Raw genomic sequence first — 57,671 nt, forward strand, 5'->3', positions numbered from 1 at the left:
CTCGGCGACTTTAAAGCTATCTTTGCTCTGCCAAATTTCATCAAGTGCGCTCGCAAAGACAAATTCGCTCTCAAGCCAGGGCTTGTCGGTGTTAAAGTAGATATCACCAAACTCTTCGTTAAATGGAATTTGCCCTTTAAAGCTTAAATTTGCATTTTTCATCTATTTTTTGCAAAATATCCATCTATGCCGTTTGCGATGCCGTTTGCAAGGGCTTTTTGATAGGCCTCGTCAAAGAGTTTTTCGCCCTCGACTGGATGCGTGATGTAGCCGATCTCGACTAGAACTGCTGGCATAAGAGCGCCCACAAGCACCCAAAATGGCGCCTCTCTCACGCTGCCGTCGCTGGCTGCATAGACCTTTCTAGCGCTTGCTAAAATGTCCTTTTGGATGTCGATACCAAGCTTGTTTGAAGCGATGATCTTCTCGCGGTTTAGCACGTTTAAAAACGTCTGTTGCGAAAAGTAGTTCATCTCTTCGATGTCTGATTTATTTTCAAGTGCGGCTGCGTTTTTACTGCGCTCGCTTCTTGCAGGCGATAAGAAAAATGTCTCGATGCCGTGCATACTCTTTGCTTTTGTAGCGTTTGGAGCGGCGTTTGCGTGGATGGAGACAAAGAGGTCAGCCATCTTGTCGTTTGCAAATTTTGTTCTTGATCTTAAATTTATAAAAACGTCAGTTGATCTGGTGAAATAGACCTTGTAACCACGAGATTTTAGTATCTCACCAAGCTTTTTGGCTACACCTAAAACGGCTGTTTTTTCTTGCAGTTTGCCATCTACCGCGCCTGGGTCTGTGCCGCCATGCCCTGGGTCGATGACGATCGTTTTGTTGCGTGAAAATTTACCCGCCGCAACTGGAGGCAAAGGCTCTTCTACTGGCTCGCTTTGTGCTGGCTCAGACTTTAAATTTGGCTCTACTGCGCTTTGTGCTGGCTTTTCATTTTTATTTTTAAGCTTATGAAGTGGCGCTCTTACGTTTTCGTTTGAGATGAAATTTTGAGCGCTTATTATTAGCAAGTCCCCAGTTGCATTTGCCTTTATCGTCTTTTGCACCTTGTCAGAAAAAATGATCCTAACGGTGTTTTTATCATACTGCGAGATGTGGATGTAGTCTGAGATGAAATTTTTATAAGTTAGTGGGTTGCCATTTAGCCTGCCATCAATATCCATGATGTTTTTGTAGGCGTTTTGCTGTTTGGCAAATGATGTTTTTAGCCTTGCGGTATCTAGCTTTGTGTTAAATTTAAGCACCAAGGTGTCATTTACCTTTGTCGCACTTAGTAGCGTTAAAGCTGGCGAAACCGCTGGCATGCTAGCACCTTTTACGCCATTTATCGAATTTAGATCTCTTATATATGCGCTTGAGTCAAAGCCAAGCGCCTTTGAGCTTGTTATTAGCCTTGATAGCGCTTGTTTTTTCGTGTTTTTATCGTTTTTAATGATCGCATCGACATAGATATTTTTTATATCGTTGTGAAGCTTGATCTTCGCGCTTCTGTTTAGAGCCATAAAATTTCTATCGAAATTGGCAAAAGTCTGCGAATTTGTCGTCGCAAAAAGAAAACTAAATGCTAAAAAAAGAGATATTAAAACCCGTTTCATTCACCATGTACCAGCTTATGCATTAGCTCTTTTACGCTTATTAGCTCTTTTAGTTTGTAGCCATTTGCCCCTGTGAAAAATAGCCCACTCTCTTTTTTGCCGCTATATGCGTCAAATAGCCTATCTGCGATGCAATATCCTACCTGCTTTGCCTCTTTGCCTCTTTGGCAAGGGCTCACGCAGTTGCTTATGCACTGGATCTTTGGACCCATTCTTTTATCGACTAAATTTATCAAATTTGTTCTTATTCCGCGAGCTGGATAGCCAACTGGGCTCTTTATAAGCTCGATGTCTTTCTCTTCAGCTGCAAGCAAGACCTCTTTAAAGCCGATGTCTGCGTCACACTCGTGAGTGCCGATGAAGCGTGTGCCCATCTGAACGCCGTCTGCACCTAGTGATATCGCCTTTTCGATATCGTTTTTATCCCAAATTCCACCAGCTGCGATGAGCGGAAAGTCGCCCCACTCTTTGATCTCAGCTTTTACTTGCGGGATGAGGTTAAATAGCGAAAACTCAGGGTCTAAGCACTGCTCGTATGTAAAGCCTTGATGTCCGCCACTTAGCGGTCCTTCAAGCACGACAGCATCAGGCAAGCGCTCATATCTTTGTAGCCAGCGCTTACAGATGATCTTTAGTGCTTTTGCGCTCGAGACGATCGGCACAAGTGCTATCTCTTTAAAATTTTGTGTAAATTCTGGTAAATTTGTAGGCAAACCTGCACCAGAGACTATGATGTTTATACCAGCCTCGCAGGCGTCTTTAACCACCCTTGCGTAGTCGTTTGCAGCATACATGATATTTACGCCAAGTGGCAAGTCACCACAAATTTTACGTGCATTTTCTATGACAGCTCGAAGGCCTCTTGTAGAGTAGAAATTTTCACTTCCAAAAGGCTTTGCATTCAGCTCTTTATCTATAAATTTGCGGTTTTCATAGTAGCCTGTGCCAACTGAGCTAATTATGCCAAGACCGCCTTCTAAGCTAACATTGCCAGCTAGTTTGTCCCAGCTGATGCCAAGCCCCATACCGCCTTGAAATATCGGGTATTTTATCTCGTATTTACCTATTTTTAATGGCTTTAACTCCATTTATTCAACCTTTATCTTTGCAAATTTACGCTTTCCAACCTGCAAGATATACTCGCCTGCTCCTAATTTTAACTGCTCATCACTAATTTTTTCTTGATTGATGCTAACTGCGTTTGCTTTTATATCTCGCCTTGCTTGAGAATTTGACTCACTTAACCCGCACTGAGATAAGGCTTCAACTATCCAAATCGGTGCCTTTAAGCTAAATTCTTTCATATCTGTTGGGAGCTGATTTTGAGAGTGCACGCTGTTAAATTCAGCCATAGCAGCCTTTGCCGCCTCCTCGCCGTGATACCTCGCTGTTATCTCATAAGCAAGATCCTCTTTTGCCTTTTTTGGATGATATTTGCCACTATTTACGTCATTCATCAGCTCTTCTATCTCGCCAAGATTTTTTGTACTTAGTAGCTCATACCAGCGCCACATAAGCTCGTCGCTTATACTAAGCGTTTTTGCAAACATATCATTTGCATTTTCAGTAACGCCTATGTAGTTGCCAAGGCTCTTGCTCATCTTATTTACGCCATCAAGCCCCTCAAGAAGTGGCATCATGATGACGGCTTGCTCTTTGCCGATATTATATGTTCGCTGCAAAGTTCTGCCCATTAGAAGGTTAAATTTCTGATCCGTACCGCCCATTTCGATGTCGCACTTCATAGCAACGCTATCATATCCTTGAAGAAGCGGATACATAAACTCAGAGATTGATATAGGATTGCCCGCTTTTATCCTCTTTTCAAAGTCATCTCGCTCTAGCATCCTAGCTACTGAAAATGTGCTAGTTAGCTCAATTATCCCAGCAGCTCCTAGCTCATTTGACCATTTTGAGTTAAACATTATCACAGTTTTTTTAGGATCTAAAATTTTAAAAACTTGCTCTTCATAGGTTTTGGCATTTTTTAAAACGGTCTCTTGATCTAGCTTTTTTCTAGTGGCTGACTTGCCTGTTGGATCGCCTATTTGAGCGGTAAAATCGCCTATCAAAAACTGCACGATCGCGCCATGTTTTTGAAGCAAAGCCATCTTGTTTAAAACGACTGTGTGACCTAGATGAAGGTCTGGAGCTGTTGGGTCAAAGCCTGCTTTTACGTAGAAATTTTCGCCTTTTTCATAATAATTTTTAACTAAATTTTCAACTCTCTCAGCATCGATCATCTCAGCAACGCCGCGGTTTATCTCTTGTAAAATATCATCTATATCTTGAACCATTTTTCTCTCCTAATTATGATATGGGTCGCTTTGCGAAACAAAATCAATAATCTTATATCTATCTTTGATCTTCTCTTTGATCTCGTTTGCATCGATGTTTTCTGCTATTTCGACGCTTATTTCAAACGTATCTCCGCTAAGATCATTTGCTTCGTTTAGCGAGATTGTAGCTAAATTTATATCAAGTCTAGCAAGATATGTTAAAAATTCAGCCAACGCACCTTTTCTGTTTTCTAAATTTAATAAAATTTTATACCTATGTGGGGCATTTCTCGTCCATTTGACAAAGATGATCTCATCGCCTTTATCCATGAGCTTGCCAGCGCGCTCGCAAAGCTTGTGATGCACTGTCACGGTGTGGCCATTTTTAAAGCCGACTATGCTATCGCCCCTTTTTGGATTGCAGCAATAATCAAACTCGACATTTGAAATTTTGTGGTTTGAGTAGATCACTATGTTTTCAAATTTTTGCTTTTTGATCTGGTACTTGTCGCCCAAAGAGATCATAAATGGGCGCTCTTTTCTGATGTATTTTTTAAGCATATTTGCCACTTCTTGCAGATACTCGCTATCAGTTGCCGCACGAAAGACCTTTTTGCCTAAATTTTCACTCTCTATCCACTCTAAAATTCTATCTTTTGAGACGTTAAATACTGATTTTAAGATATCTATCGCCATTTTGTAGTTTATATCTCTTATCTTTTGCTTACAAAATAACCTTATCGTCGCCTTTGCCTTGCCTGTTCGCACGCTATTTATCCACGAACAGCGAAATTTAGCCTCTTCGCCAGTTACTATCCTAACGATGTCGCCATTTTTTAGCTCCGTTAGAAGCGGCATCCTAACGCGGTTTATATAAGCTTCTTTTGCGTAAAGTCCGATCTCTGAGTGAATCTCATAAGCATAATCAAGCGCCGTAGCACCACGTGGCAATGTAAAGACCTCTCCCTTTGGAGAATAAACTGCGATATCTTCGATATAAAGGCTATCTTTTGCGTATTCATAGAGCTCTTCAACGTTGCCCTCGTTCTCGCTATTTTGCATGCTTATGTCATTTAGCCAGTCAAGCTTTGGATTTAAGAGGCTGCCCTCGCCGTTTTTATATTTCCAGTGGGCAGCGACGCCGTATTCAGCGGTTTTATGCATATCATAAGTGCGAACTTGCGCCTCAAATATGCTTTTGTTATCAAAAATGGTTGTGTGTATCGTTTGATAGCCATTTTGCTTTGGAAGCGCGATATAGTCTTTAAATCTTGAGATGAGAGGGTTAAAATTTATATGCAAATTTCCAAGTGCAAGGTAGCAATCAAGCGGCTTTTGCACGATGATCCTAATGGCAAGCAAGTCAAGCACCTCTTCGATAGAAATGCCCTTTCTTTGCATCTTTAGATAGATCGAGTAGTAGTGTTTTATGCGTTTTTGTATCTCAAAAGTGCCCTCGATAAAGCCATTTTCAAGCAAAATTTGACTTACCTTTTCGTGAAAAGCATTTAGCTTTAGGCTAAGCTGCTGCTTGTTTTTGTTTAGGTAGCTATCGATCTTTGCGTATTCTTCTGGCATCGCGTATTTAAAGCTTAGATCTTCAAGCATGTTTTTAATCGATGAAATTCCCAGCCTATGAGCGATCGGAGCATAGACCATAAGCGTCTCTTCAGCTATACGTTTTTGCTTTTCAGGCCTTAGCGCTTCAAGCGTTAGCATGTTGTGAAGTCTGTCGCAAAGCTTTACGACAAGAACTCTGACGTCTTCTATGGAGATTAAGAGCATCTTTCTAAAAGTTAGCGCCGAGCTTGCTAGTTTTTCGTTGCTATCTGAGCTTGCAAGCTTATTTTCTCTAATGGCAACTATCTTTGTAAGCCCTTCAACTAGCTTTGCCACCTCATCGCCAAATTCAGCCTGAAGCTCACCTAACGTTACGTCAGTATCTTCGACCACGTCATGAAGGAGTGCAGCTATGACCATGCTCTCATCGCCGCCCATATTTGCTACGATAGAGGCTACTAAGATGGGATGGATTGCGTATGGTTCGCCACTTTTGCGGTATTGTCCAGCGTGAGATGTGACGCAGCTGTCGATAGCTTTGTCTAAAATTTCACTTCTTTCACAAAGAGAAAAGAGCAGTTTTATCGCTTCTGAAACGTTTTTACAAGCTAAAATTTGCTCGATTAACTGCTCTAAAAAAAGACTATTTTCCTTCAACTATTGCCTCTAAGCCTATTTTGCCCTCAGCCACTTCAAGTAGTGCGATGTCAGCAAATTTCATCTTTGAAGTATCAGCATTAACTAAAGCTATCGCGCCATTTGCTAGCGCTTCTGCACGCTTTGCAACGATAAGTGAAAGCTTATATCTGTCATCTCCTACTTGTTTTAGCGCTCTTGCTGTGATTTGTTCTGTTCTCATTTTTATCCTTTTTGAAATTTATTTTACAACTGAGTATAGGGCTGCTTCTTCTTCATTTATTATTTTTAATAAATTTCCAGCCTTAAACATATTACAAACTAAGATCGGCAGTGCGTTGTCCTTTGCTAAAGCTATGGCAGTGTCGTCCATAACCTTGATGTCATCGCTCATCGCCTTTTCGTAGTTTAGTGATTTTAGAAGTTTTGCATCTTTGAATTTTTTAGGATCTTTGTCATAAACGCCATCAACTTTTGTCGCTTTTATGATCATATCTGAGCCGATCTCGATAGCTCTTAGCGTGGCTGCTGTATCTGTTGTGAAAAATGGATTGCCCGTGCCTGCAGCAAAGATAACAACTCTGCCCTTTTCCAAATGGCGCTGCGCACGTCCCACGATGAAAGTCTCGCAGATCGCCTCCATCTTGATCGCGCTTTGCACTCTTACTTCAAGTCCGCTTCTCTCCAAAGCTTCACGCATCGCGATCGAGTTGATAACAGTTGCTAGCATGCCCATGTGATCGCCACTTGTTCGCTTGATGATACCATCTTTTGCAGCGCTCACACCACGCACTATGTTACCACCACCTATGACGATGCCAACTTCGATCTCATTGTCGATGAGTTCTTTTATCTCGCTTGCTATAAATTTAAGCACAGCTGTGTCTATACCAAAACCATTTTCTCCAGCCAAGGCCTCGCCTGAAAATTTGACCAATACGCGTTTTCTCTTACTCATTGTCATGCTCCTTGAAATTCACGCATTTTAGCCAAAAAGGCTTTAAATTTAGCTAATAACGCTTACAAAGTGACTATTTTGAGATCATTTCAAGCGGGTCGATATGGTAGTTTCTTTGCGTTACTTCAAAGGTTAGATCGTTTCTAACTCGGCCTATGACGTAGCCTTTTTGCACGACTGAGCCGACCTTTACAGTTGGCGCGATCTGGCTTAGGTGAGCGTAGATCGTGTGGATGCCGTTTTCGTTTTCTATGATGACGACATTTTCAAGCATAGGTGTCGCTTTAGCAAAGACCACCTTGCCATTTAGCACGCTTTTTACCTTCGCATCTGGGGTGCTTGAGCGAAGCACGACTGACTCGTTAAAAATTTTGATGTTATATATCGGATCTACGTAATTGCCAAATTTTTGCTTTACAGAGTAGCTATCAAGTGGAGCGATCGTCCTTGCGCCTGAATATCTCTTAACTGAGCTTGTTTGATAGCCTCCACCCATTGGCTGGCTCTTTGACCCTTTTTTGTCACCTTTGCTAGCCGCTCTTTCTTGCTTTTCTCTGGCTGCACGTGCGGCTTCATCCTCTTGCTTTTGCATGATAGCAAGCTGTTCTAGTGTCTTTCTTAGCTCATCTTGTTGGGCTTGAAGCTTGGCTAACTTTTTGCTGTAAATTTCTTTATCACGCTTTAGTCCGCTTATTGTATTTTTCTGCGTGCTCTCTAGGCTTTGTAGATCACTTTGCTTACGTCTATAGTTTTTTATGCTTGAGTTTATCTCATTTATCTTGCTTGATTTGTTTTTTATCTTTTCTATCGTATCTTCGTAGTTCTGGCTAAGCCTTTTAAAGTCCTCTTTTGCTATGGCGTTTAGCTTGGTTAAAATTTGCGACGAGATGATGCTCTCTTCGCTTTGTTTGCCATCGCTTGCTGACATCATAAGATCAAATGATAAATCTTCTGCGATGATCCTTATCATATTTTGCTCTAGCTCTTTTTGGGTGCGCTCTAGCTCTTTGTTTTGCTTTGTTAGATCATCAAGCTCAAGAAGCGCTTTTGAAGCATTTGTCTCAAGAACTGAAATTTGACCCTTTAAATTTGTGATATCGCCACTTATGCCACGAAGTTTTTTCTCGCCAGTTACGATATCACCAGCCAAGTCATCAAGCTTTTTACTAAGCTGCTCACTCATCACCTGGCTCGATCTTAGCGAGTTTTTAGAGTCTTTTATCTTCTCTTTAGTATTTGATGCAAAAGCTAGACTAAAAGCTAGCAAAAATGTAAAAATTCCTTTTTTCATATCGTGCTTTTTCTAGCCTTACTCATCACTAAACTAACAGCAAAAATGCTTAAAACCACAGCCACGCCAAAAAGGATAAATATATCTCTTGAAAGATCAAGGCTAGGCAAGACTACATCGATGCTTGCGGCATTTTCTCTAAAAATTTCAAAATTTGGCAAGAAAAAGAAAAAAGCACCAACAACAATGGTCGCAACTATGCTATCAACCATGGCTGATTTATATAGCATGGCTGATTTTAACCAAAATGGTGCGCCAAAAAGCGTCATGATCTCGATGCGCTCTCTATGTTCAAATAGCCAAATTTTAGTCTGTTTAAGCATAAGCATAAGCCCTACAACACAAAGTATCGCCATAAATGCATACGATATACTTTTGGCTAAATTTAACATCTTAAAGACCTTATCATGGGTCTTTGAAAATGTCTCAACCTTGCTTATACCATCAAATTTCAAAAGCTTTTGCTTTATCTCCTCCATATACTCTGGCGATGGAAATTCACTTAGTCTTAGCGAGTAAAATTTAGGCAAGGCATTTTGCAGGATGGATAAATTTTTAGCCGAGATATCGTTTGATAGGCGATCTATTATCTTTTGCGGGCTTAGTGGCTCTACACTTGCTAGCGTGCTAATCACTGGCTTTAGCACTGGCTCGCTTAGCTCTTTGTTTGAGACCACCACGATGTTGTAGTCATTTCCCATAAGTCTCTCATACTCTCTTACGATCTTGTCCGCTGTAAGGCTAAACTGCACTGAAAATAAAAGCGCGATTAGCGGCAGGATAAATCCAAGGTGGTTTTTAAGCGATCTCATGCACGCCTCCATTTTCTATGACGAAGTGGCGGTATGGGATGCGAAGCGTTGATGGGATGTGATGCGTCACCACGACTACGCTTGTGCCTAGAAATTCTCTGGCTGATTTTAGAAGCGACCAGATGACGTCGCTTGAGTATTCGTCTAAATTTCCCGTTGGCTCGTCGCATAAGAGCAAATTTGGATTGTGCGCGAGCGCTCTTGCCATGGCGACTCTTTGCTGCTCGCCGCCGCTTAGCTCGCGAGGATATTTATCGGCCTTGTGAAGCATATTTACGTGCTTTAAAAGTTTAGCCACCTGCTTTTTGCTCACATTTTGATTGACGCCTTTGATGATGAGTGGTAGCATGACGTTTTTTTCGACATTCCACTCATTTATCAAGCGGTAGTTTTGAAATATAATGCCAACTCGCTGCCTAAGCTCGCAAAGTCTTTTGTCATCGATATCGTCCATTTGCGTCATGCAGACATTTAGCTCACCTGCAAGTGGTGAAATTTCTCCGTAAAATGACTTTAAAAGCGTGCTTTTTCCGCTTCCGCTCTTGCCTGTGATAAAGACAAAGTCATTTGCGTAGATGTCTAAATTTACGCTATTGATCACAACCTCGTTGCGCTCATAAGCTAGGCTTAAATTTCTTGCACTAATTATCTCTTGCATCAGCCAAATACTCCTTCAAAAGCTCGTGTGCTGCTAAATTTTCACGAATTAAGATCGGTTTTTTTATAAAATATTCGCTTTTCTCATCGCTTATTTTGATAAAACACTGCTCTGGTTTGTTAAACGCTCCAAAGGCGACTTTTAGCAAAATTTCACCCTCATTTATGGTGTAAATTTCCTCAAAATGTAAAAAATGATCCCCTTTTTTTATGATGAAATTTTTAAAATTTTTAATGATATTTTTTACACTTGTCTTTTCTTTAAAGCTAAAATCCCCAGCCAAAACGCTCTCGTTACTTTTAACCTCACAAGTATAAATGACGTCGTAGATATCCTTATCTTGGCGTCTCCAGCGGTCTTCATACTTGCTAGTTACCTCTAAATTTCTATTTTTAAAAGCTTCGATTTTTGAGTTTGTGGGCTCTAAAAATTTACTCAAACTAAAGTCGCAATACTCCTTGCTATCAGTCCGTAGCTCAAATTTACCACCCACTTTTAGTATCCTCTCACACTCAAGTGCAAACGCCGATGAGACCACGCGTCTATGCTCAGCCTTATCCCACGGCACTGGAAAGTGTAAAAACACTCTATCAACTAAATTTGATCCGACAAGCGAGAGTAATAGCCTTGCGTCGGTGTTTATCAGACGCACGTTTTCTATGGCACTTGCCCTAGCTAGCTTTGCTACTTGCTCGATGCTTGGTTTATAGACCTCTATGCCGATAACTAGGGCATTTGGGTTGTTTTTAGCCTGATAGAGCAAGTGCCTGCCAGAGCCAAAGCCTATCTCGATAAATATCTCTTCAAATTTATCCTTTAGCTCGCAAAATGCTGGCACAAACTCTTCAAGACTTAAAATTTCACTCACTTTTTTGGTTAAATTTGTATTTTTCACGGCAAATGCTTGGCTGATGATGCCGTTGCAATTTTGCTCTTTAAAAAGCTCCAGGGCTTCTTGCAAAAGGCCAACTTTAGCTGGCTTTGTAAGCTTTTCTCCCTTTACGACGACGCCATTTTTGCCAGGCTTTACAACTAGAAAAAAGCTCTCTTCTTCATTTTTTGTGTAGATGAGCCTCTCGTTTCGGCCATTTGCTTGCCAAAGAAATTTGATCTTATCGTTACCAAATGGAAACGAGAGCTCTTTTAAGGACGAAGCGATGAAATTTGGCATTATTTTATGCTAACTTCTGCTTTTGATGACTTATCAGAGGCGATGCCGTACTCATCAACTGCTACGACGCTGTAAGAGTAGCTAGCTCCTTTTTGGACGCTGTCATCTCTAAGCCCAGTATCACTTATACCGCTAAAGACTTTCTCGCTAGCACCACTTCGATAAACTGTGTATGAGCTAGCTCTATCAACTGCGTTCCAGCTTACATTTACGCCGCTGCCATCGTAGCTAGCGCTTATGCTTGGAGTTTTTGGTGCGCCAAGTGTGCTACCAACGATCGGCTCTTCTTGCTTCAAGCTCTCAAGACCGTCTTTATCGACCGCTGTCACTCTATAGTACCTTGTCGCTGCGTTTGTATTTATGAGGTCCTCATAGGTGTTGCTAGTCGTTTTTGCTAGATATGTGTAAGGCAAAAATTTACTAGTCGTTCTATAAACCTTAAAGTACGAAAAGTCCTCAGCTGGCGCATAATCCCACGTTAAAATGATCTTTTTTGGTGCATTTTTGGTCGCTTGGACGTTTGTTACTGATTTAGGGTAACTCCTTTGTTGTGGCGCTTATGTTTTGGCTTGGTTTTGAGATGACGCCAGAAGAAGTTTTAACTAATATCCTATACTCATAAGACCTGCCAGGTTTTACCTCAGTATCGATGTACTCGGCGTTTAGTCTGCCATTTACCTCTGCGATCTGGCTAAATTTATTAGCTCCTGCATCGCTTCTTTGGATGATATAGCTAGCTACTGTGCTATCAGGATGTGGTCTCCAGATCACTTTTACACGGCCTGGAAGCCCTGTGATAGCTTGCGCAAATGGCACAGAGTCAAGCAGTGGCTTAGTTGTCGCAGTTGCGATCGCACCTGGTTGAGAGATGGCGTTGCTTGAGTAGGTTCTCATTTGGTATGAGTAAGTTGTCTCTGGAGCTAGGTCGCGATCCACATAGTGCGTAGCAAAGCGGTCTTTTATGTTTGCAACTAGTTGCATTTTTGAGTTTGCATCGTTTGGATTTGAGCGGTAAAGGTAGTAGCCAACGACGCTCTCGTCGCTCACTGGGTTCCACTCAAAGCCAACTTCTGTCATATCTGAAATGGTTTTTAAGCTTGTAATAGTTGGTAGTGACGTGCTTTGCTGAGTCGGTACGCTAGAGCCGCATCCCGCTAAGAAAGCTACTAAAAATGGTGTCAATATGCGTAGGGCAAATTTTTTCATCAAAAATCTCCTTGGGAATTTTTTTGTAAATTATTTGGTTAAAGTCATCATACGTTTTTGCGGTAAATTCTACCCTTTTGCCAGTTCGCGGATGGATAAAATAGAGCATATAAGCGTGAAGCATAACCCTGCTTATTTTATCGCCTTGGCTCTTAAATCCGTATAAATCATCGCCTAAAATGTGGCGATTTATGCTAGCAAGATGCACTCTTATCTGGTGCGTCCTACCTGTAAAAAGCTTTGCCGCTATCAAATTTACTCCGCCTTCGCTTAGCAAATTTACAAAGGCACTTTTTGCAAATTTAGCGTCCGCGACGATCGCTTTTTTTAGGCGGTTGTTTGGATTTCTGCCGATTGGCTTGTCGATGATGATGTCCTCTTTTAGGGGCAAGTCGGTGAGCGCTAGATAGATCCTCCCCATGCTCTTATCGCTTAGCTGTTCGCTAAGTTTGGCGTGGGCGAAGTTATTTTTAGCAACAACGATAGCGCCGCTCGTGCCCTTATCTAGGCGGTGGACGATGCCAGCTCTTACGTCGCCGTTTAAATTTGAGAGCATAAAGCCCTTTTTGTTTAGCCACTCAACTAACGTCGCCTCTTTGACGCTTGGGGCTTGGTGGACGACGATTTGTGGGGGTTTATTAAGCACTATGAGATCGTCGTCTTCGTAGATGATAGGGATCTCAAAATTTACTTCGTACTCGTTTTGCACCTCTTTTTTTGGGGCAAAATTTACGCAAATTTCATCGTTTTCATTTAACAAAAAGCTTGGTTTCGAGACTGGTTTTAAATTTACGCTTACAAGAGAGTCTTTTATCAAATTTAAAGCTTGATTGCGTGAAATTTGAAGCTCTTTGGCCACTGCAACGTCGAGTCTAGAGCTATTTGAAACATTAAATTTAACCAAAATCAAAGCCTTGTTTGTGATATAATCTAGCCCAAAAATTAAGGTTTGCTTCTTGATAAAACTAGATCGGCGTATTTTAACACATTTTGATTTTATTCAGCCGTTTTTAATCATCCCAATCATAGCCATCTCATACATCCTAGTCTCCGAAGCAAACGACATTTTGGCAAACAAACAACTTGTATATTTTGGCATCGGATTTGTCTCATTTTGCATCGCATTTTTACTGCCTATTAGACGCATTGACTGGATCATTCCGATGTTTTACTGGGTTTGCATCGTGCTACTTCTAAGCGTTGATATCTTTGGTGTTAGCAAGCTTGGAGCAAGACGCTGGCTGGAAATTCCCTTCGTTCACTTCACACTTCAGCCCTCAGAGCTCATGAAGCCAGCCTTTTTGCTGATGCTAGCCTATCTAGTTAAGCAGCGCCCTCCAGAGGCCGATGGATACGGGCTAAAAGACTTTTTAAGGCTTAGTTTTTACATACTTTTGCCTTTTGCTCTTATAATGAAAGAGCCTGATCTTGGCACCGCGCTCATACTTTTGATAGTTGGCTACACCATCCTTTTTGTAATCGGCGTAAATAAGAAAATTTGGATATGTATCATCCTTGCCATAGGCTTTTTGGCGCCAGTTTTGTATGAAAATTTGCATGATTATCAAAAAAAGAGGATCCACGACTTCATCGCCGAAGAGCCAAGCTATCACGTAAAGCAAAGCATCATCGCCATAGGTAGCGGCGGGCTAAAAGGCAAGCCAAAGGACGAGGCTACGCAGACGCACTTTAAATTTTTGCCAATCGCCACAAGCGACTTCATCTTTGCTTATAATATCGAGCGTTTTGGATTTTATGGCGCGCTACTTTTGCTGGGGCTTTATGGAGCGCTTATAACGCATCTTCTTAGCCTAAACTACGGGCTTAAGAATGATTATTTCACGCAGGTGACCGCCACTGGCATAGCCGCACTCATCTTTGTTTATGTGGGGGTAAATGTCTCGATGACGATCGGTTTTGCGCCGGTTGTGGGCGTGCCGCTGCCGTTTTTTAGCTACGGCGGAAGCAGCTTTGTCACCTTCATGGTACTTTTTGGGATACTGCAAAATCTGCTAACGTTTAGGTTTGATCAGACCTACCGCTTGGTGAAATTTAAATTTTAAGCTCATGCGTTTTTAATTAACAACAATCGCAGCAAATTTTAAAATTTCATGAACGAGTAATTTTGGCTCTAAAATTTGAGCTAAGCTGTAAGCGAAGCCAAATTTTAGTAGTCAATTCCTAGGGGTGAATGAAATTTTAAAATGTGTGAAAATATAAAAAATTCATTTGTGATACTTTGTATTCAAAGGGAGACAAGGGGGCTTGAATTACGCTCTGCTTGCAATTGCTAGCCTGAGAAGCAAAGAAGCTCCTCCCCCCCCCCTTTTTTTTTTTAACAATTCCCTGTCTGCTTTGCAGTTACGAGACAAAGTCGAAGTAAAGCCCGACAACGTTAGAGGTGCATGCTTCAGTGCTAAAGCACTACATGCGTTTGCATATCGGTGAGCGTTAGACAAATTTTAAAATTTCATGAACGAGTAATTTCGGCTCTAAAATTTGAGCTAAACGGTAAGTGAAGCCAAATTTTAGTAGTCAATTCTTGCGAGTGAATGAGGTTTTAAATTTGTAAAGCAATCTAATTAAATTTAAATGTTTGCTTCTTTGTTAAGGGGGAAGAGGCTTAAATTACGACGTCGCTCCCTTCCCCCTTAACAATCCCCTAACCCCGACAACGTTAGAGGGGCATACAATCGTGCTGACGCACTGCATGCGTTTGTGTATCGGCAAGCGCCAGACAAATTTTAAAAATTTCATGAACGAGTAATTTCGGATCTAAAATTTGAGATAAGCTGTAAGCGAAGCCAAATTTTAATAGTCAACTCTTGTGAGTGAATGAGGTTTTAAATTTTGTCAAAACTACTAAAATTTATCTATTTCTCTCCCTTAAACAAAGAATCAAAATACTCATCAATATTAACGCCATCTTTTTTCATATCTTTTAGCCTTGCCCTTACGTCGGCGTCTTGCCAAAGAAGTGGTGGTAGCGCAAACATAACCTTATCAAGGCTAAATTTATTCACATCTTCGCGCCAGCCATCCCAGCGGTAAAGCTCGTAAAATTTGGATATATCCCCGCTTAGCGCCCAGTATAAAAACTGTGAGTAGCCAAGCTGCGTATCCTCCCATTTGCCGCTATCTGGTGCGTAGTAAAAGACGTTGCCAGCTTTACCTCCAAAGGCGCCGCCATTTACCGCGAAAAATCCGCCCAAAACATCGTCCGCTACAAGCAAATAGCTAGGCATCTGCCCTGCTTCGCTAAAGCTTTTGCCAAGGTTGAAGCTGTAAATTCCGCGCTTCATCTGCTCGCACCCTGAGCCAAGCACACGCAGCCAGCCGCCATCTATCGCTATGCCGCCGCACCCATAAACAAGCGCTCCCATCGGCGATCGAGTGGTGACCTGAAGCCCTAAAAGCTCGCTTTGCGCCCTACTCTCATCGCGAGGTAAAATTTCATAGTCGTTTTTAGCCTCTTTTAGCCACTCTTCGATCAGCGCCCAGCCTGGCTCATTTGTATCTATAAGCTCGTCTAAAGCTCTCATTTTCTGTCCTTTCGATAAATTTGGTGAAATTTAAAAGAAGAATTTGGCGAGTCGCCCCGCCAAAATTTATATCAGTAGATTATTTTGCGTCCCAAGCTAGGATCGTGTTGCCCTCGGCATCGGTAGCCACGTCGCCCATGCCCATGATGTTATAGCCACAATCTACGTAGTGAACCTCGCCTGTTACGCCGCTAGCTAGGTCGCTAAGCAGATACATAGCGCTGTTGCCGACGTCTTCAGTGGTGACGTTGCGTTTTAGCGGGCTATTTACTTCGTTGTAGCGTAAAATCATCCTAAAGTCGCCTATACCGCTTGCGGCAAGCGTTTTGATAGGGCCTGCACTGATCGCATTTACGCGGATGTTTCTCGCGCCAAGGTCGTGCGCCAGGTAGCGAACTGAGCTTTCAAGTGCCGCTTTGGCAACACCCATTACGTTGTAGTGTGGCACAAATTTTGGCCCGCCAAGATATGTAAGAGTAAGCACCGAGCCGCCCTCTTTTAGCACTGGAAGGACCGCGCGAGTAAGGCTTAGTAGCGAGTAAACGCTAGTGCCCATCGCTATATCAAATGCTTCTTTTGTGGTGTTTACAAACTCACCCTCAAGCGCTTCTTTTGGTGCGTAAGCCACAGCGTGCACGACAAAATCGATCTCGCCAATGTCTTTTTTGATCCTATCAGCAAGACCGTCTAGGTGAGCTTGGTTATTTACGTCAAGCTCGTAGACAAATTGGCTACCAAACTCCTCAGCGATCGGCTCTACGCGCTTTTGAAGAGCGTCATTTAGATATGTAAACGCCATCTGCGCACCTTGATCGTGACAAGCTTTTGCGATGCCGTAAGCTATTGATTTAGCATTAGCAACGCCTACGATCAGACCTTTTTTACCTTTTAGTATCATCATTTCTCCTTTTTATTTTGTTTGACTTTTAAGTGATTTTTAAATTTTAAACCAAATTTAATAGCGGCAGTATCGTGAGATGAATTTTAATGTTGTGTAGAAATTTTAGGTCAAGACTAGGCAAATAGCCTGTCGCAGACTTAAAATTTCGAACTCATTAAAAAGCACTCACGAGACAACGCGTATCAAATTTAAAAAATTATTCGCATCCCAGCTGGCTGTGCCTACTAAAACCCCATCACAGCTTTTTATACCTGCGATATCAGCGATATTTGCTGCATTGACGCTTCCGCCGTAAAGTAGTGGCACGTTTGCCTTTGTCTTTAAAAAACTTAGCACCTCATCTATCTGCTCTATGCTAGCGCTTTTGCCCGTTCCTATCGCCCAGATCGGCTCGTAGGCGATGACTAAATTTTTATAATCTAGATCGATATTTTCAAGCTGGCGGCTTAGAAATTCTTTGGTCGCTCCGCTTTCATTTGTGCTTAAATTTTCGCCGATGCAGTAGATGATATTCCAGCCATTTTTTGCGGCAAAGTCAAATTTCGCTCGCAAAAACTCCTCGCTTTCGTTTAAAATTTCACGCCTCTCAGAGTGGCCGATCAGCACATCTTTGATCTCAAATTCATCAAGCATCGCCTTGCCGATCTCGCCAGTAAATGCCCCACTCTCGCATGGGTAGAAATTCTGCGCTCCAAGCCTAAAAAGATGCCTTTTTTCATCAAAGGCACTAGCCGGAGCAAAGACGCTCACGTCGTCGTTTGCGCTTAAATTTTCGTCTAAAATTTTCGCGTACTCTCTAAAGCTCTCTCTTGTGTGGTTGCACTTTAAATTCGCTAGAAATTTCAAGACCTACTCCTCTTTTCTAAGCGGCTTTATGCCAGGCAACTCTTTGCCTTCTATTAGCTCCAAGCTCGCACCGCCACCAGTTGAGATAAATGTCATCTCGTCGGCATCCCCAGCGCGCTCGACCACGTCAGCCGTATCGCCACCGCCAACGACGGTTGTCGCGTGAGTGTCGATGATAGCGTGGCTCATTTTGATGCTACCTTTGCTAAATTTATCCATCTCAAAAACGCCCATAGGTCCGTTCCACCAGATAGTTTGAGCATCTGCGATGACCTCTTTAAATAGCCTAATCGACGCTGGTCCGATGTCAAGCCCCATCCAGCCATTTGGGATCTCTTGTGCGGGGACGTATTTTACAGCACTTTCAGCTGAAAATGTCTGAGCAGCGACGACATCCACTGGTAGGTAGATTTTCACTCCTAGCTCTTTGCCTTTTTGTAAAATTTGCCTTGCATCTTCGATGAGTTCTTCTTCAAGGAGCGAATTTCCGATGTTTTCGCCAAGTGATTTTAAAAATGTAAATGCCATACCGCCGCCAATTATGAGCTTATCGACGCGTGGCAGAAGGTTATGTAGGGCTTGAAGTTTGCCGCTTACCTTTGAGCCACCCACGACAGCGACAAATGGACGAGACGGATGTTTTATCAAATTTTGAGCGAAGTTTATCTCTTTTTGTAGTAAAAATCCCGCTGCCTTATGCTTTTCATCGTAAAATTTAGTGATCGCTTCGACCGAGCTATGCGCCCTGTGGCAAACGCCAAATGCGTCATTTATGTAAAATTCGCCAAAACCTGAAAGCTCTTTTGCCAAAGCTTCGTCATTTTTGGTCTCGCCCTTTTCAAAGCGTAAATTTTCTATCATCAAAATTTCGCCTGGCTTTAGAGCCGCAGCCTTTGTTTTAGCGTCATTTCCGATCACATCTTCAGCAAATATCACCTCTCTATCAAGCAGTCTTGATAGCCTCTTAGCCACACCTTGAAGTGAAAATTTCTCTTCATAGCCGTTTTTTGGACGCCCTAAGTGACTGGCCAAAACCACGCTGCAGCCATTATCTAAGCAGTAGCGGATAGTTGGTATCGCTGAGCGGATCCTGCGGTCATCAGTGATGTTTAAAAACTCGTCCATAGGCACGTTAAAATCGCACCTTATAAAGACTTTTGCACCATTAAGCTCAAGGTCGTTGATCGATAAAATATCACTCATTTTTCACCCTTTAAATTTACTTTGTAGCCACGATCTTAGCAAGATCAACAAGCCTTGTTGAGTAGCCCCACTCGTTGTCATACCACGCAAAGACCTTCACCATATCATCAGCGATAACCTGCGTAGTGTCGCTCGCTACGATGCTGCTAAAGGTGCTTGTGCAAAAGTCGCTACTAACTCTGTAGTCGTCATCGACGAATAAAATTCCTTTTAAATTTGACTCCGCAGCCGCTCTAAATGCCTCGTTTATCTCATCTTTACTAGCTGGTCTTTTTAAAACCGCCGTTAGATCGACCATAGAGACGTTAGCGACCGGCACGCGCACTGCTTGGCCGTGCAGCTTGCCGCTTAGCTCGGGGAGCACTTTAGCGATCGCTTTTGCAGCTCCGGTGGTTGTAGGTCCGATATTTAGCGCTGCTGCGCGTGAGCGGCGGAAATCTTTAGCCTTTACATCAACTAGGCTTTGGCCATTTGTATATGCGTGGATCGTGGTCATTAGCCCCTTGACGATGCCAAATTTATCGTTTAGCACCTTTGCCACTGGAGCTAGGCCGTTTGTGGTGCAGCTTGCGTTTGAGACGATCGCTTCGCCTGCGTATTTATCGTCATTTACGCCAACTACAAATGTGGCAGTGTCGTCTTTTGCTGGAGCGCTCATGACGACTTTTTTGACGCCGCGAGCAAGATATGGCTCACATTTTTCGGTGGTTAAAAACTTGCCAGTGCACTCTAAAACCACGTCTACGCCGTAGTCTGCGTAGCTAAGCTCGTTTAGATCTCTTGTAGAAAAAACTCTTATCTTTTTGCCATTTACCTCTATAAAATCGTCGCTTATCACCTTAACGTCTTGCTTAAATTCGCCATGCACGCTGTCGTATTTAAGCAAATACCTCGTCATATCCCTTGTTGCGGTGTCGTTAATAGCGACAAGCTCAACATCATCACGCTCTAAAATAATACGAGCAGCACACCTACCGATACGCCCAAAGCCGTTTATTGCTACTTTAACTGACATCTTAGCTCCTTTTGATATAATTACGCCTAATTCTACAAAAAAGAATTTTAAAACAAATATAAACAAGGCACTTTAATAGATGAAGTTAGCACTTTTTGGCGGGAGCTTTGATCCGGTTCATTTAGGACACGATAGCATTGTGAAAATGGCACTAAGCGGTCTTGACATCGACAAGCTCATCATCATGCCAACTTTTATAAGTCCCTTTAAGAGCGAATTTTCAGCTCCGCCAGAGCTTCGCCTAAAGTGGATAAGAGAAATTTGGGGCGGCCTAGAGAAGGTCGAGATCTCAGACTATGAGATAAATTTAGCTCGCCCAGTGCCTACCATAGAGACGGTTAAGTATTTGTATGAGAAATTCAAGATAGAGAAATTTTATCTCATAATAGGCGCTGACCACCTAGCTACGCTTGATAAGTGGCATGGATATGAGGAGCTAAAAAATTTAGTGCAGTTTGTGATCGCCAAGCGCAATCACATAGAAATTCCACAAAATTTACAAAAAATGGACGTGCACGTGGATGTTAGCTCGTCGCAAATCAGGCACCAAAAGGGGCTTGATGAGCTGCCTAGCGAGATAAAAGATGAGATTATAAATTTTTACCAAGGATTAAAGATGCAAGAGAGATCGATGCAAGAGCGCACCGAAAGTATAGTTAAGGTTTTAGACGCAAAAAAGGCTGAAGAGATACAAGTGTTTGATATGAGCGGGGATGATTATTTCGTAAAGGCCGTAGTTATCGCTACTACGCTTGGCGAGAGGCACACTTACTCGCTGGCTGAGGATCTAAAAGAGGAGCTTAAGCCTCTTGGGGAGAAATTTATAGGCACGGAGAGCTCGCCTGATTGGATCGTGATGGACCTTGGCGACATTTTGATACACCTTTTAAGCCCAGCTTACAGAGCAAAATACAATATCGAAGAGTTTTTGCAAAAACTAAAAACTAGCAAAGAGTCTTAACAAAGACGAGCGATGAGCAAATAAGCCATAAAAATATAAAAAATGCTAGCAAAAATGGCTTTTTGCCCGTCGCTTTAAAAATGCTTCTATCTATCCCAAATCCCAAAGCACACATCGCAACGCAAAGGCAAATGCTAGCGGCTAGCTTTAAAACTTGCACCAAATTTTCAGGGAAAAATGGCAAAGATCTAACGCAGATCGCCACTAGGAAAAATAGCGCAAACCAAGGTATGCTCTTTAGCTTTGAGCCACCGCTATTTTGGCTTAAATTTAAGAAATTTAACAAAAACAAAAATGGCACAAGCATGATGACGCGAAGCATTTTTATGATGACAGCGGTGCTGCTAGCTGCGCTATCAAATGCCGCTGAGGCTGCCACTACATGGGCTACTTCATGAAGTGAGCCGCCGATAAAAAAGCCAGTTTGGTGCGGTGTGAGAGCTAGAAATTTAGCGATAAATGGATAGATAAACATACCAATCGTCCCAAAGAGCACCACCGTGCAAATGGCGATAGCAAGCTTGTTTGCGTCTGCTTTTATCTCATTTTGTGTAGCCATAACAGCAGCTGCGCCGCATATACTAGCCCCTGAGCCAATGAGCACAGCACTATCCCTGCTAAGCCCCAAGGCTTTGGCTACAAAAAGCGCAAAGCAAAAGGTCGCAAATACCATAAATGCTGCGTATATCACGCCAATGGTGCCGACACTTGCGATCTCGCTAAGGCTTATGTTAAAGCCAAAAAGTATGATGCCTAGCCTTAAAATTTGCTTCCCAGCGATCGCTACGACGCCACTACTTTTTAAAATTTGAGTTTGTTTGGCAAAAAGATTTGCAAAAATGGCGCCTAGAATGATAGAGATGATGAGTGGGCTGGTGTGAAATTTAGCCAAAAGTGTGTTTGAGAGCGCAAAAGAAATGGCGCATATGAGCGCTAAAACAAGCACTGCGAGAATTTTGTGAGACATATTTTAACCTTAACTCTTTTTTTAAAAATGCAATTAGCACGTTTGGGTATAATTAGACGAATTTTATAATGCAAATTTAAAATAAAGATAAAGGGATAGGCCTATGATCATCCTTGGCGAAAAATATACTTTCACCAAACTCGAGCTAGAGAAGCTTAGGAAGAAATTTGGCCAGGTGAATTTTTTATCCCCTGAAAATAGCGACGCAAAAGCCCTACGAAGCGCACTAGAAAATCTCATAAAATCAGGCGATCAGAGGCTAATAGTGCTAAATACCCAAAAGCCCGTTGATGGCAAACTGGTGAGATTTCTCACGCTTTTGCAGTTTAAGACGAAGTATAAAAAGATCAAATTTCTAAATGTGGAGAGCTTTTTAGAAATTTACTTGCAAAAGTGCTACATCCCAGAAAATGGCGAAAATTTAAACTTTTTAAACGACATAAAGCCTTATAATGCCCTTGAATACGCCTTAAAACGCGTGATCGACTATGCAAGCTGCTCGCTGCTTCTTGTGATACTTTTTGTACTTAAATTTTACGTAAAGAAAAAGATAGACGAGCAGTCCCCTGGCAGCCTTTACTTCTTGCAAAATAGGGTCGGGCTGGATACTAAAATATTTAAGTGCTACAAATTTAGAACGATGCATGAAAACTCAGAACACAACCCATACACGCAAAAAAATGACACAAGAGTATTTAAATTTGGCGAATTTATGCGCAAGACTAGAATGGATGAAATACCTCAATGCATCAATGTATTTCGCGGCGATATGCATCTAATAGGACCACGTACAGAATGGGATATATTAGTTCATGACTACGAAAAAAAAATCCCTTACTACAATGAACGCCACATCGTCCGCCCTGGCATCACAGGCTGGGCACAAGTAAACTACCCTTACGGCGCAAATGCACTTGATGCCAAGCAGAAACTCATGTATGATCTTTACTACATAAAGCACTGGTCACTTTGGCTGGAGATAAAGATCATAGCAAAAACTATTGCAATTATATTTGAAAAAAGGGGTATTTAGTCAAAAACCGCATATCTCTTTTTGACTAAATTTGTCTGGTGGATATAAAGCTACATCCTATCTTTAGCTGTGATTCCCATTATACTAAATGCTGTTTTTATCGAGATAGCAACGACTGCAAAAACTTTTAGCAAACTATCTTCATTTTCATTTCCAACTACGCGGTTTTCATTGTAAAATTTATGAAAGCTAGCAGCTAGTGACTTTAGATAGTCTGGTATCTTTTGAAGCTGCCTTGAGACAAAAGCATCCTCTAAAATTTCAGGCAAGATTAGCGCTTCAAAAAGTAAATTTTTAGCATTTTCATCTAGGCACTCAAAGTCCGCGTTTATCACGTCACTAACGCTTTTTCCAGCCTTTGCAAAGACCTGATTTATCCTAGCGTGAGCGTAATTTATATAAAAAATAGGGTTTGAGCTATCCTCTTTTTTAAGCTCATCCACGTCAAATTCCAAACTACTCGTATTTGCTTTGCTTATAAAGATAAATCTAAGTGCCTCAGCACCGATCTCGCTCGCAATATCACTCATCAGCACAGCATTGCCAGCGCGCTTGCTCATTTTATATGGCTTGCCCTCTTTTAGCAAACTAACCATTTGCATAAGTATCACTTCAAGCCTGTTTTCATCGTAACCAAGGAAATTTATCGCAGCCTTTAATCTTGCGATATACCCGTGGTGATCCGCGCCCCAAATGTTTATATAGTGGTCAAAATTTCTTTCAAATTTAGCGTTATGATAGATGATGTCTCCAGCTAGATACGTCGGTCTGCCGTCATTTCTAACCACAACCCTATCGTTATCGTCGCCAAGTGTGGTAGAAGCGATATAAGTAGCGCCCTCTTTTTCATACATTTGATTTGAGCGTTTTAGCTTTTCTATAGTTGGCACAAGATGGTCATAAAGAGCTTTTTCGCTAGCCCAGCTCTCTATAAAAATCCCAACATCAGCTAAGTCTTTTTTGATGATCTCAAGCACAATATCCTTGCCAAACTCAGCAAGCTCAAGGTTTCTGCTCTCGTCATAAAAAATTTCCTTGCCAAATTTCTCATTTGCAAGCTTAGCAATATCTAAAATATAATCCCCGCGGTAATATTTCTCTGGATAGACGACACTTTCGTTAAAAAGCTGCTCTTTAGCCGCAAGTGATATCGATGTGCCAAGCAGATCTATTTGATTACCCGCATCGTTTATATAGTATTCTGTTGAGATGGCGTAGCCAAGTCTTTTGCCAAGTCTAGCCAAAGTATCGCCATAAACTGCACCTCTAACGTGTCCGATGTGAAGCGGCCCAGTTGGATTTGCGCTGATGTATTCTATTAAATAGCTGTCTTTTTTCGCATATTCTTTTGCAAAATTTTCGCTATCTAGCAAAATTTGCTTTGAAATTTCATCTAAAAATTCGCTCTTAAGCTTGAAATTTAAGTAGCCATTTACCGCACTAGCTTCCACTATCTTGCTATCACTAAATTTATCAGCAAATTCGCTAGCTATCATAGCTGGCGACTTTCTTAGCTCCTTTGCAAGGCTAAAAAGCGGTGTCGCATAGTGGGCTAAATTTTTATCCTTTGGCTTTTCAAGCACAAATTCTCGCTCTAAAACCTTTGAAATTTCTGCTTTTACTTTATCTTTCAACTCTAAAACCTATGCGTTTTTAGTTGTTTCTTCTATCTTTTGACTAGTAGCACTCTCTTCTTTATGCTCGACTTTTTCGCTCTTTTCAGGGGTTGTGTCCTCCATCTCAGCTTTAAAAGTCTTTATGCCTTTGCCTAGTCCTTTCGCAAGCTCTGGGATCTTCTTTGCTCCAAAAAGTAATACAATGATCGCTAAAACGATCAACCAGTGGCCAATACTAAAAGAACCCATCTTTTCTCCTTATCAAATTTTCTCAAAATATTATCATAAATTTCTGAATTTCTAACAATCTATCCACTCGTCGATGACGTTTCTTAAGTTTATCTTAGCACTTTTTAACCTCATCGCTCGAAGGATTGATTTTAGCCCTTTATAGCTCTTTTCTATATCATCATTTACTAAAAAATAATCATACTCTAAAATATGCTCCATCTCACCAACTGCGTTCATTAAGCGGTTTTCTATCGTCTCGTCACTATCTGTTCCGCGGTTTTTCAAGCGCCTTTTTAGCTCTTTTTTATTCGCAGTTGTTATAAAAACTGAAGTGATGTAGCTTTTAAATTTCTCAAGTGCGATGTGAAAGCCCTGCACATCGATGTCAAATATCACTATCTTTCCAGCCTCAAGTGCTTCTAAAACTGGCTTTAGGCTCGTGCCATAGTAGTTTTTATGCACCTGCGCCCACTCTAAAAACTCACCTTTTTCTATGCCACTTTTAAATTCATCTTCTTTTATAAAATAATAATCCACCCCATCAACTTCGCCTTCTCTTTTGGCTCTTGTTGTGCTTGAGATAGAAAAATATAGGTCTTTCTCTTCCTTTAAAAGACGGCTCAAAAGCGTGCTTTTACCGCTTCCACTAGGTCCTGAAACTACTAAAATTTGTCCTTGCAACTACTTTTCCTCGAAACTTATATTTATCTTAATGTTCATATCTTTTAGCACATCTCTTAGCGAGCTCTCATTTAGTGACTCATGGACGTGTTTTGTGATCTTTTTAGTTAGCTCTTCTTTATAGTCTTCTTTTGCATCATTTTTTGAGCTTATTTGAGGCATATCCTTTAGTCCAAATGCCGCCAACATCGTGTTTTCATCTATATCATCTATCGATGCCGCGTCAAAATTTAACTCACTTGGTGCCGCGTCTTTGCTCTCTTTTTGCGCATTTTCTTCTTGGATATTTTCTTCTTCAAAAGTTTCATCTATTAGACCTAGATCCTCTTTTGCTTCTGGCTCACTCACATCTTCTAGCTCTTCTACTGACATCTCATTAGAAGCATTTTCACTCTCGCTAGACTCTAAATTTTCTAGCTCCTCGCTTGAAATTTCATCCAAAGCCTCTTCTTCTACTTTTTCATCATCTACTTGAATTTGCTCTTCATCAGCCTCAGAGATCTCATCTAAATTCTCCTCATCTTTAGGCTCATCTTCTAAATTTATCTCATTTTCAAGGCTATCTTCATCATCAAATTTAGCTAGCTCGTCTATATTTAGCTCTTCTTGCTCTAAATTTTGAACATCTAGCTCAGTATCGTCTAAATTTTTATTTTCCTCGTCAGACTCTTCACTATTTAGCTCTTCATCAAGCGAATCAATCTCACTAAGCTCAAATTTACTCTGATCTATCTCATCAAACTCGCTACCAGTGTTCTCTTCATCAACCAAGCCTGCAATGTCATTTTGGCTAATAATATCATCTAAATTTTTATTTAGCTCTTCATCTACTTCAGACTCTTCTGGCATATTTTCTATCTCATCGACAAGCGCGCTAAGCTCTGCTAGATCGCCATCTTTACCCTCTTCACTCTCATGCACATCACTTATCGCTTCGCTAGTCTCTTCATCCACGCTCTCATCAGCAAGATCTTCGCTGGCAAGCTCTTGTAGGTCTTCAAGCTCTTCTAAAGACTCCATATTACTAGCTTCATTTTCCTCTTGTAAGTCGCTCTGGCTAATCTCCTCGCTTGGGCTATCTATGCCACTTTCTAAAAGCTCTTTGTCAAGATCTGCAAAATTTTCTAAATTTGTATCGATATCAGGCAGTTTAAACCCTGACATCTCGTCAAAATTTATAGCCTCGTCGCTAAAGTCGCCAAAGTCGCTTTCGTCCTGCTCACTAGCATTTTGCTGGGCAACTGGCTCATCTTTTGGGATATTTTGCTCAAAAACACTTATAAATTCAGTCGGTAAAAATGGTTTTTCAAGCATCAAAGTAGCAAATTCTGGCTTGCTCTCGCCACGACTTGCTAGATACATTACCTTTTTATCTGTAGCTAGCTCGCTACTATCCACGTCACTGTCGATTATGATAAAGTCAAACTGAGCATCGTCAAATCCATTTAGATCCTCAAATTCGCTATATTCGGTACCGATTTTATTCAGACTTAAAGTTATCAGACGTGAAACTGCTGGATTTTTATTTATAAGAGCAACTTTCATCATCCCTCCTTGTAATAGTAAAAGCCTATTCTATGATAAATTTCATTGCTATTTTCTTAAAAAAACAGAGCCGGCAGATCATTTATCACTTTTAAAAGTAGGTCGCTCATGATCTTCATAATGCCTGCTAAAATGGCTATCAAAACGGAAAATCCGATCGTTACTTTGATAGGATAGCCGATGACTAGTAGGTTAAACTGCGGCATTGTCTTCATAAGCATGCCAAAAATGGAGTCCGAGAGCAAAGAAAGCGCGATGATAGGAAATGACATGATAAAGCCAAACATAAACAAATTTGTAAATAAATTTATCGCATAGCTCATTATGCCAGGGCGCGGATAAAAATCTCCTAGAGGCACCACAGCAAGAGAGCTAGCGTAAAATTTAAGAAGCAAATGATGCCCATCAAATGCCAAAAATGTTAGCAGTGCGATGAAATTTATAAGGTTTGCTATGACTGGGGAGTTTGTGCCAGTTTGCGGATCAAGTACCGACGCCATCGAAAAGCCCATGACCATCGAGATTTGCTCGCCTGCCATTTGAAGCGTGGCAAAGATGATGGTTAGCATAAGTCCTGCACTAAGACCCAGCATCACCTCGCCAAGTATCTCACCGATTAAAAAATTTATAGAGTTTTCATGAGCTTTTGAGAGAGGAAAAAGCACGACGCATAGGACAAAAGCTAAAAGCGTTTTTACGGTAAGCGGGACTTGGTTGTGCGAGTAAAATGGAAAAAAAACGATGAGACCGCTTAAGCGTGCAAATAAAAGCATAAAAACTATGGTCTTATCGGCTCCAAAAAATTCTACTAGTTCCATTTTGCTCTTTTTAAATTTTTGCTAATTTTACAAAATTTTACTTTGTTTTTTAAATTTAAGCGGTAGTTTTTAGAAATTTGAAGCTAAATTTTAAGAAATTTGCACAAGCTCTTTGTTCTCAAGCTTGTATGAGTTATCGCATTTTGCGGCTAGGTCATTGTCGTGAGTGACTAGAACAAGGGCAGCGTTATTTTCATTTATGTAGTCAAATAAAACTTGCATCACTTCATTTGCCGTTTGCTTATCAAGGTTGCCCGTTGGCTCGTCTGCAAAGATGATCTTTGGCTTTTTAGTAAGCACTCTAGCGATACTGACGCGCTGCTGCTGGCCGCCGCTTAGCTCGCCAACTTTTTGATTTATCACACTTGAAATTTTAAGCGCTTCAAGATCATTTTTTTCTATATTTTCGCCAGATAAGATGCTTGCAAGCTCGATATTTTCATAAGCGCTAAAACCTTTAAAAAGATAGTGCGACTGAAAAATAATGCCAAAATGAAGCCTTCTAATGGCCAAAAGCTCATTTTGCGAAAGCTCATAGATCGATCTATCTTGATAGATGACCTCGCCAAAATTTGGTTTTAAAAGTGTTGAAAGTATGTGTAAAAGCGTTGATTTGCCACAACCGCTAACGCCAGTTATCGCGATGCTTTGTTTTTGATTGAGAGTTAAATTTATATTGTTAAAGAGCGTATAATCATACGCAAAGCCTAGATTAGACGCTCTTAAAATTTCCATTAGCCTATTTGAGCAGCAACTTCTGCAGCAAAGTCATCTACTTTTTTCTCTAAGCCTTCGCCAAGCTCGAAACGAACGTATTTTACGATCTCGATCTTGCCGCCAAGCTCTTTGCTCTTCTCTTCGATAACTTGTTCGATAGTCTTTTTATCGTCCATTACATAAAACTGGCCTAAAAGTGTAAGGCGTTGGTCAAGCACTGTGTTATCAGCGTAAAATCTCTCGATCTTACCAGGGATGATCTTATCCCAAATTTTCTCAGGCTTGCCCTCAGCTTTTAGCTCTTCTTCGATCGCTTTTGTAGCTTTTGCAAGCTCAGCCTCACCTATCTGGCAGCGGCTAGCATACTCAGGGATGTGGTGAAGTGGCTTGCCTAGGCGTTTTAGCTCTTCATTATCTTTTTCAAGTTCAGCGCGAAGTGCGATAAATTCTTTCTCAACAAAATCTTTATCAAGATCTTTGTAGCTTATAACACTTGGCTTCATAGCAGCTGCGTGCATACATAAATTTCTTATAAATTCAGCTGCTTTGTTTGCAACTTCAGCACTTTCGCAAGCTGCACCGATAAGCACGCCAACACGGCCATTTGAGTGAACATAGCCATTTACCACGCCCTTATCATCAGCGCTGATTGTCTCAAAGCGGCGAACTACAAGGTTTTCGCCGATAGTTGCGATCTGAGTTTTGAAATAATCTTCAAATTTAACGCCATTTAAAGTGCTCGCATTTAGCTCTTCAACTGTTTTTATGCCACTTGTTTGGATGTGAGCTGTTGTGTCTTTTGCAAGCGCTTGAAACTGTGGGTTTCTAGCAACGAAGTCAGTCTCAGAGTTGATCTCGCTGATAGTTGCTTTTTTGCATTTTGAGCAAACTTCAACGCTTACTAAGCCCTCGCTTGCAAGACGGTCAGCCTTTTTAGCAGCTTGACCTAGGCCCTTTTCACGAAGGATATCAACAGCTTTTTCCATGTCGCCATTTGCTTCGCCAAGTGCCTTTTTGCAGTCCATCATGCCAGCTCCGGTTGATTCACGGAGCTCTTTTACCATTTGTGCAGTTATTTCCATTACTCTTCGTCCTCGCCAAAATCTTCTTCACTCATAGCCTCAGCTACAACTGCATCTTTCTCATCTTGGCTTACTTCTTCGCCAGCAGCTTGCTCGCCGCCATCTTGCTCAAGAAGTGATTTGCCCTCGTTGATCGCCTCAGCCATCTCTTGGCAGAAAAGCTGAACAGAACGGATCGCGTCATCGTTTCCTGGGATAGGATAATCAACAACGTCAGGATCGCAGTTTGTATCTATAGGTGCTACAACTGGGATTTTTAAGCGATTTGCCTCTTGAACAGCGATCTTTTCTTTAACTGTATCAACAACAAATATCATATCAGGTAGGCTTTTCATATTGCGGATACCGCCAAGAGTTGCGATAAGTTTATCTTTTTTGCGGCGAAGCATCAAAGCCTCTTTTTTAGTTAGTAAATTTATCGAGCCATCTTCTTCCATAGTCTCGATAACTTCTAGTTTGCGGATAGACTGGCGGATAGTACCGAAGTTTGTCATCATACCACCTAACCAGCGGTGATTTACATAAGGCATTCCACATTTTTCAGCGTACTCTTTTATAGCGTCGATAGCTTGTTTTTTAGTACCGACAAATAGCACTGACTTGCCTTCGGCAGCTGCGTCACGAACGATGTTGTAAGTGTAGCGGAAGTAGCGGATAGTCTTTTGTAGATCTATGATATAGATACCTTTTCTCTCGCCAAAGATAAATTTTTTCATCTTTGGGTTCCAGCGGCGTGTTTGGTGACCAAAATGTACGCCACACTCTAATAAATCTCTCATAGTTACCATGAGTTTCTCCTTGTTTTAGGCATTTTGCCTTGAATTTAGTTTTATCCTCCACGACCATTAATGCTTTCGCACAACCAAATTTAGGATTGTCGTGTGTGAAATAAAGCTTGGATTATATTGAAACTTGGCTTTATTGAAGCTAAATTTAAAGATTTCTTTAGCTACAAATAAAGCGCAAATTTCTTTAAATTTACTCGAAAAAGCCTTTTTTAACGACCTTTTCGTCTTTAACGCAAAACTCGCCTTTTGCGATCACGTCATATAAATTTAGCTCCTCGTCAAAGACGCAAAGATCAGCGTCGTTGCCAACTTTCACTTCGCCTTTTTGGCTTAAATTTAGATATCTCGCCACGTTTTTACTCATCAAAGCCAAGCCATCTTCTATCTTTAAAATTTTATTTCTTACCAAAGCTTGCAATACCTCTAAATTTGACGCACATGAAGCACAGCCATATCCCACTAGCTCGCCATTTTCGTTAAATTTAGGCACGCTACCGTTGCCATCAGAGCTCATCGTTAGTCGCTCTAAATTTAGCCCATTTTCAAGGCCATAAGCCACCACCTCATGAAGCGGGGCAAATTTACTTCCGCCGCTTGTGATATCGATGTTTCCGCCCATTTTTTGAAATTTCAAAGCCTCGTTAAACAAGTCTTTCGTTCTAGCGCAGTGCGTCGGAGAAAAGTAATGAACTGGGAATTCGTAGTCTTTTATCACCTTAAAGACGTTGTCAAATTTCTCGCTTAGTCCGCCCATGTGCATGTGAAGCACGCCGCCTTTTTTAGAGACCATGCCGCCTATGCGTATCTTGCTTAGAATTTTGATGAGCTCCTCTTTTGAGACGTAGCTACCGCGGTTGTCGGTCAGCGCGATCTTTACACCGATCACTTTGTCGATTAGTATGAGATCCTTTGCGATGTCGCCGGTAAATGTCACACAGGGGCTTGCATATGAGCCGGTGTGGATAAAGGTCGAGATGCCCTCAAACTCGAGCGCTTTTGCTTTGGAGTAGAGATTTTCCAAGCTTCTAGTGACACCATCTGTCCCCAAAACGCCAACAAGCGTCGTAGTGCCGTATTTTACGATCTGGCTAAGGGTGATCTCAGGCGTTCTTGAGTGATATCCAGCCTCGCCGCCGCCACCCGTGATATGCACGTGCTGATCAATGAGACCTGGAGCTAAAACCTTGCCCTTTAGGTCGTAAACGCTAAGCCCTTCTACGCTAAAGCTTAGCCCCTCGCCGATGGCTAAAATTTTACCGCCACCTACTAAAACATCGCGCTTGCCAAGAAATTTTGGCGTGTATAGATTAGCATTTTTAAGCAAAAGCATATTTTCTCCTTTATTTGCTAAGTTGAACTTTTTCTTCTATCTCCATCAGTTTTATAAAAATTTGCTCGATATTTTCCCTATCCACGGCGCTTAGCTCCATCTTTTTTGAGCTAAGTAGCATCTGCACAAACTCTTCATTCATAAGCTGCTCAAAGCTCAAATTTCTAGCGTTTTGAGCTATTTTTGCCGCTAGTGGATTTTTAAAGCTCTCATATCCCATTTTTATCCTTAAATTTCACTGCAAATCCGCAAAATCTACCGCACACGCCGTCTCTTCGGTACGAAAAATATCTCTCGTCGCAGTGCGTGCAGACCTCGCTAAAGTTTAAATTTCTAACCCCAAGTGCGCCAAATTCATCCCTCAAAGCCGCGTTCATATCAAAATTTCTACCTATCTTATATGCGTTAAATTCCCCAAGGTCAAGCTCGCCCACCTCGTAGCAGCCGCCTTTTATATTTGCTCCGACAAAGACGCTCATCTCGCCCGCTCTTGAGCCAAATTTCTCGCCCATAAGCTTAACTGCTTTTGTGCAAATTTTTAGCATCACACCGGCTCTGCCTGCATGAGCCACGCAGATGGCGCCCTGCCTCTCATCTATCATCACAACTGGCGAGCAGTCAGCCACCAAGACACAGATACCCACATCACTTAAATTTGTGATCACAGCGTCGCACTCTGGTAGCTCATCCTCCTCGTTTTCAAGGACAAAAACCTTGTCCGAGTGGATCTGCTTCATAAATTTAAGCTGCCTAACGCCTAAATTGCTAGCCAAAATTTCTCTATTTTTGATGACGTCTGCTAGGTTGTCACCCACGTGGTCACCTAAATTTAGCGAGCTAAATTTACCCTTGCTCACGCCGCCAAGCCTGTTTGTAAAGCCAGCAGTGATGCCATTTTTATCAAAAACGATCTCTAAATTTTCACGCATCTTCGCTCGCTTAGTAGAGGCTTGAAATTCTCTCGACATCGTCCCAGCTAAGGCCGCCATTTTGCTTAGCTTCAAGCATCCTAGCCACGTAGCGAGCCAGCAGGTCACTCTCGATATTTACGCGTCTGCCGACCTTGAAAGTGCCAAAAAGGCTATCTCTAAATGTGATGGGAATGATCGTGAGCCTTATGCCCTTTGGCAAAATTTCATTTATCGTAAGGCTCACGCCCTCAACGCCCACCGAGCCCTTATTTGCCATCAGAGCCATCGCCTCCTTTGGCAAGTCGATATAAAAATCAACGCCGTTTTCATGCTTTTTTATAGCCGAGATCACGCCAATAAAGTCGATGTGTCCCTGCATCAAATGCCCATCCACTCGCTCTCCAAGCTTCATCGCAGGCTCGATATGCACCAAGCCACTTAAATTTTCAACTGCGACATTTGCCCTGCTCTCTGCGCTTAGCTCCACGCTAAAGCCGTCCTCATATAGTTTGGTCACGCTTAAGCAAGCGCCATTTACTGCGATGCTGTCGCCTAAATTTGGGCGAAATTTAGCCTTTAGCCGTAAAACATTTTGCGAGTAGCTAATGACCTCGGCAAGCTCCCTGATTAAGCCATTAAACATATTTTGCCTTTAAATTTTTGAAGATTTTACTAAAATTTGCCTAAATTTGGGCATTGATAAGCTTGGTATTTTATAAAAAGAAAAGATAAATTTAAAGCCTTGATGGGCAAAAATGCTAGTAAAATTTAGCTTCAAGCTACTCATTTAAAGTGGCTTGTTTTATAAAATTAGATCAAATCCGCAATCTCAATGAGCCAGTTTGCCAGCCCTTTTGGCTGTGAGATCATCAAAAGATGCCCACTTTTGTCTTTGCATTTATCTGCTTTGCAAAACGCTGATGCAAGAGAAGTTAGCGGATTTTGCACAGCAACGGTGTTAATGCCAGCTTCTTGCAAGTGGCGGATCAACTCAGCGTAGCAAGAACCATCAACAAATGTGCCATGAACTAAAACGATATTTTTAATCATCTTTTTTAAATTTGTTTGGCTTCGACCTTTTGTGGGCGATATGTAAGCAAAAGTAGGCAAAATGGCACTTACTGCAAGCAAAGCAATCGTAGCAAGAAAGTGCCTACGTGATGAAATTTTAGGTATAAATCCCTTTAAAAGGATTGTTAATGATATAAAAGAACAAGCGATCTTAATAAATTTTCATAATTAGCTTGTCTGCAAAACTAGCCACGTCTTGCTAAAGTCGCGCGTCGCCAGGTCGTCCCTCTTTATCCACAGATAAACTCTGCCCTCTCCGTCCCAGTCCATGTCGCTATCCCAGTCGCTATCTATCTGCAAAAGCAGCTGCCACTGGGCGGCATTTTTCTCAAACTCAGCGATATTTGGGTGGTGATAAGCGCTGCCATCGCCGCAGTCAAGGCCATTTGCCACGAGCTCGCACTCTAGCTCCATGCCGTCTTGGATGTTGTCAGAGTGACCAAGTAGCTTGTTTTCTTTGGCCTGCCAGCTTGGCTCGATGATCTCGTGATAAGCCTCCCACTGCTCCTCGCTAAATTTGCCAAATGGCACGAGCGAGCTTTGCAAACTTGGCAAATTTAGCTCGTTTTTAAAGCTAAGAGAGCGTGCGCCAAATGTGAAATTTCCGCCATCCATGTTTTGGCGAGCAAGCTGGTCTTGGGCTGCCTCGGAAAAGATCACGGCAAAGCCCTTTTTATCAGCAGGGTCGTAACCCCAAATGCGTAAATTTATATCATAAAAAAGATAGAGCATGCCACTTTTTGGTAGTAACCCATCGGTGTCAAATTTGCTAACCTCAGCAAAATTTATCTGCGCCACAAAGCTAAGCGCGCCGTTTTCATTTGACGGCCAAGGCACGCTAGCTGGCAGATCTGGCTGTCCGCCAAATTTAGACGCTCCAATGGCAATATCACCGTCATCTTTAGCCTGCGCATCTATCTTTATAGCATTTTTAGCCATTGGCTTTAAAAAGTCAAAAAGCCCCTCCAGACCGCGCTCTTTGCAGCCTTTATAAATTTCATTTAGATCCATATTTTACCTTTCTAGCAAGCATCAATGTAGATATGATACTTTTTGCAGTGCAAGCAACGAAACAAATATCCAGCAAAGTTGCCACCCGCTACGAGCACCTCGTGCGCCATTTTGACGTCATACTCGTCTCTTTTTGCGTAGTCATCAAAAACCTCGTCTGCGATGCCGAGCTCCTCAAGCTCCTTCGTGCCCACATCGCCCAAAAATGCGCAATAATCATCACAGCACACCACCCAGTGCTCGCCCTGCCAGCTCTCATAGCCAGGCGTTCTTCTAAAAAGCTCCTCATCTTTTTTGGCATCATCCGTGGCAAGCTGGTCGGCGTCTTGCACAAAAGTAGCGTCAAATTTCTTAGCAGCTGCGCCGTTTGCGATGCAAGCTGGGCAAAGATAGGTGACGTCTTGCTCGCTATAGATGCCGTTATTATAGTAAATTTCTGTCTTTTCGCCGCAGCACTCACAAGTAACACTCATATCATCTTTAAATGCGCCAGTTTTTAGTGGCTCTGGGTGATAGCGAAATTTTGGCAAGGTGGCGGCCTTTGCCTTTTGGGCTAAAATTTGCTCTTTACTCTTTGGTCTTGGCACCGCCCATTTGTCGCCCTCATCCATAAACTGCGAAAGGTAACCAAGCGTTTTTAGCTGCTTTTTGTCGTTTCTATCGTGTATCTTTAAAAGTAGCTCATAAGCGCTCTTTTGCATAGACAAAAGCTGATAAATATCTACTAAAACGTGTTTTGCCTGCGCGTCCTTGCTTGCTTCAAGCTCTTCTTTAAACTGATACAAAGCCTCCACACTCGCTGCATTACCGTTATTTTTGTAGTAATCTTTTGAAAGTTTTATATATTTTTCTTGAAATTTATCCACAAATGACCTTTGTTTAAATTTGCTAAGAATTTTAGCCTTAAACACTTAAAAGTCGCATAGATGAGTTATTAAAATTTAGAAGATTGCGATAAAAATATAAAAATATTTCATTTTTTAGAATTAAAAAAGCGTATTAAATTTAATGCAAAGGAGAGTCACAAGCAAATTTACTTAAATTTCAACTCACTTGTGACTATAAATTTTACTCTTCGTAAGCTCCGATAGAGAGAATTTTATCTATTCTTTTTGCGACAAGCTCGTTTATATCAAGCTTCTCAAGCTCAGCTAGCTCTGAGATGAAGTAGTTTGCAAGTGCTTTTGCAGCACCGTCTTTATCTCTATGAGCTCCATTTATCGGCTCGTTTATCACATCATCTATAAGCGATAAATTTTTTAAGTCATCAGCCGTTATCTTCATAGATTTTGTAGCTTGCTCTTGTTTAGCTGGGTCGTTCCAAAGTATCGCAGCACAACCCTCTGGCGAGATAACTGAAAAGACAGAGTTTTTCATCATGGCAAGTCTATCAGCCACGCCAATAGCTAAAGCACCACCGCTTCCGCCTTCGCCGATAACGACAGCTATTATTGGAGTTTTTAAATTTGCAAATTCAAATAAATTTCTAGCTATGGCCTCGCTTTGACCTCGCTCTTCAGCGCCAACGCCAGGATATGCACCTGGAGTGTCTATCAAAAATAAGATAGGTAGGTTAAATTTTTCAGCCAATTTTGCTACGCGTAAAGCCTTTCGGTAGCCCTCCGGATGAGGCATACCAAAATTTCTTTTTAGTTTATTTTTAGTGCCACGACCTTTTTGCTCGCCTATAACGACAGTCTTTTTACCTCCGATATAGCCGACATAGCAGACTATTGCTGGGTCGTCGCGAAAAGCCCTGTCGCCATGGATCTCATAGCCATCAACTAAAAATGAATTTATATAGTCAATAGCGTATGGTCTATCTGGGTGACGAGCAAGTTGCAAACGTTGATATTCGTTTAAATTTTTATATACTTTTGATATTTCTTTAGATAGGTTCTTATTTAAAATTTCAACAGCATGTTCATCGCCTCTGATCTTAGCATTTGCTATATCTTCATCAATCTGCTTTATGCTCTTTTCAAAATCTAAATAATTTGACATCTTAATCCAACTTTTTAAATATCACGACGCCGTTTGTTCCACCAAAGCCAAATGAGTTGCTCATAACAGCTTTTATATCAGCTTTTCTGGCTTTATTTGGAACGTAGTCTAGATCGCAATCTGGATCTGGCGTTTCGTAGTTTATTGTTGGAGGGATGATGCCATCTCTCATTGCCATTATAGATATGACAGCTTCGATCGCACCAGCACCGCCTAAACAGTGTCCAGTCTGACCTTTAGTTGAACTAACTGGTGGGCACTTATCGCCAAAAACAGCCTTTAACGCAGCTGTTTCATTTTTATCATTTACTGGCGTTGAAGTACCGTGTGCATTGACATAGTCTATCTTTACACCTTTTGCCATATCAAGTGCTTGTTTCATCGCGCTTAATGGACCTTCAAGTGTTGGTGATGTGATGTGGTGTGCATCTCCGCTCTCACCAAATCCAACTACTTCAGCGTAAATTTTAGCACCTCTTGCGACAGCCGACTCGTACTCTTCAAGCACAAGTGCGCCAGCGCCCTCACCCATTACAAAGCCGTCGCGGTTTGCATCAAATGGCCTTGATGCCTTACTTGGCTCATCATTTCTAGTTGAGAGTGCTTTCATCGCTGCAAAACCACCTATGCCAACGCCACAGATAGTAGACTCAGCACCGATAACTAGCATATTTGTTGCTTGACCGATCATTATGCATTTTGCAGCTTGTGATATCGCATGAGTGCTTGCCGCACAAGCTGTTACGCTTGATAAATTTGGACCTTTTAGTCCGTGGTTTATTGAAACTATGCCACCTAGCATATTTACAAGTGCAGATGGGATGAAAAATGGCGAAATTCTCTTTACGCCTTTTTCAAAATATGTGATTGAGTTTTTCTCAATATTTGGCAAACCGCCTATGCCAGCCGCTGAACTAACGCCAAATTTATGAGCATCAAACTCCTTGAAATTTGCATCAGCCATAGCTTCGTTAGATGCTTTTATGCCAAGCTGTATGAAACGATCTACTTTTTTCACCTCTTTGCCGTCTAAAATGCTATTTGGATCAAAATCAGTTATCTCGGCAGCAATTTTAACAGGGAATTCGCTTACATCAAAGCTCGTGATCTCTTTCACACCTGTTTTACCCTCGCAAATAGCCTTAAAAGAGCTCTCTTTATCAAGACCAAGTGCGTTTATCATGCCAATACCAGTTACAACGACTCGTTTCAATACATCTCCTTAAATCAAACTATGCAAATTTAAATTATTTGCCTAGTTTTTCTATATAATTTACAACGTCTTGAATGCTTACTAATTTCTCTGCTTCGCTATCAGGAATTTCTACTTCAAATTTCTCTTCTAAAGCCATAACTAGCTCTACAACGTCAAGTGAATCAGCGCCTAAATCTTCGATGATTTTAGACTCTAGTTTTACCGCTTGTGGATCTACGCTTAGTTGCTCTACAACTACGTCTCTTACGTCTTCAAATACTGCCATTTAAGGTCTCCTTATAAAAAATGTCTGTTATCTTATAATATTTACGCTTTTATTTATTTTAAATTTCAAAACTTGTTGAAATTTCATTACATATAAAGTCCGCCGTTTATTTTTAGCGTCTCGCCAGTCACGTAGCTAGCGTGATCACTTAGTAAAAATGCCACAGCCTCGGCCACCTCGCTAGCACTGCCAAAGCGTTTTAGTGGGATATTGTCGCTATAAGTTTTTTTCACCTCGTCACTTAGTCCATGCGTCATATCAGTCTCGATAAAGCCCGGAGTTACGCTGTTAAAGCGGATATTTCTACTTGCGCCCTCTTTTGCAAAGCTCTTACTCATAGCGATTAGTCCGCCCTTGCTGGCTGAATAATTCACCTGTCCTGCATTTCCCATCTCGCCAACGATAGATGCGACATTTACGACCGCTCCGAAGCGCTTTTTACTCATCACTTTCAAAGCCTCTCTACATCCTATGAAAGCTGAAGTTAAATTTGCATTTATCACATCTGTAAATTCGCTAGTTTTCATGCGAAGCGCTAGCTTGTCATTTGTGATGCCAGCGTTATTTACGAGGTAGCTTAGCTCGCCGTCGCTATCGACTATCAAATTTATACCTTTTATAAACTCATCTTCGTCTGTCGCGTCAAATTTTATCACTGCAGCCTTGCCGCCATTTTGTTCGATCTCAGCCTGCAAAGCGTCTGCTATCTCAGGCTTTGAGCGGTAGTTTATCCACACTTTTAAGCCCATATTTGCAAGCGTCTTTGCGATCTGTGCGCCAATACCTCTGCTTGCACCTGTTATTAGCACGTTTTTTCCGCTAAATTTCATAGATTCTCCTTATAAATTTTGCTTATATTATCAAATTTAAAATAACGCCTCGTCCATTTCAGCCGGGATCTCAAGCCCCATGAGCTTTAAAACACTAGGCGCGATGTTGTTTAGTCCGCCATTTTTTAGCTCTTTAACACCATCAGCCATCACAAAGCAAAAGACGTCGTAGGTTGTGTGATTTGTCAGTAGCTCGCCGCTGCTATCACGCATCTCTTCGCAGTTTCCGTGATCGCTCGTGATGATCATAGCGTAGTTTTTCTCTTTTGCCTTGGCGTAAATTTCTCCAAGAGCCATATCCACTGCTTCAACCGCCTTTATAGCAGCCTCGTAGTTGCCAGTGTGTCCCACCATATCGCCATTTGCGAAATTTACCACGATAAAGTCTTGCTCGTCATCCATGCCCTTTAGCACGGCTTTGCAAACCTCCGCAGCGCTCATCTCTGGCTTTTCGTCGTAGGTTTTGACCTTTGGACTAGGGATGAGCACCCTAGTTTCGTTGCTGGCTAGCTCCTCGACGCCGCCATTAAAGAAAAATGTTACATGCGCGTATTTTTCAGTCTCAGCCGTGTGAAGCTGCCTTAGACCAGCGGCTGCTATGACCTCGCTTAGAGTGTTTTTTATCTTTTCATTTTTAAAGAGCACTTCAAATTTAAAATTTGCGTCGTATTCGGTCATGGTGATTAGATTTTTGATAGCAAAAGGGCGCTTAAACTCGCTAAATTTCTCCTCGCCCAAAGCCTCGCAAATCTCTCTTGCTCTATCATTTCTAAAATTTATAAAGATCACGCCGTCATCTTTACCTATGCCCTTAAAGCCATTAAAACTAGCTGGCTTTACAAACTCGTCAGTCACGCCCTCGTCGTAGCTTTTTTGTAGATACTCGCTTGGCGTTAAACTGCTTAAATTTGCCCCCTCCACCAAGCTATCATAGGCCTCTTTGACACGCTCCCAGCGTTTATCTCTATCCATCGCGTAAAATCTCCCGCAAACGGTCGCTACCTTAAATTTAGCCTCCAAGCTTTTTATGAAATTTAGACCGCTATTTGGGCTAACATCGCGTCCGTCGGTGATAGCGTGAGCAAAAACTTCACAGCCATTTTTGCTAGCAAGCTCGCACATGCCATCAAAATGCTCCATATGGGAGTGCACGCCACCGTCGCTATATAGCCCCATGACGTGAATTTTTTTGCACTTTTTAAAAAGGGCTTTTAGCGCTTCATTTTCTGCTATTGAGCCGTCACTAAAGCTGCGTGAAATTTTGACCAAATTTTGATACAAAACTCGACCGCTTCCTATGCACATGTGCCCTACTTCGCTATTTCCCATCTGCCCCTCAGGTAGCCCTACAGCGTTTCCAGAAGTTTTTATGAGTGAGTTTGGAATTTCTTTAAAAAATTTATCGTAGTTTGGCTTTTTGGCCGCCTCAAATGCGTTAAATTTGCCATTTTTATTTGATCCAATGCCATCAGTTATTATAAGTATAGTTTTTTGAGCCATTTTTAAATTTTATCCTTAAATTTAGATAATTTTTAAGGCCATTATACTAAAATTGCTTTTTTTTAAAATAAAGGCCCCTATGTTTTACTATATCTATGAAATTTTAAATTTTAATATCTTTCAGTATATCACCGTTCGCGCTGGCATCGCGTTTTTCATAGCATTTATCTTGACAGCTTATCTGATGCCTAAATTTATCGCTTGGGCAAAGGCAAAAAACGCCGCCCAGCCTATCTACGAGCTAGCCCCACAAACTCACCAAAAAAAGGCAAAAACGCCAACCATGGGCGGACTTGTCTTTGTCTTTACAGCCGTGATCGCCACGATCATCTGCGCAAGGCTTGATAACGCCTTTGTGTTAGCATCGCTCTTTTGCCTAGTTTGCTTTACTCTGCTTGGTTACAAGGATGACTACAGCAAAATTTTAGGTGCGAAAAACCACGCCGGCTTAAGCCCAAAGGCAAAGCTCTTTTTTCAGTTTCTCATCGCCTTTTTGCTCGCAGCATTTCTCTACTTTAGCAAGGAGCTAAACACCGAGTTTTACCTGCCATTTTACAAGCAGCCGATCTTTGACATGAAAATTTTTGCCATTTTCTTTTGGACACTAGTCATCGTCGCAGCCTCAAATGCGGTAAATTTAACAGACGGACTTGACGGACTTGCCGCCGTGCCATCGATATTTTCGCTTCTAACACTTAGCGTTTTTGCCTACATCTGCGGCCACGCTGTCTTTAGCTCGTACCTACTTTTACCAAAGATCGCAGGCGTTGGCGAGAGCGTCGTCGTGGCCTCTGCGCTAATTGGCTCGCTCATGGGCTTTTTGTGGTTTAACTGCCATCCAGCCGAGGTCTTTATGGGTGACAGCGGCAGCCTAAGCGTTGGCGCATATATCGGCTTTATGGGCGTTGCGACCAAAAATGAAATTTTACTCATCATCATCGGCCTCATCTTTGTCGTTGAAACGCTAAGCGTCATCTTGCAGGTGGGCAGCTTTAAAATTTTTAAACGCAGAATTTTCTTAATGGCGCCTATACATCACCATTTTGAGATAAAAGGCTGGGCGGAAAATAAGATCATCGTGCGCTTTTGGATCATCGCGCTTTTGGCAAATTTGATCGCACTGACCGCGCTAAAGATCAGGTAGATCATGCGAGCGCAGATAGAGCCTGACTTTGAGAGTGCTAGAAAAAAATATGATGAAATTTTGGAGCAAATTTTAGCCTACACCGACTATTGCGACGAAAATGACGATGAGGACGGCGGAGAGTACCGCAAGGTAGAGCAGCGTCTAGCCAAGATCAGCGGCAAAGATATGAGTAAATTTAGCCTGCATGAGTGGTGGGAGGCCGAGGGCGCTGAAAATCTCGCCTTTGACATCGCTTTGCCAGAGCCAAAAGTGGTGCCTGATATAACAAAAGACGAGCTTAGCGAGATCGTGGAGCGCATGTTGGCACCTGTGCCTGAATTTGATGATGATTTTTTAGAGGCATTTTACGCAAGAGTGACATTTGCTTGCAAAGGCGCTTATTTTGCAGAGTTTTTGAAGCTAAATTTTGCCAAAACATTTAGCTTTGAGCTCTTTGATCGCCGCAAGATAGAGGGCGTGATGCGTGAGCTAAGTGCTAACGAGATAGTAGAAATTTTATGGGGCGAAAGAGGATAAAAGCATGAGAAAATCACTATTTGGCTATGGTGGCACGACAAAGGCTATCGCTAAAAACTTCGTAAATGACGGACTTTGGGATATATATGATGATAAATTTAGCGAAATTTCTAAGGATGAGTTTGGCAACGCTCTTTTGCCAGTTGGCGAATTTGACCCAGCAAAAAGCGGCCTAGAGATACCAAGCCCAGGCATCCCGCCTCACCACGAGCTTGTCAAAAAAGCTAAGAATTTGATCAGCGAATATGACTATTTTTACGAAATTTACAAGGCGCATCTGCCATTTAACATCTGGATAAGCGGCACAAACGGCAAGACGACGACCACAAAGATGATGCAGCACCTGCTAGAGAGCAAAGGCTCAGTCATGGGCGGAAACGTCGGCATCGCACTAGCAAATTTAGACCCGCATGCTAAAATTTGGATACTTGAGACTAGCTCATTTACCCTGCACTATACAAAGCGCGCCACACCAGGAATTTACGTGCTTTTGCCGATCACTCCAGACCATCTAAGCTGGCATGGCAACATGAGCGAGTACGAAAAGGCAAAGCTTAAGCCGCTTTCTAGCATGAGCGAAACAAGCGTAGCTATCGTGCCTGAAATTTACGCTAAAACGCCTACAAAGGCCAAAGTGATCGCCTATAAAGATGAGAGCGACTTGGCTCAATTTTGCGCTGTAAATTTGGATGATATAGCCTTTAAAACGCCATTTTTGCTTGACGCGCTACTGGCACTTGCGGTGGAGAAAATTTTATTTGACCGCTGCGATGTGGGGCTTTTAAACACATTTGTCATCGAGGCAAACAAGCTCGAAGAATTTACTGATAAGATGGGTCGAACCTGGGTAAATGACACAAAAGCGACCAACATAGATGCGAGCATTCAAGCCGTGAAACGCTACAAAGATCACTTCATGCACCTGATCTTAGGCGGCGATGACAAGGGCGTTAGCATGGATGAGCTCTTTGAAAATTTAAAGGGTCTTAAGGTCAAAATTTATGCCATCGGCTCAAATAGCGACAAGCTTATGAATTTAGCTGCCAAATTTAGCGTGCCTGCCCTAAAATGCGACTTTTTACAAAACGCCGTAAATGAGATAAGCAAAGAGCTTAAAAGTGGCGAGATAGCGCTTCTAAGCCCAGCAGCTGCGAGCCTTGATCAGTTTAAGAGCTATGCCGAGCGAGGAGATAAATTTAAAGAGTTTATAAGGGCTCTTTAAGTCGCAATTTCCTCTTAAATTTAACCTGCTATTTCATAAATTTACAGGTATTACTTTGACGTAAAACAATGATAATATCTGGCTCATCTTGCTACAATCCCCTAAAAAAATAAGACCTTAGCTATATATGTTTTTTAAATTTATCCGATATGGCTTAGACTAAAACAAGGAAAGATATGAAAGAAAAAAAGCTGATCATAAAAGACATTCAGGGTGAAATTTACATCATAAGCCAAGACGGAAGCATAAAAATGCTAAAAGATGGCGATGAAATTTACGCTGGAGAGAAAATTTTTACTAAAAATTTAGATGCCAAGATCACTTTAGAAAATGGCGAGCAGGTAAATTTAAGCGCTCATCAAAGCGTAAATTTAGATGAAATTTTAAAAATTTCAACAAAACCAGCAGAAGAAAAGGGCGAGAGCGAGCACGGATACGGATCATCGGCGAGCGAGGGCATATCTCTAAGTGCTGCTAGCTTTGTCACAAGCGGACATAGCGCAAATATCCATCAAATTTACAACCAACACAGATCTTTAGAGCCAAACGTAAATAGCACCCAGCCAAGCGAGCTAAAAAGCGCCTCAGGCGCTTCAAGCCTAGCCTCTAGCACGCTGGTAGAAAAAAGCGGCGGCGCTGCAGAGCCAAAAGAAGAGCCATTTATAGATACCATAAATGTGTTAAATGTCACAAACAGAGGACTAGACGCAGATATATGGCTTTATGACTCAGTTAGAAACCATGGGCGAGGGCTTGATTATTATGATATAGAGCATAATAGCAAAAGCATACTAAAAGAGTGGAGTGCAAGCCATCACGTAAGTGCGACAAGTACTTTTAATGACCTATATTACTATAGTGGGCAACAGGCTGATCCTGGATATTTCGACACATCAGATCCAGCTAAAGCTAGCAGACTACGCGACCGTACTCCGACAGCTATGGAGCTCGCTAGGATAGGCAGAGCTTCAAATGCAGACTATGCCAATGATAGACTAAGCGAAAATATGACCAGCCCCTTCAAGCCACACAATTTAAACGGACACTATAAACTATATGAGTCCAAGATAACAGCAGATGGAGTAATGGTCAGTATGGATGGCTGGATATTTATAAAAAATCGTAGTGATATTAACAAGTTTTATTATGATTCAAAGCATGAAAGGCAAAGTATTAAGTTTGAATTTGATGGTAGAGAAATTTCATGGCAGCCATTTGGATCGGCAAGTAAAAATGGCGGCAGGGATGAAGGCAATGCCATACAAAGCGAAAGCACAAGTAGCCTAAATTTAACAGAAGACTACGGCTTTTATAAAGTACATATAGAAGTATCTGATGAGAGATATAGTTATATTTTTGTAGCATTCTCTGGTATCAGCCCTAATAAAATTATTTCAGATGACCCTAACATAAAACTAGTCAGCAACGCCTACATGGAGGCTCTTGAACACAATCATCTTGTGACAAAAGAGAGCGATACATTTTATAAAGCAGCCAAAAAGCCTGATGGCACTATATTTGGTAGCAATGCAAGCGACTTTAATGAGCCTTATAGCCTAAAATTTGAAGGCACTAAAGACGTTGGTAGTAATGATGATGATAAATTTATCTTTAACTCACACGATATCGACGCAAAAGGTGGTAAAGACACGCTACTTTTTACCCAAAACGTGGATCTAACAAAGATAGAGGAGCTAGATAAGCGCCTTGAGAGCTTTGAGCGCATCGAGCTTGATCACACAAAGGCTGTGAAGCTAAAGCTAAACGGGCAAAACATAAGCGACATGATAGACTCCAACCCTACCAAAGGACCTGATGGCTTAGAGAGCCTAAACACCATCCTCAAAATTTCAGGCGATAGTGACGACGTGGTGCAGCTAGTTGGAAATTTCGTAAAGGCCACAAATGGCGAAGTAGCCGCGCTAAATGCAAAAAATAGCGTCATCGGAGCTGATGATAACAAGCTCAATGAGGTTGGTGGCGAAGCGGTCAATCAAGTCTATAAAGGCGAAAATAACGCTGGACAGACATTTTTCGTAGAGATAGATAAAAATGTGCATGTCGAGGTGATGTAGTACAAACTATATCAATTTTAAGAGTTTTTCCGATACTACAATACACACATTTTACAGGGATGAAAAAATGCCAAATTTTGACGCCATAAGGATCGGCGTTATCAAAAAGATCAAGGGTGAAGCCATCGCCATAAGCAGGGACGGCACTATGAGGGTGCTGCACAAAGGCGATGAAATTTACCTTGGTGACGATATAAAAACGAGCGAAAACTCGAACCTTACCATTGTTTTTGATGACGGCGAAAAGGCTTATGTCGGCTTTAGCTCGGTATTTCACACGGTAAATGTCTTTGCTGAGCACAAAGGCGAGCTAGTCATCCCAAAAAACGCAAACATCCTTGAAAATCACAAAGAACACGCAAATGACGATGATCAAATCTCCCATCAAGAGCTATCTTCTCACGGCTCATCACCACATAACTTCGCCTCAGCAAGCAGTAGTGGCATCAAATTTGAACTAGGTGGTCACTACTCAAATATCTACGACTTTTACACAGGTTTGCGCGCTCTTGAAGCTAGGCATGACGAGGTCAAATGGCCAGTTGGCGAGGCTAAGATCGGCGGGGTCTCTTACGCTGGATTTGGCGCCCAAAACCTAAATTTCACACCGCCAGAGCCAAACATCGTGCTAAATTTTAACCTCACAAGCGATACTGGCGAGAAAAAAGGCTTTTTAGGAGGAGCGCAGCTAAACTCACTACCAAAAACTCCTGATGGCAAGAAAATCATCACAAGCATAGACGCCCATATCCCAGACGTTGCTAAAAATGGCGACATCATCACGATAAAGACAAACATGAAAGGTGGTGGCAAAACTAGTAGCTACAAAGTAAATACGATAACAAACGAGCTAATCCCAGTTGATAGCACCGGCACACCTACTGGAGCGCCTCCTATACCTATCGTAAATGGCAAAGCAGAGATCACTGGGGTTGAAATTTTAAACCATGGCAAAACGACCGTGACAAGCTCATACACCACTGGTGGCAGGACATTTACCGCGCCGCCAACTGCTTATGAGCTAAACGACACGCCAGCCATCTCAAAAGTGACAGCCACGCTTGATCTTGACAAAAATGGCGACGGCGTGATAGATGCGACCGAGCTAGGATATGGCAGTGGCACGCAAACTAGCGGTATGAAATTTGTAGTGCCTGATGAGCTTAGCACTGGAGATAAGATCACGTTTAAGCTAAATGAACCAGGCAAACCACCAGTTGAGAAGAAATTTACGCTAGATAAAGAAAATGGCACGGCAACTGATGAGGACGGCAACACCTATACATTTACGACCGATGAAAATGGCACAGTCAGCTTTAGCGTGCCAAACATCGCAAACATCACAGCAGGAAGCAGCATAGAAACTGGCGTAGTCGATAAATTTGGCAACGTCTCAGCCACAAGCACTACGCCAAGCAGCAGTGTAAGTGACACTGTAAAAGTGACGCTAACAGCTGATAAAAACGGCGATGGTCTGATAAGTAGCGACGAGATAGGAGATGGCACTTCAAAGGTTGAGATAAATTTACCTCGCACTATAAAACCAAAAGAGAGCGTCACTATAAACATAGGTGGCTCGCCAAAAGAATTTGTCGTAAGCGATGATGGCACAAGCGTTTATGATAAAAACAGCCCAAACGTAGTAGTGCCAATAGTTAATGGTAAATTTGAAGTGCCAGGCGTAAGCGTGCCAGTGGCACCTGGCTCAAGTGTATCTATAAGCACAACGGTTAATGACGAGCATGGCACGCCAAAACCAAATGGCACAAGCAGCCAAACCACCCCAAGCGTCGTAGTAGCTCCTCCTGTAAAATCAGCCAAGATAAGCTTTGATAGTGACTTGGGCTCTAGCAATAGAACACCAGATGGCAAGATAGATACCTCAGAAAACAGATACAATGACGGCGATCCAACAAAAACTGAGGCATCTATAAAAATCCCAAGCGTGATAAAAGAAGGCGATAAGATAGCCATAGATGTCACAAATCCAGACGGCAGCAAAACGCACAAGGTCTACACATACACTAATGGCAAGATAATCGCCCCTGATCACAATGAAGTGCCACTAAATGATAGTAAATTTAAGATCACAGTGCCAATAGAGCATGGCAAAACCACAAGCATAACGACGACCATGATGGACAAGGCTGGCAACAAAGGCGAGAGCGACACAAATGAGATAAAATTTAGCGACAGCCCAGTGGCTAAATTTGTCAAAGACGCTGACGGAGATGGGCTCATAGATGACACCACTGGAGCTATAACGACCTCTGATGTAAAGGTCTATCTCCCAAGTAGCGCAGTGCCAAAAGATGAGCTAAAGATAAGCATCCTAAACCCACTTACTAACAAACAATCAACCGTGAGCTACATCCTAGACGATGATGGCGTGCATATGATAAATAAAAAAGATCCAAGCGATATCAAGGTGATAAGTGACGGCGCTATCACCATACCAGACGTGACGGTAAGTAGCAAGCGACCTACCCTAGTCGATGCGACCCTTATAAAAGATGATGGAAGTGCAATATCAGGCACTTCAAGTGGCAGGTTATTTGCCTTTGGTGTGCTTGACTATATAGACGATGTAAAGCTTGTTACAAAGATAGATAATGCCGATATCCACTCTGCAAAATACCTAAACGAAGAGAACTACGAGCATATCATCTCGACAAGCCAGTATGAGTCAAATTCGACCCAAAAGATAAACTACAACATCGCTCTTACAAATGACGAACAGCCATACATTAAATTTGGTATAAATAAGCCCGATACCACAAGTGACGGCAAAGGCTACGTGCTAATCGAGATAAAAGATGAAAACGGAAATATAAGTGATAGCTTTATAGCCAAGATCGAGAATAACACCGTCGTAGCAGACTTTGAAAAGGTTGGCAAAAAGCTAGATAGAACGCACCATATCATAGACGCCACCTATGTGGGGACTGACGGCGTACCTCAAAGAGATGATAACCTAACTATCACAGTCGATCTTGACTCAAAGCCTGACAAGCTAATAGAATCTGACTTTGATAATATAAAAAATAGCTCTGGTAGCTACGCTATAAATTTTAGCGGCAAAGGCGAAGCTGCAAACAATCCACACGATGAAAAATCAAAAGAGGTAGAGGTCATAGACGCTGAGACATCTGATAAGACGACACTGACACTTGATAGAAATTTAAGCTACTCTGGAAGCTTTAACGTAGCGCAAAACACTGGCAGCAAAAACTACATAATAGAAAGACTAGATGATGCAGGAAATTTAGCTGTTCAAACCGTAACTATGGTGGCAAACAAAGGGCTTGATGTTGATATGTGGTTTTATGATTGTACAAATAAAGAATTTATAAATAAATTTATGTATCCTGGACCATTTTTGCCAACAGATAGTGCAAATTTATTTTATGTAAAACATCACTATAAAGAGTGGATGGAGTGGGCAGGTGCTAGCGCTACTACTACATTTGATGAAGTCTCTTTTAGAGGAGGCAAAGACTATAAATTAAGCTGGACTAGACCATCAGCAGGAGAGTTAAACACAAATGATATGGCAAGAGTAGGACACTCCCCTATGGCAAGCGATACAGACCACACTGGCACTCACTACAATGTAAATCACTCAGGCAACTACACCTTGCTAGAAGCTGAGACGGTAGGAACAGACCTTATCATGCATATGAGTGGATGGATATACATACAAGAAGATGGCGAGTATCACGTACGAGCAGACCACTTTCAAGATCATGTATATATGGAGCTTGGTGACTATAAAATAGTTGCGTCATATTGGAACGCTGATCAACAGCCAACTTCAGCAAATCCAAACACTTGGTCTACAAGAGAGGTTAATGGAGTGGGCGATAGTTTTTTAGGATACCCAAACGTAATAAAATTAAAAAAAGGCTTTTACAAACTAAATATAGAATATATAGATCAAAGAACGGATGTGGATCTTGATATACAGATAAGAAAACATAAAAATCCTATATATACAGATGCTGACTTTAAAAATATTGGCTCGCAAGGTAGTGGTACACATCTTTTTAGTAATAGCTATATAAAAGCTTTGGAAGATAAAGGATACGTTAGTAGTGCTGACGCAAATGGCTATAGAAAAGCACTAAATGGTTATGGAAATGACCCAGATGATTTTAATAGAGTAATGCACTTAAAACACAATACAAATACTCTTGAAGGAAGTAATCTAAATGATGTCTTTATCTATAATGGCAAGAGTATAGATGCAAAAGGTGGTGTAGATAAGCTGATATTTGTTGAAGATACAAAACTAGAAAAAGTAAGTAATTTAAATGATACTTTAAAAAGTTTTGAACGTTTGCAACTAGGTACTGAAACCCAAGCTGTCTCAATATCACTAAATACTAAAAACGTTCTTGATATCATAGACTCAAAAGAGACCACCATAACCATTGGTTCAGGAAGTGGTAGAAAAAAGATACAAGATACGCAAAATATGAATACTGTCTTAAAAATCTCAGGCGATGATGAAGATGGCGTTAAGCTAATAAGTGATGGAAATAATAAATTTGAACTAGCTACTGATAAAGAAGTGACTATGCTTAACTGGAAACATAGTCAAGCCATTGGAGATGAATTTAATAAAGTAGCGATTGATGGTAGTGGACATGCACTAAATCACGTCTATAAGGGCACATACACTGATGGAGCTAACACAAAAACATTTTTCGTTGAGATAGATAAAAATATCAAGATCACTCACGAGGGAGATGATCAAAATAATACCTTTACCTACGAAGGCAAAAAGATAGACGCAAAAGGCGGCGTAGATACACTCATCTTTACTGAAAACATCGATCTTAGCAGAGTGGATGATCTAAATGATAAACTAAAGAGCTTTGAAATTTTACAGCTTGGCAGCAAGAGCACTCAGGCGGTCTCGATAGGACTGGATGCCAAAAGCGTGCTTGATATCATAGACTCACAAGTAACAGATGGTGGCTTAAAAAGCGTAAATACCGTGCTAAAGATCAAAGGCGACAATAACGACAAAGTGGCGCTGGAGGGTAAAGGCACTATCTTCACGCAAGCTACAGACAGCGAAGTGGCAGCACTAAATTTAAAGCATAGCACTTTAGGTGATACGCACAACCAAGTGGCGATTGATGGTAGCGGACATGCACTAAATCAAGTCTATAAAGGCGTATATGGTAGCGGAGCTGGCGCACAAACATTTTTTATCGAGATAGACAAAGATGTAAGTGTAGTAAATTTGGTGCATTAAATTTAACTCTGTCAGGCTAAAATTTATAGTTTTGTATTTAAATTTCTTAAAAACAAAAGCTTCTTGTATATTTTTAAACTTAGTTTAAATATTTAAAATGTATAATCCAATTTCTTTTATCAACGTGGTTGGATAGCTCAGTCGGTAGAGCAGCAGACTGAAAATCTGCGTGTCGGCAGTTCGATTCTGCCTCTAACCACCATTTCTTTTTCATAAACTTTTTTCATGGACACGGACAGATGGGTGAGCGGCTGAAACCACACCCCTGCTAAGGGTGCAGCTCTTAATCGGGGCTCGAGGGTTCAAATCCCTCTCTGTCCGCCACAAACCCCAAAAATACGGCATTTAACAACAAATTTATAAAATAAAAAAATCCCTATGCCGACCCAAATTAATAAATTGAAATATCTCGTTTAAAGTCTTTTAAGTTTTAATTAAGATAATTTACATAGACATCGTAAATCATTTTAGGAGTGGAATGGCCCAAGAGCTTTGATAACTCTACTGGAGTAACATAATTACCATAAAGCATAGAAGTAGCATAAGTATGTCGCATATTATAAAGTCGCCTATATGGCAAATTTAATTCATATAATATAGGCTTCCAAAAATCAGAAGTAAAAACGCCAGTATCTCTATAAGGTTCATTATATTGTGTTTGTAAAAGATAAATATTGTCTTGATAGCTCTCAATATATTTTTTAAGCTTATTATACAAATTATCCAAGATAGGTATAGTTCTAATTGAATAAATTGTTTTAGGTGTATTCTCGCCAAATCTGGACCTGGTAGAATTAATATTTATAACCCTATTTTCTAAATCAATATCTTTTAATTTTAAAGATAATATCTCGCCAGTTCGCATGCCTGTAAAAAAGCCAATATATAAAAAAATTTGGAATCTATCATTATATCTAGTAGATAATCTTAGAATATCATTTACTTGCTGGCTAGTAAAAGGCTCTATTCTTGGTGTCTTATGGACTATGCTTTTAATATGTATAATGGGATTTTTATCAATTATTTCATCTTCTAGGGCAAGCTTTAAGATCATAGATAAAGAATTTAAATAATGTTTTTTACTTTTATTAGAAACGTCTTGTATAGAATTAAGCCATAAACGAATAACGCTAGGCTTTATTTCGTAAATATCTAAATCAAAGAAAACATTTAGCCTATTTTTTACAATGCCTTTATTCTTACAATACGTAGATAATTTCCATTCAGACTTACCGAGCTTAAGATATAAATCAGCATAGTATTTAAATTTAACGTTTTGCATAGTTAAAATTCATTGCAAATCAAAAATCTATCTACAAAACTATCAATATCAGGAGCATTAAGATCGTGCCTTTCATGATAATGCGTAAAATTATCTAAGTTACGATCAAGCATTAAATTTTCAACATAGGCTAAATGCTGGGCATTTACATCACCGCCCAAGCTTTGATAATAATTGACTAACTCGTAATCTTTCATTCTGCTTACTGGTTTAGGCTTTTCATCGCTTTTAAAAAGCTCATCGCAAAGCTTTAAAATTTGTCTTTGTTTTAAATTAGTGCCAAAGCTCTTTATTTCATCGCTTGCATCTTCGTATCGTTTTATAGTATTGCTATCTTTAATTATTCTAGTCTTTTGCCAAAGTTCGCCAAATTCATCAAATATTTTTAAAGGCTTCCTGGTATCAGGATCAACGACAACAGTAACCAAGCCTTTATTATAATTTTTAGTAAGAGATATTAGGTCAATACTGCCGTTTAGTTTTCTATAAATTTCAAGACTAATAAACGTTTGCGACATAGTAAAACGCCTAATTTTATGCTTTAAATACCAGTAGCTTATATCGGTCAAGTTATCCAAATCAGGGTTTTGGCGTAAATCATCAAGAGTTTTAAAAATATACTTCATAACATACGAAGTAGCGTTTTTAATATCGGTTTCAACCCTGCTATGAGTATCTAAAAAATTATCTTTAATAACTCGAACACAATCATTAAATTTTTCTTTTTGAACAAAAACAAGAAAATTTAAATGGCAAGTCCCATCTAAATGCGGCTCTTTTGTAGTTATGTAGCATCTTTTATCTGAAGCAATACCCCTAAAACATCGAGAACCAATAATTTTTCTAACTAAAGTTTGAAGCCTGCTAGCTCCTGCGCTAACGCTATGATCTTCATCATCGATATACTTTTTATTATAAACAAGCTTTTTTCTACCACTCTTAAGGGTTATAAGCTTTTGTTTATGATACTCACTAGGCAAGGTAAAAACTGCAAAGATAGGACAAAGCCCTTGACTTTGAGCATAATCATTAAGACTAGCTACTCGGTTATTAAGCTCCGCAATGTATCTGTTCGAGTTATGCCAGCTAGAAAAATAAAAGTTAGAGTAAGGGACATACTCGCCATTTATCATAAAGAAATTGCTGTCTAGAAATTTCTTTTGATTTTCTAACTTAGTTTTTAAAAAGATTTTATCAGTTTCACTAATACCATACATTTTACACCTTTGTACACAGTTATATTATATATAGCCAAGAGCGCACGCTCATTCCCCACTACGTGGGGCCCCTTTTGCGTTGCGCGCTGCGCTCGTCAAATAGCGTTCTAAAGCAATGTGTTTATCTGCTGGATCATAATAAAACTCTGAAAAAATATCTTTCTCAGATGGTAACATAGTGATAAATATACTAAAACTATAATCGCTAGTCTTTTCGCTTTTATATGTTGTTATATCACCAAGAATAGGAATGTTTTCAATAAATGGAATAGTCTTTGTTGATTTAATTGTTTCTTTGCTATTAATACCGCCAATAAGAAATGAATTTGTATCAGTAAGATAAACATTTGTTTTTAGATGCCTACTTGAAATTCTAGGAGTTAATGTATCATCAAGCAAATTTTCAATATATAGATCCAAAGTAAAACTAACACTATCATTAGTAATCAAGACACTTGAAATATAAAGCTTTAAACCAACATCTTGATATTCAACTTGGTTGGTAGTAATGCTTTGACTATTTTGAATATCGATTGATGATTTTTGAATAGGGGTTTTTATAACGCTCTCAATTACGCTATCTTTATTATCAATAACAGTAACTCTAGGATTATAGATCAGATCAGAAACGCCCTTTTCTTTAAGTAAATTTATAAGACTGGTGACAGAATCTTTATTAACTTTGGTGCTATCGACTGTAAGAACGTTGGTAATAATTTTAAAGTAGAAATGATCTAAAGGACTTAAGATAGATTCTATACGTGGTCCAATCTCTTTAAGCTTTGTGTTATCTGTGCTAATAATAGTAAAGCTAAGCTGTCGTAATTGATAGCTAGTATCAAGCCCATTAATAAGATTATCAATAATCTTATACTGGCTTTCAGTGGTAATAAGCAATATCCTATCACTATAAACAGTGTATTTTATATTTTCACTAAACAAAGATAAGGCAGATACAACATCTTCTTTTGATATGTGCTTAAATTTTATTATATAGTCTTTCAAAACTGGCTTATCTTCAACTTTTGGATTATATATCAACAAAACGCTATCTTGAATCAAATAATCAAGACCATTCACGTTTAAAATATCTTTAAGCAACTTAGAAAAAGTATCAGTATTGCTTAAATCAAGCGTAGGTAAAAACACGTCAAAGTTAGTATCAACATTGCCACTAATGACAATATTTTTACCAGTTATAGAACTAATCTCGCCTAAGAAATCGTTAAAGGCAATATTACGATATTCTAAGGCAGATAAACTACTTGAGAGTAGGAAGCATAGGACTAGAATCAGTTTTTGGAGATTTTTCATTTGCAAACCCTTGTGATGAATTTTCTAAGCTTTTTAAAACCCTTTCAAAATCTGCATGGCAAGAAACAAAGTAATCAATGTAGTTGCCTGACTTCTTATCTTGTAAGAATATATGGCAGTTTGAGAAAGAAAGGAGTTCTAAGAAGCTATCTAAAGATAAATCAATGGCGTAATTTCTAAATTTACAACCGCTTGGAAAGCAAGTTACCCTTAGATAGATTCTATTATTATTAAAAATAGTGGTGTTTATATCTGAATTATCTACACTATTTGAAATTGTTTTAGGCTCTTTAGAATCAGAAGTATTTAAATCAACAAACCTAGTATCTTGAATAGTTGATTGAGCTGGCTCATGTTTAGGCTCTAAGAATTTATATATAGCGTAAGAAGCTACAATAAAAATTATTAAAAATAAAATCTTTTTAGTTGCATAGCTTTTATAAATTTCTTTTGAACCACTACTATATAAATCTGAAACTTTTTGATTAAATTTTAGATTTTCAGAACGAATAAGATTGTAATTAAAATTAGATGAAGTGCTATAGACTTTATATTTAAAAAGACTACTAAAGAGCCTTTTTCCGCTAGGCTGAGCCATATACATGAGCTCGGTATGAACTAAATATTCTCTATTTGTCTGACGTTTAGACTGGAAAAGAAAGATAATATCTATCCCAAAGTGTCCATGATAGCTTAGAAATCTACCCAAGCTCTCATTAAAGTTTTTAGTAAAGGTGTTGTAAGCTTCATCAAGAACTATCAAGCAATGATGATAATTTTCGTAAATTCCATTTTTCAAGGCATATTCATCATAATTATCTACATTCTCTAAAAAGCCATTTTCATATTGAGAACTAAGGGTATATTCTTGACTAACGGCAGTAAGAAAATCATTTTTATCATATTGCTTTACAAAGCCGTTAAAATGATCAAATTTTAAGCCATTGATATTAGTATAAATAAACCTATACTTTGATTCGCCTTTTAAGTGCAATTCATACTCATCATTTATTAAATGAACCGCTTTATAAGTTTTTCCAGAACGTGGCGGACCAATAATTAAACTAAGCATGCTATCTACTCATTAAAGTTAATAGATCAGTTATGATCTTTGTCATATTAGCCCTAACATACAAGATAACCCTATAAAGCTGGAGAGCAAAGAACAAGCTAAGAATAGATATAAACAAGGTCATTGCAGTTGAAAAAGCAGAAGCTAAACCGCTTTGATGTAAAAACTCCATAGCAGAATTTAAAACAGTCTGATTAGGCAAACCGCCAAAAGAACCACTAACGCTAGAGCCATAATCAAACATTTTAGGGATATACTCCCTAAGTAAATTCCAAATTTTCATAATAAATAAAATGGCATAGCCAGCAAAAGCAATAAGAAAAGCCACAAAAGAAGCATAAATAGGCACAACAAAGGCTAAAATAGTATTTCTTATGCCAATTTTCTTTACTAGAAATTCAATAAAATTAACTATAAAACCACCAACCGCACCGATTAACCATTTCATGATTCACCACCCACCCTAAAGAGATATTTCAAAGAAAACATAATGATCTCGAAGCTAAACCAAATCGTGAAAAACAAAGTAAGAATAGACCTATAAGGAGTAACAAAACGACAAGGATCGATATTAAATAAATTATTTTTACCGCTACCAGGAGTTGGACCACTAATAGTAAAAGGACAAGTTCCTTTTGGAATATCAGGAGCATCAATACCTTTATTAAAAACGTCAAGCGACTCGTTAAAGTTATTCATTAAGTTGTCAATATCGCTCTTAAAGTTGTTCAAAAAATTAAAAGCATCATTAACGGACACATCAAATTTAGCAAGCTCGCTTTGCAGTGCAGAAAAAGAAGTAGCAGTATTAACATTAGGCTCATAATTCCATTGTTCTAACTGTTGATTTTTGATAGAAGTTAAAGTATCGTTTATAGTATCAAGCTTGGCACTATTTCTATTTAAAGCCTGCTCTAAAGAGCTTAAATCAATAGACTGGGTAGGCTGGCTAGGAGTAGTTGTTGATGATGAACCGCCACTACCTGAATTAGATGAGCTACCAGATGAATTTGTTGATGTGCTATCTTTTGGAATAGAATTAGTAACTTTATTATCAGAAGTAATAGTATTAACGTAACCAGTAGAAAACTTATTACTACCGCTTGGGGTCTTATAAATATAAGAATAAGTTACATCTTGAACCTTAGAGCCAGTAGATGTAGTAGTTTCAACAACTTCAACATCAATAACACTTTTATCAGGGGTAACAATATTACCTTTGTAAGTTGCTTTATTGCCTGCATTGCTAGTTTGCTTAATTGTCATGGGCAAATTTGGAGTAGGTTTATCAGAAGCTTTAAACATAGTATTTAAATCATAATCAAGGTTTATGTTTTTAACTTCATTAGGAACAGTTATATCTTTTGTGGGGATAGGTTTAGACATATCCTTAAGCTTTGCAGTAACAATTGTATTGTTTTCAATTTTAGAAACTGAAGCATCTTTTGGCAAATCAAATTTTCTTAAATTTGGAGAAACATCGGCAGTTGCTTGGGGTGACTTAACTATATTTGATGAAGCTGAAGCAGTGGAATCAAGCTTGCCAGTTTCTTTAAAAACGCTGTTAAAAACAATTGCATTATCATCAACTGGATTAAGGTTAAAAACTGGCTCAGGACCAGCCTTAGTAGCTTTAATATCAACTATTTGGGGGCGATATTCTAATAAATTTAAATTAGCAGGCTTAGAACCACTAGAAAAAAGACCCTTAAAAAAAGACCCTAAAGAGCTAAGACCATTTTTTAAAGCATTAATGGGCAATGGGATCATAAAACCACCCATAATAAAAAGATCATTTTCAAGCTTTATTTCTGAGTTAATTCTATAAATAGTTTCAGGCGCCAAACAACCTTCAGGAAATCGCATACAAGTAGCCATTTCAGCACCACTAAGATTATCAAAACAACCATCATGAAATTTCCAACCCATTTTTTCACAAGTAGGTTTATCTATTTTAGGATCAGGCAGACACTCTTCAACAATTTTATCCCTTAATAGAAGCTCTACCTTTCTTTCATTGTAGATCATAGGTTTAGGACACCAATCAGGGCGTTTTAAATCAGGCTCACATTTTCCAGTTTCTTGACTAAAAGAATGATCTTTTGGACAAGATTCGCACTGTTTAGTTTCAGAATTAAAAACTTGATTAGCAGAACACTCAACATAAGAACTATTTATACGAAATTCAGTTATGTTTGTATAGGTGAATAATTCACCGTTATGGGCATCACTCTCTTCATACAAATAAGATGAATATTTATTTTTATAAACAAAATAACCACTAAACCGAACATTATCAAC

General features: G+C 40.4%; 54 protein-coding genes and 2 tRNA genes (2 of these 56 cut by a window edge). 10 read left to right on the forward strand and 46 right to left on the reverse strand.

Annotation, left to right across the window (positions count from 1 at the left end; all coding sequences use genetic code 11):
• The 14 genes from mnmC to MTT29_RS04435 all read right to left on the reverse strand — a co-directional run.
• A protein-coding gene (mnmC, locus tag MTT29_RS04370) for a bifunctional tRNA (5-methylaminomethyl-2-thiouridine)(34)-methyltransferase MnmD/FAD-dependent 5-carboxymethylaminomethyl-2-thiouridine(34) oxidoreductase MnmC (RefSeq protein ID WP_429799881.1) crosses the window boundary here: on the reverse strand, positions 1-162 show its 5' portion. Its footprint begins 1,704 nt before the window's first position; 162 of the gene's 1,866 nt are visible here — the first part of the coding sequence; its start codon is at positions 160-162; its stop codon lies beyond the left edge, outside the window.
• Positions 159-1,604 (reverse strand): N-acetylmuramoyl-L-alanine amidase family protein, encoded by a 1,446-nt coding sequence (locus MTT29_RS04375; protein WP_429799882.1) that lies wholly within the window; start codon positions 1,602-1,604, stop codon positions 159-161. Before MTT29_RS04375 ends, mnmC begins: the two co-directional genes overlap by 4 nt.
• Positions 1,601-2,692 carry a nitronate monooxygenase gene (locus MTT29_RS04380; protein WP_021092139.1) on the reverse strand — a complete coding sequence of 364 codons (1,092 nt, stop codon included), beginning with the start codon at positions 2,690-2,692 and terminating at the stop codon, positions 1,601-1,603. Before MTT29_RS04380 ends, MTT29_RS04375 begins: the two co-directional genes overlap by 4 nt.
• Positions 2,693-3,901, reverse strand: a complete 1,209-nt coding sequence (tyrS, locus tag MTT29_RS04385; protein WP_103637173.1) for a tyrosine--tRNA ligase — start codon at positions 3,899-3,901, stop codon at positions 2,693-2,695.
• Positions 3,902-3,910: 9 nt separating this feature from the next.
• Positions 3,911-6,100 carry a RelA/SpoT family protein gene (locus MTT29_RS04390; RefSeq protein ID WP_429799883.1) on the reverse strand — a complete coding sequence of 730 codons (2,190 nt, stop codon included), beginning with the start codon at positions 6,098-6,100 and terminating at the stop codon, positions 3,911-3,913.
• Entirely contained in the window at positions 6,087-6,302 is a 216-nt protein-coding gene (locus MTT29_RS04395; RefSeq protein WP_429799884.1) for a DNA-directed RNA polymerase subunit omega, read from the reverse strand. Before MTT29_RS04395 ends, MTT29_RS04390 begins: the two co-directional genes overlap by 14 nt.
• An 18-nt stretch (positions 6,303-6,320) precedes the next feature.
• A complete protein-coding gene (pyrH, locus tag MTT29_RS04400) occupies positions 6,321-7,037 on the reverse strand; it encodes a UMP kinase (RefSeq protein ID WP_004317255.1) in 717 nt (238 codons plus the stop codon).
• A gap of 73 nt (positions 7,038-7,110) precedes the next feature.
• Positions 7,111-8,328 carry a murein hydrolase activator EnvC family protein gene (locus tag MTT29_RS04405; RefSeq protein WP_429799885.1) on the reverse strand — a complete coding sequence of 406 codons (1,218 nt, stop codon included), beginning with the start codon at positions 8,326-8,328 and terminating at the stop codon, positions 7,111-7,113.
• Positions 8,325-9,140, reverse strand: a complete 816-nt coding sequence (locus MTT29_RS04410; protein ID WP_103570181.1) for a cell division protein FtsX — start codon at positions 9,138-9,140, stop codon at positions 8,325-8,327. Before MTT29_RS04410 ends, MTT29_RS04405 begins: the two co-directional genes overlap by 4 nt.
• A complete protein-coding gene (locus MTT29_RS04415; RefSeq protein ID WP_004317228.1) occupies positions 9,127-9,798 on the reverse strand; it encodes a cell division ATP-binding protein FtsE in 672 nt (223 codons plus the stop codon). The genes MTT29_RS04410 and MTT29_RS04415 overlap by 14 nt, the downstream gene beginning before the upstream one ends.
• Positions 9,782-10,969 carry a tRNA (guanosine(46)-N7)-methyltransferase TrmB gene (trmB, locus tag MTT29_RS04420; RefSeq protein ID WP_429799886.1) on the reverse strand — a complete coding sequence of 396 codons (1,188 nt, stop codon included), beginning with the start codon at positions 10,967-10,969 and terminating at the stop codon, positions 9,782-9,784. The genes MTT29_RS04415 and trmB overlap by 17 nt, the downstream gene beginning before the upstream one ends.
• The gene (locus tag MTT29_RS04425) at positions 10,969-11,382 is read right to left on the reverse strand and encodes a hypothetical protein (RefSeq protein ID WP_087581575.1); all 414 of its coding nucleotides are present in this window, start codon (positions 11,380-11,382) and stop codon (positions 10,969-10,971) included. The genes trmB and MTT29_RS04425 overlap by 1 nt, the downstream gene beginning before the upstream one ends.
• 118 nt (positions 11,383-11,500) lie before the next feature.
• Entirely contained in the window at positions 11,501-12,175 is a 675-nt protein-coding gene (locus MTT29_RS04430) for a fibronectin type III domain-containing protein (RefSeq protein WP_180997159.1), read from the reverse strand.
• Entirely contained in the window at positions 12,108-13,079 is a 972-nt protein-coding gene (locus tag MTT29_RS04435; protein ID WP_429799887.1) for an RluA family pseudouridine synthase, read from the reverse strand. The genes MTT29_RS04430 and MTT29_RS04435 overlap by 68 nt, the downstream gene beginning before the upstream one ends.
• A 52-nt stretch (positions 13,080-13,131) precedes the next feature.
• On the opposite strand from MTT29_RS04435, the gene MTT29_RS04440 reads away from it, so the two are divergent.
• Positions 13,132-14,238: an FtsW/RodA/SpoVE family cell cycle protein gene (locus MTT29_RS04440; RefSeq protein WP_429799888.1), complete on the forward strand. Its 1,107-nt coding sequence runs from the start codon at positions 13,132-13,134 to the stop codon at positions 14,236-14,238.
• A gap of 810 nt (positions 14,239-15,048) precedes the next feature.
• On the opposite strand, the gene MTT29_RS04445 is transcribed toward MTT29_RS04440, so the two are convergent.
• The 5 genes from MTT29_RS04445 to gap all read right to left on the reverse strand — a co-directional run bounded on the left by MTT29_RS04445 (position 15,049) and on the right by gap (position 19,682).
• Positions 15,049-15,717, reverse strand: coding sequence for a DUF2625 family protein (locus MTT29_RS04445; RefSeq protein ID WP_429799889.1), 669 nt, complete (start codon positions 15,715-15,717; stop codon positions 15,049-15,051).
• 79 nt (positions 15,718-15,796) lie between these two features.
• Complete coding sequence (gene fabI / locus MTT29_RS04450; RefSeq protein ID WP_429799890.1) at positions 15,797-16,615, reverse strand: enoyl-ACP reductase FabI; 819 nt, start codon at positions 16,613-16,615, stop codon at positions 15,797-15,799.
• A gap of 168 nt (positions 16,616-16,783) precedes the next feature.
• Complete coding sequence (locus MTT29_RS04455) at positions 16,784-17,464, reverse strand: triose-phosphate isomerase (protein WP_429799891.1); 681 nt, start codon at positions 17,462-17,464, stop codon at positions 16,784-16,786.
• A gap of 3 nt (positions 17,465-17,467) precedes the next feature.
• Complete coding sequence (locus MTT29_RS04460; RefSeq protein ID WP_429799892.1) at positions 17,468-18,667, reverse strand: phosphoglycerate kinase; 1,200 nt, start codon at positions 18,665-18,667, stop codon at positions 17,468-17,470.
• 16 nt (positions 18,668-18,683) lie between these two features.
• Positions 18,684-19,682 carry a type I glyceraldehyde-3-phosphate dehydrogenase gene (gap, locus tag MTT29_RS04465; RefSeq protein WP_021083664.1) on the reverse strand — a complete coding sequence of 333 codons (999 nt, stop codon included), beginning with the start codon at positions 19,680-19,682 and terminating at the stop codon, positions 18,684-18,686.
• A 79-nt stretch (positions 19,683-19,761) separates the two neighbouring features.
• Between gap and nadD the strand changes: the two genes are divergently transcribed.
• Positions 19,762-20,643 carry a nicotinate (nicotinamide) nucleotide adenylyltransferase gene (gene nadD / locus MTT29_RS04470; RefSeq protein WP_103581899.1) on the forward strand — a complete coding sequence of 294 codons (882 nt, stop codon included), beginning with the start codon at positions 19,762-19,764 and terminating at the stop codon, positions 20,641-20,643.
• Here nadD and MTT29_RS04475 read toward each other — a convergent pair.
• Positions 20,627-21,610, reverse strand: coding sequence for a YeiH family protein (locus MTT29_RS04475; protein ID WP_429799893.1), 984 nt, complete (start codon positions 21,608-21,610; stop codon positions 20,627-20,629). The genes nadD and MTT29_RS04475 overlap by 17 nt on opposite strands.
• A 103-nt stretch (positions 21,611-21,713) precedes the next feature.
• Here MTT29_RS04475 and MTT29_RS04480 point away from each other — a divergent pair, with 103 nt between their 5' ends.
• Entirely contained in the window at positions 21,714-22,643 is a 930-nt protein-coding gene (locus MTT29_RS04480; RefSeq protein ID WP_429799894.1) for a sugar transferase, read from the forward strand.
• Positions 22,644-22,693: 50 nt separating this feature from the next.
• Here MTT29_RS04480 and argS read toward each other — a convergent pair whose 3' ends face one another.
• The 20 genes from argS to gpmI all read right to left on the reverse strand — a co-directional run bounded on the left by argS (position 22,694) and on the right by gpmI (position 40,259).
• Positions 22,694-24,277 (reverse strand): arginine--tRNA ligase, encoded by a 1,584-nt coding sequence (gene argS / locus MTT29_RS04485; protein ID WP_429799895.1) that lies wholly within the window; start codon positions 24,275-24,277, stop codon positions 22,694-22,696.
• A 9-nt stretch (positions 24,278-24,286) separates the two neighbouring features.
• Positions 24,287-24,508: a twin-arginine translocase TatA/TatE family subunit gene (tatA, locus tag MTT29_RS04490; RefSeq protein WP_002941241.1), complete on the reverse strand. Its 222-nt coding sequence runs from the start codon at positions 24,506-24,508 to the stop codon at positions 24,287-24,289.
• A gap of 51 nt (positions 24,509-24,559) precedes the next feature.
• Complete coding sequence (gene gmk / locus MTT29_RS04495; protein WP_103652023.1) at positions 24,560-25,171, reverse strand: guanylate kinase; 612 nt, start codon at positions 25,169-25,171, stop codon at positions 24,560-24,562.
• A complete protein-coding gene (locus tag MTT29_RS04500; protein WP_429799896.1) occupies positions 25,172-26,716 on the reverse strand; it encodes a Highly acidic protein in 1,545 nt (514 codons plus the stop codon).
• Positions 26,717-26,772: 56 nt separating this feature from the next.
• On the reverse strand, positions 26,773-27,534 hold the full coding sequence (gene fliR, locus MTT29_RS04505) for a flagellar biosynthetic protein FliR (RefSeq protein WP_429799897.1): 762 nt from the start codon (positions 27,532-27,534) through the stop codon (positions 26,773-26,775).
• A gap of 90 nt (positions 27,535-27,624) precedes the next feature.
• Positions 27,625-28,269 (reverse strand): ABC transporter ATP-binding protein, encoded by a 645-nt coding sequence (locus MTT29_RS04510; RefSeq protein WP_002941236.1) that lies wholly within the window; start codon positions 28,267-28,269, stop codon positions 27,625-27,627.
• A complete protein-coding gene (gene tsf, locus MTT29_RS04515) occupies positions 28,269-29,333 on the reverse strand; it encodes a translation elongation factor Ts (RefSeq protein WP_429799898.1) in 1,065 nt (354 codons plus the stop codon). The genes MTT29_RS04510 and tsf overlap by 1 nt, the downstream gene beginning before the upstream one ends.
• The gene (rpsB, locus tag MTT29_RS04520) at positions 29,333-30,121 is read right to left on the reverse strand and encodes a 30S ribosomal protein S2 (RefSeq protein WP_103631507.1); all 789 of its coding nucleotides are present in this window, start codon (positions 30,119-30,121) and stop codon (positions 29,333-29,335) included. Before rpsB ends, tsf begins: the two co-directional genes overlap by 1 nt.
• A 190-nt stretch (positions 30,122-30,311) precedes the next feature.
• A complete protein-coding gene (gene iadA, locus MTT29_RS04525; protein ID WP_429799899.1) occupies positions 30,312-31,451 on the reverse strand; it encodes a beta-aspartyl-peptidase in 1,140 nt (379 codons plus the stop codon).
• A 10-nt stretch (positions 31,452-31,461) separates the two neighbouring features.
• Positions 31,462-31,671, reverse strand: coding sequence for an acetyltransferase (locus tag MTT29_RS04530; protein WP_109146603.1), 210 nt, complete (start codon positions 31,669-31,671; stop codon positions 31,462-31,464).
• A complete protein-coding gene (locus MTT29_RS04535; RefSeq protein WP_429799900.1) occupies positions 31,661-32,380 on the reverse strand; it encodes a polyphenol oxidase family protein in 720 nt (239 codons plus the stop codon). Before MTT29_RS04535 ends, MTT29_RS04530 begins: the two co-directional genes overlap by 11 nt.
• Positions 32,381-32,390: 10 nt before the next feature.
• Complete coding sequence (locus MTT29_RS04540; protein WP_429799901.1) at positions 32,391-33,005, reverse strand: riboflavin synthase; 615 nt, start codon at positions 33,003-33,005, stop codon at positions 32,391-32,393.
• A gap of 167 nt (positions 33,006-33,172) precedes the next feature.
• The gene (locus MTT29_RS04545; protein WP_429799902.1) at positions 33,173-33,493 is read right to left on the reverse strand and encodes a hypothetical protein; all 321 of its coding nucleotides are present in this window, start codon (positions 33,491-33,493) and stop codon (positions 33,173-33,175) included.
• A 108-nt stretch (positions 33,494-33,601) separates the two neighbouring features.
• Entirely contained in the window at positions 33,602-34,444 is an 843-nt protein-coding gene (locus tag MTT29_RS04550) for a YwqG family protein (RefSeq protein WP_429799903.1), read from the reverse strand.
• Between the two features lie 11 nt (positions 34,445-34,455).
• A complete protein-coding gene (locus MTT29_RS04555) occupies positions 34,456-35,310 on the reverse strand; it encodes a CbrC family protein (protein ID WP_429799904.1) in 855 nt (284 codons plus the stop codon).
• A 202-nt stretch (positions 35,311-35,512) separates the two neighbouring features.
• A complete protein-coding gene (gene accA / locus MTT29_RS04560) occupies positions 35,513-36,448 on the reverse strand; it encodes an acetyl-CoA carboxylase carboxyl transferase subunit alpha (protein ID WP_103566643.1) in 936 nt (311 codons plus the stop codon).
• Between the two features lies 1 nt (position 36,449).
• Positions 36,450-37,661 (reverse strand): beta-ketoacyl-ACP synthase II, encoded by a 1,212-nt coding sequence (locus tag MTT29_RS04565; protein WP_021085320.1) that lies wholly within the window; start codon positions 37,659-37,661, stop codon positions 36,450-36,452.
• A gap of 34 nt (positions 37,662-37,695) precedes the next feature.
• Positions 37,696-37,929: an acyl carrier protein gene (acpP, locus tag MTT29_RS04570; RefSeq protein ID WP_002941395.1), complete on the reverse strand. Its 234-nt coding sequence runs from the start codon at positions 37,927-37,929 to the stop codon at positions 37,696-37,698.
• An 86-nt stretch (positions 37,930-38,015) separates the two neighbouring features.
• Complete coding sequence (gene fabG, locus MTT29_RS04575) at positions 38,016-38,759, reverse strand: 3-oxoacyl-ACP reductase FabG (protein ID WP_021083753.1); 744 nt, start codon at positions 38,757-38,759, stop codon at positions 38,016-38,018.
• Between the two features lie 36 nt (positions 38,760-38,795).
• Positions 38,796-40,259 (reverse strand): 2,3-bisphosphoglycerate-independent phosphoglycerate mutase, encoded by a 1,464-nt coding sequence (gene gpmI / locus MTT29_RS04580; RefSeq protein WP_429799905.1) that lies wholly within the window; start codon positions 40,257-40,259, stop codon positions 38,796-38,798.
• Positions 40,260-40,338: 79 nt separating this feature from the next.
• On the opposite strand from gpmI, the gene mraY reads away from it, so the two are divergent.
• The 7 genes from mraY (at position 40,339) to MTT29_RS04615 (ending at position 50,809) form a co-directional block, all read left to right on the forward strand.
• Positions 40,339-41,403, forward strand: coding sequence for a phospho-N-acetylmuramoyl-pentapeptide-transferase (gene mraY, locus MTT29_RS04585; protein WP_429799906.1), 1,065 nt, complete (start codon positions 40,339-40,341; stop codon positions 41,401-41,403).
• Between the two features lie 3 nt (positions 41,404-41,406).
• Positions 41,407-41,922 carry a hypothetical protein gene (locus MTT29_RS04590; protein WP_429799907.1) on the forward strand — a complete coding sequence of 172 codons (516 nt, stop codon included), beginning with the start codon at positions 41,407-41,409 and terminating at the stop codon, positions 41,920-41,922.
• 4 nt (positions 41,923-41,926) lie between these two features.
• Positions 41,927-43,144 carry a UDP-N-acetylmuramoyl-L-alanine--D-glutamate ligase gene (gene murD, locus MTT29_RS04595; protein WP_429799908.1) on the forward strand — a complete coding sequence of 406 codons (1,218 nt, stop codon included), beginning with the start codon at positions 41,927-41,929 and terminating at the stop codon, positions 43,142-43,144.
• A gap of 176 nt (positions 43,145-43,320) precedes the next feature.
• A complete protein-coding gene (locus MTT29_RS04600; protein ID WP_429799909.1) occupies positions 43,321-45,219 on the forward strand; it encodes a hypothetical protein in 1,899 nt (632 codons plus the stop codon).
• A gap of 67 nt (positions 45,220-45,286) precedes the next feature.
• Positions 45,287-50,485: a hypothetical protein gene (locus MTT29_RS04605; protein ID WP_429799910.1), complete on the forward strand. Its 5,199-nt coding sequence runs from the start codon at positions 45,287-45,289 to the stop codon at positions 50,483-50,485.
• 126 nt (positions 50,486-50,611) lie between these two features.
• Positions 50,612-50,687: transfer RNA gene (locus MTT29_RS04610), tRNA-Phe, on the forward strand.
• A 31-nt stretch (positions 50,688-50,718) separates the two neighbouring features.
• A tRNA-Ser gene (locus MTT29_RS04615) sits at positions 50,719-50,809 on the forward strand.
• A 106-nt stretch (positions 50,810-50,915) separates the two neighbouring features.
• Here the strand turns inward: MTT29_RS04615 and MTT29_RS04620 are convergent.
• The 6 genes in view from MTT29_RS04620 to MTT29_RS04645 are tightly spaced (at most 48 nt apart) and all read right to left on the reverse strand, a layout consistent with a single transcriptional unit that may run on beyond the window.
• Complete coding sequence (locus MTT29_RS04620) at positions 50,916-51,767, reverse strand: tyrosine-type recombinase/integrase (RefSeq protein WP_429799911.1); 852 nt, start codon at positions 51,765-51,767, stop codon at positions 50,916-50,918.
• Positions 51,768-51,769: 2 nt separating this feature from the next.
• Positions 51,770-52,984, reverse strand: coding sequence for a hypothetical protein (locus MTT29_RS04625; RefSeq protein WP_429799912.1), 1,215 nt, complete (start codon positions 52,982-52,984; stop codon positions 51,770-51,772).
• Positions 52,985-53,032: 48 nt separating this feature from the next.
• Positions 53,033-54,298 (reverse strand): type II secretion system protein GspD, encoded by a 1,266-nt coding sequence (locus tag MTT29_RS04630; RefSeq protein WP_429799913.1) that lies wholly within the window; start codon positions 54,296-54,298, stop codon positions 53,033-53,035.
• Positions 54,246-55,370, reverse strand: coding sequence for a zonular occludens toxin domain-containing protein (locus MTT29_RS04635; RefSeq protein WP_107856964.1), 1,125 nt, complete (start codon positions 55,368-55,370; stop codon positions 54,246-54,248). Before MTT29_RS04635 ends, MTT29_RS04630 begins: the two co-directional genes overlap by 53 nt.
• 1 nt (position 55,371) lies before the next feature.
• A complete protein-coding gene (locus MTT29_RS04640; RefSeq protein ID WP_103610599.1) occupies positions 55,372-55,818 on the reverse strand; it encodes a hypothetical protein in 447 nt (148 codons plus the stop codon).
• Positions 55,815-57,671, reverse strand: the 3' portion of a protein-coding gene (locus tag MTT29_RS04645) for a hypothetical protein (RefSeq protein WP_429799914.1). It continues 273 nt past the right edge of the window; the window shows 1,857 of its 2,130 coding nt (coding positions 274-2,130); its start codon lies off the right edge, out of view; its stop codon occupies positions 55,815-55,817. The genes MTT29_RS04640 and MTT29_RS04645 overlap by 4 nt, the downstream gene beginning before the upstream one ends.

The sequence above is a fragment of the Campylobacter concisus genome, from assembly GCF_050447485.1.
In the GTDB taxonomy this organism is placed as follows: Bacteria; Campylobacterota; Campylobacteria; order Campylobacterales; family Campylobacteraceae; genus Campylobacter_A; species Campylobacter_A concisus_BQ.

What these genes read in the sequence shown, in the direction of transcription:
- MTT29_RS04475 (WP_429799893.1), bottom strand. Translation starts at nt 21,610, where the DNA reads ATGTCTCACAAAATTCTCGCAGTGCTTGTTTTAGCGCTCATATGCGCC.
- nadD (WP_103581899.1), top strand. Translation starts at nt 19,762, where the DNA reads ATGAAGTTAGCACTTTTTGGCGGGAGCTTTGATCCGGTTCATTTAGGA.
- iadA (WP_429799899.1), bottom strand. Translation starts at nt 31,451, where the DNA reads ATGCTTTTGCTTAAAAATGCTAATCTATACACGCCAAAATTTCTTGGC.
- MTT29_RS04625 (WP_429799912.1), bottom strand. Translation starts at nt 52,984, where the DNA reads ATGTATGGTATTAGTGAAACTGATAAAATCTTTTTAAAAACTAAGTTA.
- tyrS (WP_103637173.1), bottom strand. Translation starts at nt 3,901, where the DNA reads ATGGTTCAAGATATAGATGATATTTTACAAGAGATAAACCGCGGCGTT.
- tatA (WP_002941241.1), bottom strand. Translation starts at nt 24,508, where the DNA reads ATGGGTTCTTTTAGTATTGGCCACTGGTTGATCGTTTTAGCGATCATT.
- acpP (WP_002941395.1), bottom strand. Translation starts at nt 37,929, where the DNA reads ATGGCAGTATTTGAAGACGTAAGAGACGTAGTTGTAGAGCAACTAAGC.
- MTT29_RS04630 (WP_429799913.1), bottom strand. Translation starts at nt 54,298, where the DNA reads ATGAAAAATCTCCAAAAACTGATTCTAGTCCTATGCTTCCTACTCTCA.
- MTT29_RS04430 (WP_180997159.1), bottom strand. Translation starts at nt 12,175, where the DNA reads ATGAAAAAATTTGCCCTACGCATATTGACACCATTTTTAGTAGCTTTC.
- trmB (WP_429799886.1), bottom strand. Translation starts at nt 10,969, where the DNA reads ATGCCAAATTTCATCGCTTCGTCCTTAAAAGAGCTCTCGTTTCCATTT.
- MTT29_RS04590 (WP_429799907.1), top strand. Translation starts at nt 41,407, where the DNA reads ATGCGAGCGCAGATAGAGCCTGACTTTGAGAGTGCTAGAAAAAAATAT.
- MTT29_RS04380 (WP_021092139.1), bottom strand. Translation starts at nt 2,692, where the DNA reads ATGGAGTTAAAGCCATTAAAAATAGGTAAATACGAGATAAAATACCCG.
- rpsB (WP_103631507.1), bottom strand. Translation starts at nt 30,121, where the DNA reads ATGGTAACTATGAGAGATTTATTAGAGTGTGGCGTACATTTTGGTCAC.
- MTT29_RS04375 (WP_429799882.1), bottom strand. Translation starts at nt 1,604, where the DNA reads ATGAAACGGGTTTTAATATCTCTTTTTTTAGCATTTAGTTTTCTTTTT.
- accA (WP_103566643.1), bottom strand. Translation starts at nt 36,448, where the DNA reads ATGTCAAATTATTTAGATTTTGAAAAGAGCATAAAGCAGATTGATGAA.
- MTT29_RS04540 (WP_429799901.1), bottom strand. Translation starts at nt 33,005, where the DNA reads ATGTTTAATGGCTTAATCAGGGAGCTTGCCGAGGTCATTAGCTACTCG.
- MTT29_RS04640 (WP_103610599.1), bottom strand. Translation starts at nt 55,818, where the DNA reads ATGAAATGGTTAATCGGTGCGGTTGGTGGTTTTATAGTTAATTTTATT.
- MTT29_RS04460 (WP_429799892.1), bottom strand. Translation starts at nt 18,667, where the DNA reads ATGAGTGATATTTTATCGATCAACGACCTTGAGCTTAATGGTGCAAAA.
- MTT29_RS04510 (WP_002941236.1), bottom strand. Translation starts at nt 28,269, where the DNA reads ATGGAAATTTTAAGAGCGTCTAATCTAGGCTTTGCGTATGATTATACG.
- MTT29_RS04620 (WP_429799911.1), bottom strand. Translation starts at nt 51,767, where the DNA reads ATGCAAAACGTTAAATTTAAATACTATGCTGATTTATATCTTAAGCTC.
- fliR (WP_429799897.1), bottom strand. Translation starts at nt 27,534, where the DNA reads ATGGAACTAGTAGAATTTTTTGGAGCCGATAAGACCATAGTTTTTATG.
- MTT29_RS04415 (WP_004317228.1), bottom strand. Translation starts at nt 9,798, where the DNA reads ATGCAAGAGATAATTAGTGCAAGAAATTTAAGCCTAGCTTATGAGCGC.
- MTT29_RS04480 (WP_429799894.1), top strand. Translation starts at nt 21,714, where the DNA reads ATGATCATCCTTGGCGAAAAATATACTTTCACCAAACTCGAGCTAGAG.
- gpmI (WP_429799905.1), bottom strand. Translation starts at nt 40,259, where the DNA reads ATGGCTCAAAAAACTATACTTATAATAACTGATGGCATTGGATCAAAT.
- pyrH (WP_004317255.1), bottom strand. Translation starts at nt 7,037, where the DNA reads ATGAGTAAGAGAAAACGCGTATTGGTCAAATTTTCAGGCGAGGCCTTG.
- mraY (WP_429799906.1), top strand. Translation starts at nt 40,339, where the DNA reads ATGTTTTACTATATCTATGAAATTTTAAATTTTAATATCTTTCAGTAT.
- fabI (WP_429799890.1), bottom strand. Translation starts at nt 16,615, where the DNA reads ATGATACTAAAAGGTAAAAAAGGTCTGATCGTAGGCGTTGCTAATGCT.
- MTT29_RS04410 (WP_103570181.1), bottom strand. Translation starts at nt 9,140, where the DNA reads ATGAGATCGCTTAAAAACCACCTTGGATTTATCCTGCCGCTAATCGCG.
- MTT29_RS04605 (WP_429799910.1), top strand. Translation starts at nt 45,287, where the DNA reads ATGCCAAATTTTGACGCCATAAGGATCGGCGTTATCAAAAAGATCAAG.
- tsf (WP_429799898.1), bottom strand. Translation starts at nt 29,333, where the DNA reads ATGGAAATAACTGCACAAATGGTAAAAGAGCTCCGTGAATCAACCGGA.
- murD (WP_429799908.1), top strand. Translation starts at nt 41,927, where the DNA reads ATGAGAAAATCACTATTTGGCTATGGTGGCACGACAAAGGCTATCGCT.
- MTT29_RS04445 (WP_429799889.1), bottom strand. Translation starts at nt 15,717, where the DNA reads ATGAGAGCTTTAGACGAGCTTATAGATACAAATGAGCCAGGCTGGGCG.
- MTT29_RS04535 (WP_429799900.1), bottom strand. Translation starts at nt 32,380, where the DNA reads ATGCGTGAAAATTTAGAGATCGTTTTTGATAAAAATGGCATCACTGCT.
- MTT29_RS04550 (WP_429799903.1), bottom strand. Translation starts at nt 34,444, where the DNA reads ATGGATCTAAATGAAATTTATAAAGGCTGCAAAGAGCGCGGTCTGGAG.
- MTT29_RS04530 (WP_109146603.1), bottom strand. Translation starts at nt 31,671, where the DNA reads ATGGGATATGAGAGCTTTAAAAATCCACTAGCGGCAAAAATAGCTCAA.
- MTT29_RS04635 (WP_107856964.1), bottom strand. Translation starts at nt 55,370, where the DNA reads ATGCTTAGTTTAATTATTGGTCCGCCACGTTCTGGAAAAACTTATAAA.
- MTT29_RS04395 (WP_429799884.1), bottom strand. Translation starts at nt 6,302, where the DNA reads ATGAGAACAGAACAAATCACAGCAAGAGCGCTAAAACAAGTAGGAGAT.
- fabG (WP_021083753.1), bottom strand. Translation starts at nt 38,759, where the DNA reads ATGAAATTTAGCGGAAAAAACGTGCTAATAACAGGTGCAAGCAGAGGT.
- gap (WP_021083664.1), bottom strand. Translation starts at nt 19,682, where the DNA reads ATGTCAGTTAAAGTAGCAATAAACGGCTTTGGGCGTATCGGTAGGTGT.
- MTT29_RS04500 (WP_429799896.1), bottom strand. Translation starts at nt 26,716, where the DNA reads ATGAAAGTTGCTCTTATAAATAAAAATCCAGCAGTTTCACGTCTGATA.
- MTT29_RS04405 (WP_429799885.1), bottom strand. Translation starts at nt 8,328, where the DNA reads ATGAAAAAAGGAATTTTTACATTTTTGCTAGCTTTTAGTCTAGCTTTT.
- MTT29_RS04600 (WP_429799909.1), top strand. Translation starts at nt 43,321, where the DNA reads ATGAAAGAAAAAAAGCTGATCATAAAAGACATTCAGGGTGAAATTTAC.